Here is a 55,346-nt window from a genome sequence, read left to right on the forward strand (position 1 = left end):
ATCGAGGGCGGTGCGTACCCGGTCTGCCGGACCGAGTACTACATCAACCGGACGTTCGCCGGGGTGGGCCGGCTGCTGCCCCGTCACACCGGTCCGATATTTCCTCTGGTCGAGGACATTTTCGGGGTGAGCATCGTCGAGGTCCGTCAGGAGATCGCCGCGGTACTGATTCCCCCGCCACTGGCCGAACAGCTCAGCGTCGACGCCGGCAGCCCCGGTCTCGAGGTGCACCGCACCTACGCCACCTCCGACGGCGAAATCGCCCAGCTGACCATCAACACACATCCGGCGTCCCGTTTCCGTCACTCGATGACGATGCGACGGGTCCGCGGCTAATCTCACATGCGGCGATGTCGAACACCAGGCTGATCGGTGGACGGGCGGTCCGCTGGGACGACGAGCGGGCCGCCGAAGCCTATGCGCGCGGCTGGTGGGTGCGTGACACGTTGGCCGATGCACTGGCGGACGCCGCGCGATGCACTCCGGAGCGGGTATTGCTGATCGACGGCGAACGCCGAATCGACTGCCACAGCCTGTACACCCAGGCGACCGCACTCGCCGGGGCGATGCTGGAGCGCATCCCGGTCGGCAGCGTGGTGTCCTTCATGTTGCCCAACTGGTCTGAGGCCGCGGTGATTTATCACGCGGCGACGATCGCGGGCATGGTGGTCAACCCGATCCTGCCATCGCTGCGCGATCGCGAGCTGACGTTCATTCTGGGCGATGCGAACACCCGCATGATCTTCGTGCCACGGGTGTTCGGCCGGCACGACTACGCGGCGATGCTCGACCGGGTGGTCGCGCAGCTGGACGACCCGCCGGAAGTCGTCGTCGTTCGTGACGGCGCTCCGCTGCCCGGTGCGCCGGCCGGTGAACTGCCCGGGCTCGATCCCGATGCGGTCCGGATGATTCTCTACACCTCAGGCACCACCGGTCGCCCGAAAGGTGTTCTGCACAGCCATAACTCGCTGCACGCGTTGATCACCCAACTCCGCGATCACTGGCAGGTGCGGCCCGGTGACCGATTCCTGGTCCCCTCCCCGATCGCCCATATCGGCGGTTCCATCTACGCTTTCGAATGTCCGCTACTGCTCGGCACGTCGGCCGTGTTGATGGACCGCTGGAACGCCGACGTCGCGGTCGAACTCATCGGAGAAGAGGGATGCACGCACATCGCCGGGGCGACGCCGTTCCTCGAGCAGTTGCTGGCCTCTGCCGAACGGGCCGGCACCCGACTGCCGGAGCTGAAACTCTTCGTCTGCGGCGGCGCATCGGTCTCGCCGTCGTTGATCCGCAAGGCGGCGGATTACTTCGACCACGCGGCGGTCACCCGGGTGTACGGCTCCACCGAAGTCCCGGTGACCACGGTCGGGGCGCCGATGGATCCTGACCGCGCCGCGGACACCGACGGCCGGCCCGGATTCGCGCGGATCGCCCTACGCGGCGCGGGCGGAGAAATTCACGCCCGCGGCCCGCAAATGCTGGTCGGCTATCTGCATGCCGTCGACGAGGCCGAATCATTCGACGAGGCAGGGTATTTCCGCACCGGCGACCTGGCTCGCTGGGTCGACGACGACTTCCTCGTCGTCACCGGGCGGGCCAAGGACCTGATCATCCGTAATGGCGAGAACATCGCGCCCAAGGAGATCGAGGACATCCTCGCCGACCATCCCGGTGTCGCCGAAGTCGCCGTCGTCGGCCTGCCGGACGGCCGGACCGGCGAGCGGGCCTGCGCCGTCGTCGTTCCCAACGGCCAACCACGGCCCGACGTGGACAGCCTCCGCGTCTTCCTGCAGTCGCAGGGCGTCGCCGTCTTCAAAGCGCCTGAGCAGGTGGTCATCTGGGATGCTCTACCGAGAAACGATGCCGGCAAGGTGCTCAAACACCAGATTCAGGCGGCCCTGACAACGACGGACGGATGACATGCACGTAGCGATCGTGACCGGCGCGACCGGCGGAATCGGATTCGGCTGTGCGACCAAGCTCGCCGAGGCCGGGATGGCAGTGGTGGCGACCGGCCGCAACCAGACCCGGCTCAACGAGCTGGCTGCGGCGATCGGCGACCGTGACCGCATCGCCACGGTGGCAGTCGATCTGACCGACCGCGACGGGCCGGCCCGCGTCGTCCTGGCCGCGGTCGAGCGTTGGGGCCACGTCGACTTCCTGATCAACAACGCCGGGGTGGGCAATCCGACCCCACTGCACGACACCGACGACGAAACTCTCGACTACTTCCTCGACGTGATGCTGAAGGCACCGTTCCGGCTGGCACGAGATGTGCTGCCGCACATGCAACCTGGCTCGGCGATCATCAACATCACCTCGACCTTCGCGGTGGTGGGCGGGCTGCGCGGCGGGCCGTACTCTGCGGCGAAAGGCGGTCTGACGGCGTTGACCACCCACATCGCCGCCCAGTACGGGGCGCACGGCATTCGCTGCAACGCCGTGGCCCCCGGGGTGATCCAGACTCCGATGACCGAGGACCGGTTGCAGGATCCCCGCTTTCGCCGGATCAACACCGAGATGACCCCGCATCAGCGACTGGGCACCGTCGACGACGTGGCCAGCACGGTGGCGTTCCTGTGTTCGCCCGGCGGCAGCTTCATCAACGGCCAGACGATCGTGGTCGACGGTGGCTGGAGTTCGACGAAGTACCTGTCGAAGTATGCGCTGACCTCGGAGTGGATCGCAGAGTGAACCTGTTTGCGTTGCTGGATCAAGCCGCGCAACGCTTTCCGGACCACGGCGCGGTGTACCACGGTCGGCGGCGCTGCTGCACCTGGAGTGAGCTTCGCGAGCGGGTGCTGCGTCTGGCCGGCTCGATCCGGCGCGAACACCCCGCGGGCGCGCGGATCGCGATCGCCAGCGAGAACCGGCCGGAGATCGTGGAGCTGCTGTTCGGGATCTGGGCCGCCGAGTGTGTGGCCGTTCCGATCAACTACAAGCTGCATGCTCGCGAGATGGCGCAGATACTCGACGACGCCGAGGCCGCGCTCGTCTTCGCATCGTCGACGATCGCCGCCCAACTCGATACGCCGGCCGAACCTGTTGATTCCGAGCGGTATTCGCACCGATTCGCTGCGACGACGGCCGCGGCTCCCAGCACCGATCCCTCGACGCCGGCCTGGCTGTTCTACACCAGCGGCACGACCGGTCGGTCCAAGGGCGCCATCCTCACCCACCGCAACCTGATGGCGATGACGGTCGCCCACCTCGCCGACATGGATGCACCGGACCAGGACTGCAGCCTGGTGCACGCCGCGCCGATGTCACACGGGTCGGGCCTCTACATCCCGGCCTACGTCGCGCGAGGTGCCCGGCAGGTGATCTCGGAGCGCGGCGGGTTCGACCCCGACGACTTTCTCGACCTCTGCGGCCATCACCCGGGCAGCAGCGCATTTCTGGCGCCGACCATGGTGCAGCGGGTGATCGAGACGGGACGCCGGCGTCCCGATCAACTGCGGTCGATCATCTACGGCGGCGGACCGATGTACGTGGAGAGCATCAAACAGGCGCTTACGGCATTCGGTCCGGTGTTCGCCCAGATCTACGGGCAGGGCGAATCGCCGATGACCATCACCGGGCTGCGGCGCGCTGACTACCACGGGGCGGACGACGCGATTCTCGGCTCGGTCGGCTATCCACGCTCGGGCACCGAGGTCGCGGTGCTGCGCGACGACGGCACACCCGCCACGGCCGGTGAGATCGGCGAAATCGTCTGCCGCGGTGATGTTGTGATGGCCGGCTATTGGCGCAATCCGGCGGCCACCGAGGAGGCGCTGCGGGACGGCTGGCTGCGCACCGGCGACCTGGGATCGTTCGACGCCCGTGGCTTTCTCACCCTGCATGACCGTTCGAAGGACGTCGTGATCAGCGGCGGCTCCAACATCTATCCGCGCGAGGTGGAAGAGGCGTTGCTCGAACACCCGGGCGTCTCGGAGGCGTGTGTGGTCGGGGCACCCGACCTGGAGTGGGGTGAGGTCGTGGTGGCCTTCGTCGTCCTCGGCGCAGCCGACGAGGTCAGCACGGCCGACCTCGATGCGCATTTGTTGGCCCGCATCGCCCGCTTCAAACGTCCGAAGCGCTACCTGGTGGTGGACGAACTGCCGAAGAACAGCTACGGCAAGGTGCTGAAGAAGGACTTGCGCCAGCAGTTGGTCTGACGTTCAACGGCTTTCGAAATGGCTCCGAATGCCGGAGAGCATCGTGACGTGCGCAGCCACCGCCTCGCGAACGGTGGTGGTGGCGAGCGGCCGGGGTGCGTCGATGCTGAGCCGCTCGGTGAGGCGGGTGCCCGACTCGACGGGCTCGAAGCTCACTGTGCCGGTGAGACGGACCCTGGGAAATTGCCGCGCCTCGGTGGTCACGTCGCCACGGGCCGGTACCTGGACCCGCGCCCAGTAGGTGATGGGTAACACCAACGGCCCCAATGGAATACGGTCGCGCACCCGATAGGTCGTCTGGTAACCGTCGGATAAGCGGTCACGGGAGAGCACCTCGACCGCCACCACCAGGGGATGGAATTCCTTGATGTTGTCCAGGTCGACGTAGAAGTCGCGGACCGCCTCCGGTGGCGCAGGAATCTCTTCACTGAGCGCCTGCTCGGCGTGGGCGATCCAGAGGCTCACGGTTCAGCGCCCGCGGGCCAGCGCCTCGAGGAATGCCGCTATCCGGGAGCCCGTCTCCTCCGATATCCAGCTGGCCGTGACGTCGGCGTCCGCCTCCGCGCCCGCCTCTATCGCGGTGCGAACCGGCTTGTGCAGCTGGGTCTTGGTGGCGGCGTAGGCGGCCGGGGAATACCGACCGAGTTCACGCGCGGTGGCCAGCGCCTGCTCGAGCAGTTCGTCCTTGCCGACCAGTTCGGCGATCCAGCCCCGGGACAGCGCGGTTTCGGCGTCGATTGTCTTGGCCTGCAACGCTGCCCGCGCGGCGGATACGCCCATGGCGTCACGGCAGATCTCCAGCGCCGCCACCGGGAACGGGACACCGACCGAGAGTTCGGTGAGCCCGATCGTCCCGCCGGACATCAGTCGCACGTCGGCGCACATCGCCAGCACGCAGCCACCGGCGATGGCATGTCCGTTGATCGCCGCGATGACCGGCGCGGGGTGGTCGTAGACCGCGAGGAAGGCCTCGGACAACGCGGCGACGAAGCGTTCGGCGTACTCGGTCCCGCCGTCGATCAATGCCCGCAGGTCGACCCCGGCCGAGAAGGCGCGGCCGGCGCCGGTGAGCACGACCGGGCCCGTGACGTCGCGCATCGCGGCGATGATCGCTTCGAGTAACTCCAGGTCGAGAGCATTCACCGGCGCATTGTCGAATCGGACGATCGTCGCGCCGTCGGACACTTCGAGATCTATCACCCGTCTTTCTTACCGTCCTGCCGTCCGCTCCGACGCGGAAGGTCCGAAACCGGCCGTTGACAGTCCGGGCAACCCGCTGACAGAGTGATCGGAGTTTAAACGAAAATGCTGTTCTCATTTAAGGCGACCGGATGACTGCCCCACGCACGCGGCGACGCAGCAAGCTCGCGCCCGATCCTGACGTGCGCCGCACCATTGTCCGCGCGGCCACCGAGACACTGCGCGAAGACGGGGTGCGCGGGCTCAGCGTGGCGGCGGTGCTCGAGCGCGCCGAAATCAGTACCCGCGCGTTCTACCGGCACTTCGATTCGAAAGACGAGGTGGTCGCCGCCGCCTTTCTCGAGCTGGCGCAAGCCGAGCGGCGCCGCCTGCAACGGAGGATGGCGAAGTCCGACCAACCGGTCGAGGCGGTTGCGGCTTGGATCGACGGCCGCCTCGATCTGGCATTCGACGAGCACGTCAGGTCCGACCTGAGGCGGTTGTCCCTGGAGGCGCTGTCGCAGGTGTTCACCTCTCCCGAGCTGATTCAGCCCGCGTTCGAAGAGATGCTCAAGCCGTTGACCGCACAGCTGAGTCGCGGGCTGAGCACCGGTGTGTTCCACGATATCGAACCGGTCAGCGAAGCCCGGTCCATCCAGGCCGTGGTCTGGGCCAGTACGGAACGCCATTGGGCCGCAGGCGATTGCGAACGCTCCGAGGTTCGCAATCGCGCCATTCGGTTCTGCCTGCGCGGACTCGGCGTGCGGGCCACGACGATCGACGACCTCGTCCGAAAATAAGGGAGCAGCAATGGATCTGGGATTGGCTGGAGCGACCGCTGTCGTCACCGGCGGCAGTAAGGGCATGGGACTGGCGATCGCACAGACGCTGGCGGCCGAAGGAGCCAGCGTCGCGGTGATGGCACGCGGCCAAGCCGCCCTAGACTCCGCCGTGGAGTCGCTTCGCGCGGCCGGCGCGCCCGATGCCGTCGGGATCAGCGTCGACATGACCGACGGCGCGTCGATCGCGGCCGGCTTCGACGACGTGTCGAAGCGGTGGGGGCGGTTGAACAGCCTGGTCCACACGATCGGGCCGGGGGACGGATTCTTCGAGGAGATGGACGACGCGGACTGGGATGCCGCCTTCACACTCGGCACCATGTCCGGTGTCCGATCGGTGCGCGCCGCCCTGCCGATGCTGCGCGCCGCGGACTGGGCCCGGATCGTCACGTTGTCGGCGCATTCCATCCAGCGGCAGAGCCCGCGCATCGTCGCCTACACCGCATCGAAGGCAGCACTGTCCAGTGTCACCAAGAACCTGTCGAAAAGCCTTGCCAAGGACCAGATTCTGGTGAACTGCGTGTGTCCGGGGACCATCGTCACCGCGAGCTTCACCGAGAACTTGAAAGACATCCTCGCCGCGGAGGGTCTCGACGCCTCCGACCCGCACGACGTGATGGCGTGGATCGAGAATAATTTCCACCAACCGTGCGATCTCGGGCGCGCCGGGCTTCCTGAAGAGATCGCCTCGATCACCACGTACCTGGCATCGAGACGCAATGGCTACGTCACCGGCGCGACGGTGAACGTCGACGGCGGATCGGACTTCGTCTAGGGGGCGTTGCACCGGCGCGGCCGGGAAGAATAGCATTCTCCTAAACTGCGAATCCGTATTCCAGAGCTCGCGGCGAAGGGAGCTCGATTGACCGAGACGCTGAGTGTGCAGCGGCCCCATGACGGGGTCGTGGTGCTGCACCTGAACCGGCCCGAGCGGCTCAACGCGATCAATGAGGTGATGGTCGACGAGCTCACTCGCACCCTCGCCGAGTTGGGCTCCGACTCTTCGGTCAACGCGGTGGTCATCACGGGTGCCGGACGGGGCTTCTGCTCGGGCATCGATATGCGCGGCTTCGGCCCGCGGCTGCCCGAGGCGGCTGATCCCGCGATCGACAAGTTGCGATTCCAGGAGACGATGGCGGCACTGCCCCAGGCGATCCGGGGCATCCCACAGCCGGTGATCGCCGCGGTGAACGGCCCGTGCGTCGGCGCCGGCCTGGCACTCTGTCTGGCCGCAGACATCAGAATCTGTTCGACTGCAGCGTCATTCGGCAATGGCGCGATCCTGCTCGGCCTGTCCGGCGCCGAGATGGGCATGAGTTACTTCCTGCCGCGCATCGTCGGCGCCAGCGTGGCTGCCGACTGGATGCTGACCGCCCGGATGGTCTCTGCCGAGGAAGCCGACCGCCGGGGCCTGGTCAGCGAGATCGCCGAGCCGGAGGAGCTGGCCGACCGGGCCCTCGAAATCGCCAGTCGGATCGCCGAACTGACGCCGCTGGGCGTCCAACTGACAAAGCGCGCGCTGCAGGTCAACGTCGATGCCGCCGGCCTCGACCCGGCCCTGGAACTCGAGAACCGCAACCAGATCCTCAGTCACGCGACGGAGGAGGCGGCAGCGTTGCGGCAGTCGTGGTCGACATGACAGCGGTGCGGATCGTGAACAGGGGTGGCCTCGGGCCGGGCCTACATTGCGGGATGCTCAGCCGGGGTGCCGACATCCCGGACGGCGCGGATTAAGCGGAGGGACGAACATGGCCTGGGACTTCTCCACCGACCCGGAATGGGCGGAACAACTCCGATGGGTCGACGAGTTCGTGCGCGCGGAGTGCGAACCAATCGACCTGATCATCAAGGAATCTCACGATCTCAACGATCCGGTGCGCCAAGCGCTGATACCGCCCCTGCAGACAATCGTCAAAGAACGCGGTCTGTGGGCCACCCACCTGGGTCCACACCTGGGCGGACCCGGCTACGGCCAGGTGAAACTCGCGTTGCTCAACGAGATCCTGGGACGGTCGGAGTGTGCACCGATCGTTTTCGGCTCCCAGGCACCGGATTCGGGGAACAGCGAGATCCTGGCCCACTACGGCACTCCCGAACTCAAACGCCGTTATCTCGAGCCGCTACTGGACAACCGGATCATCTCCTGTTTCTCGATGACCGAGCCGCAGGGCGGCGCCGATCCGAAGGTGTTCACCACGACCGCCACCCGAGACGGTGACCACTGGGTGATCAACGGTGAGAAGTGGTACTCGTCGTTCGCATCGATGGCGTCGTTCATCATCGTGATGGCGATGACCGACCCGGAAGCTTCTCCGTACCAACGGTATTCGATGTTCGTCCTGCCGGCCGGCACCCCGGGCATCAACGTGCTGCGCGATGTCGGTCTCGGCTATCAACCGCTCGGGGGCGGCGGCCGGGAAGGGTACGTCCGCTACGAAAACGTGCGGGTGCCCGACGATCACATGCTCGGGCCGCGCGGAGGCGCGTTCGCGGTGGCGCAGACCCGGCTCGGCGGCGGGCGCATCCACCACGCCATGCGCACGGTGGGATTGGTGCGCCGCATCTACGACATGATCTGCGAACGAGCGGTGTCGCGGTACACCCAGGGCAGTGTGCTGGCCGACAAGCAGATGGTCCAGGAGATGGTCGCGGACTCGTGGATGGAGATCGAAGCGTTCCGACTGCTGACGCTGCAGACCGCCTGGAAAATCGATCAGTTCAACGACTATCAGGCGGTGCGAGGAGACATCTCGGCGGTCAAGGCGATGATGCAGAAGGTCCTGCACGACGTGTCCGCCCGGGCGTTGCAGATTCACGGCTCCCTGGGGACGTCGCATGAGATGCCGTTCGTGCAGTACCTCACCGAGTCTTTCGTCCTGGGGTTGGCCGACGGACCCACCGAGGTTCACAAGGTCACGTTGGCCAGGCTCCTACTCAAGGACTGCAAGCCATCACCCGACGTGTTCCCCTCGGAGCACATCCTGCGCCTGCGAGAAGCGGCGGAGGAGAAATTCGCCGACAAGCTCGCCGGTATTCCGCGCGACTGAGCCTGAACACGTTGCGGGGCAAGTCGATCAGCGGGCCGGTTCAGCGTAACCACCCGATTTCCCGCAGGAATGGCTGCGTGTGGGCGATGCGTCCGGTCATCGTTGTGGGATCTGCCGTGACGAGCGCGAACGCGGTCTCGGTGATCAGTTCGATGCCTTCGGTATCGGCCTTGGCCAGGTCCAGTGCCCCCGCCCCCTCGGTGGCCACCGGGTTGGACGGGGCGGCGGCGTTCACCGCAATACCGTCGTCATACAGTTCCGCGGCAAGGCTTTTGGTGAGCCGGTTCAGCGCCGCCTTGACAGTGCCGTAGACACCGAAGCCGGCGGAGCGGTCGAACTCGGAAAACGGTGGACCGTCGGGCAGGTCACCACCGACGGACGTCACGTTGAGCACCCACCCGCGACCACGCTCGCGCATCGCCGGGATCGCGAGCTGCGTCAGATGCAGCGGCGCCAGCACATGCATGTCGATCATCAGCCTCGCGCGCCGTTCTGGAAACTCGTCGAGCGGGCGCAGGAATGTCACGGCGGCGTTGTTCACCAGAATGTCTGGCGCCCCCGCCTTCTCGACCAGCTCCGCGAACAGGCGCTCGCGCTCCTCGGATTGCGAGAGATCAGCCTGGATGGCGACCGCGGATCCGCCGGCAGCGGTGATCTCCTGGAGTGTCTGGCGCAGCGATCCGTGGTACTTCGGATCGGGTTCCAGCGTGCGCGCCGTAAGCCCGACCGTCGCGCCCTCGGCGGCCAGGCGTTTCGCGATCGCCTTACCCAGTCCGCGGCTGGCGCCCGTCACCAGCGCGACCTTGCCGTCGCACGCTCCCGTCATCGCTGGACCTCTTCCCTGCAATGGAGACGCCTTCTCATTCAAAGAGAATGCCGTTTCCAGATGCCGAAGTAAATGGCCTTCTCCATGGAAGCGACCACGCTGCGGACTGAGCTGGACCTGAGTGCGAGTTGGCGGCAGCCCAGGCTCCTGGATGGGGCGACATCCCAGGTGCTCGCGGTAACCGATCCGGCGGCGACGCTGTGAACTGCACTTCTTTGCCCTACTGACGGACTGTCAATAGTCTGGCAGTTTCCTGTCAACCTGAGAGAACCCCAAGATTTTGTATTGACTTTCTATATTACTGCTGAGTAATCTCCCGTGACGTTACTCACAAGTAACAACACGCCCGCCCTGAATCACACATACGACTCGTAGGAGAAAGACCTATGCATAATCGCTTGATACTGGCCGGCTTGGCGGCCACGGGCGGGTTGTTCACCACTGCATTCCTGCAGGTGGCCGTCGCTGCGGCGGACACCAACGCGGCCGCAGCCGCCGGGGCCGATGCGTTCACCATCGGTGGCTATACCTTCGACCCGCAGTTGGCGGCCGGCGGCGAGGGCTTCGATTCCGTCGCCCAGCTGACATCGTCACCCCCGCTGCTGGAACTCGGCGGCGGAACAGCACTCGGGCTGCCGCTCGCCACTCAAGACTTCAACGTCTATGACCCCACCAGTGGCACCGAGGTGGGCAGCATCACCGGTAACGAGACCATCGCCAGCCTGTTCGGTTTCACCAACGGTGAATTCACCGTCGCCAGCGTCGACCCGATCGGGAGCGCCACCGATGCGAACCTGCCGACCGTCGGTTCGGTGTACGACGTGTTCAACCTGGGCAACGGGTACGAAAACGTCTACGTCGCCACTCCGGACGTCACCGTCGACGGTGTCACCACGCCGGGCACCGTGACCGACACATTCGTGACGCCGTTCGGCAGCCAGGATCTCAGCTCCCTGTTCACCTTCAACGCCGCCGACCCGCTCAACCCCGCCGATGCCTTCACCGGTCTCGATGTCAGCGGAATCAGCGGCGCCTCAGACGCTTTCAGCATCGGCGGATTCACACTCGATCCCCTGCTCACCGACCAACTCACCGGCGCCGTCAGTGGCGGCGAGGGCTTCAACACCGTTGCGCCGCTCGCGACCGTTGCGCCGTTGCTACAGATCGGCGGGGGATCGATCGGCGGCCCAGCCACCGGTAGCCTCGCCTTCCAGGATTTCGAGGCCTACAGCGGTAGTGGTTCGAGTGCGACCGAGATCGGCACCGTCAACACCGGGGTCGACGTGACAAACCTGTTGGGTATCACCAACACTCAGCTGTTCGTCACCAGTGTCACACCGACCGGCGATGCCACCACCGGTCTGCCGACGCAGGGCACCGTGTTGGACGCGATGAACTTCGGCCACGGGTACGAGAACGTCTACACCGCCACCCCCGATGTCACCACCGACGGCGTCACGACACCTGGCACCGTCACCGACACCCTGGTGACCCCGTACGGCAACATCAACCTCGATTCGCTGTTCGGCAACATCAACGTCGCCAATCCTCTCGACCCGGGTGACGCGCTCACCGGTCTGCAGGCCGGCGACGGTGCCATCGGTGCCGATGCCTTCAGCCTCGGCGGATTCACCTTCGACCCGACGCTGACCGCGGGCGGCGCCGAGGGCTTCACCCCGGTGGCGCAACTGCTCGGCGCGCCTCCACTGCTGGACCTGGGCGGCGGTACGCCGACCATCTTCGGTATCACGTTGTCGCTGGCCGAGCAGGACTTCAACGTCTACGACGGCACCACGGCGGCCGACCAGATCGGCAGCATCACCACCAACGATCAGGTGACCAACCTGCTTGGTCTGGTGAACACCGAGTTCACCGTCACCGGTGGCTCGTTGCTCGCGGGCGCTCCGGCCGACGCGGCTCTTCCGGTCGACGGCTCGGTCTACGACGTGCTGAATCTCGGCGGCGGATTCGAGAACATCTACACCGCCATCCCGGGCCTGGACGGCGCGGCCGCCCAGATCAGCGACGTCCTGGCAACGCCATTCGGAAACCTCGACCTGGGCGATCTGTTCGGCGGCATCGACGCCACCTCGTTGCTGAACCCGGGCGACGCGTTCGGCGCCTTGGCCACCGGCCTCACCGAAGCACTGGGCGGCGCGGCCAACACGGTCGATCCGCTGGCCTTCCTCGGCCTGTAGGTCCAACCAGCACCACCCGTACGTCCCAGGTCCTCATGGGCCTGGGACGTACGGCGTTCCAGCCGGGCCGGAGGCCGTCACTGCGACATGAACCGTCGCGCCGCGGCGGCTCCAGCACTTCTCATCCGCTGCGAAACCCGCAGCGAAAAGACAGGATTGAAGATGTCCTCGCGCAGGCGCGTGAGCTTCGAGGTCTTGATCTGCCAGCGTCCGTCGACCTTTTCGTAGGTCTCGTGGTAATGGCCGTAACCGTTCAGATTCAGACCGGGCGCGAGGCGCACCACGTCCTGAAGGGCCCACACACCTCGGGCGGTGGTCGCCGACGTCAGTTCGATCTCGGGTGCATGAACCTGGTGGACCGTGGGCTGGGACGGCTTGCCCAGCGTCTTGCGAATGTAGGCGACGAACTCGTCTGCTCCGACGATGACCTGTCCGCCCGCCGCACTGGTGTCGCTGACGAAGTCACCGGTGAAGATCTCGCGCCACGCCTGCCAGTTCTTGGTGTCCAGATGACGGCAGTAGCGGGCCTTCAACTGTTTGATGGCTTCGATCTCCAGAACCTCGGTGGCAGCATCCATGCCGGCATTATCCCTGCCGGTCGTCGCCCATCACCGCGGCCTGAGCCGCGGTGATGAGGTTGACGGCCTCGTTGCGACTCAGCGACGCCAACACCGGCGCGACGTTGCGCATCATCTCGCCGACCATCAAAGTCGGCCCGTTGCCCAGGTTTTCGAAGGCTTCGGCGATCACCTGCTCGACGCTGTCGGCGTCCGGCGGCGCGGTGTCTTCGGACTCCAGCAGCCCGCGACTGTGTTCGAGGCGGCGCAGGGCGGGCGTGTTGGTCTTGCCGAGAATCAGACCGAGCACGTCGACGCCGGAATCGTGGAGTTCGCTCCACAGCGCTTCGGTGAAGACCATGTCGAACGCCTTGCTGGCGCCGTAGGCCACCATGTTCGGTCCGCCGGCCAGTCCTGCGCCCGAGCCGAACAGCACGATGCCGCCACGGCCGCGCTCGACCATCGCCGGGGCGAAGTGGTGGCACAGCTGCATGGGCACCACACAGTTGCGGTGCACCATCGCCTCCGCGGTCTCGATCGGGTTGGCCAGAAACGGCTGGAAGTTCGGGTCGGCTCCCGCGCAGTAGACCAGAAAGCCCACCTCGAGATCATCGGTGGCTCGGGCGATCTGCTTCGCCGCGTCGGCAGCAGCGAGATCGATGGCCAGCGTTCGGGTTTGCGCCCCCGTCCGCTCGGCGATCCCGGTGGCAACCTCGTCGAGCACAACTTGGCGGCGCGCCAGCATCGCGACGTTGACACCACGCGCGGCCAGCCCTTCGGCGAAGGCCGCGCCCACCCCGTCGGACGCCCCGGCCACCAGAGCCCACGGACCGTACTTGGCTGCGAACGTCACGACGGATCGCCCACCGCGGCCACCCGCACCTGGGTGAACCGACGCCGCGCCACCCGCCAACCGTCGTCGCCGCGAGTCAACCTGTCATCGTAGAAGCCGGCGGCGTTGACTCCGGAGTTGCTGTCTCCCATCATGATCAACGCATCGACATAGGTTCGCGACTCGGCGTTGTCGCCGTCGACGGTGATCACCTGGTTGCTCAGCCGGTGCATGGTGTGTCCGGCCATGGCATGTACCTGCCGCATGAACTCGGTGACCTCGTCGACGCCTTTCCACGATCCGATCTCGCCGTAGTCCAGTTCGCAGTCGTCGGTGAACACCGTGCGAAACAGTGTCCAGTCCCGGCGATCGATACCCGTCGCATAACGGACCAGGACGTCGGCGATGTCTTGCCGGTCTTCGCGCTCGGTCACTCCACGTCTCCGTTCGGGTGGACGATGATTCGGGCTGGGCCCGTGGACTTTCGCGCCGAATCGAGGGCGGCAGGCACCTCGTCGAGACCGACGATCGCTCCGATGCTGGGCAGCGGATCGAGCCGGCCCGCGGCGATCGCGTCGAGGGTGCCATACCAGTCCTGCGGGTGCGGGCCCCCGCCGAATTGGATGGTGACACCCTGCCGGGTCACGTCGGTGATGTTCAGCGTGTCCCCGGTGTACCAGCCTCCGGCGCAATAGATCCGGGTTCCCATGTCGGCGGCGTCCACGATCTTCTGGATCAAGCCCGAGGCGCCGACGCACTCGAAAACGACCATCGGACCCCACCTGCCGCGTTCGGCCCGCAGCTCGCGCCACACGTCGAACGGAGAGCGTTCAGCGGGGTCGACCGCAACATGCGCACCGAAGCTGTCGCACGCCAGCCGCGCACGCTGAGAGTTGTAGTCCGACACGATGATCGGCTCGATCCCCCGGGCGGCCAGCGCCGCGACCGCCGACAGCCCGATGGCGCCGGCTCCGATCACCACCGGTATCTCTCCAGGCTCCATCCGCGCCGAGCGCACATAGAACTCGCCGACCGCGAAGGCGTCGGTCAGGGCCGCGGCATCGCTGGACACGTCGCCGGTCACCGGCTTGGCCAAGGACTCACCGACGACGACCAACTCGCCGAAGCTCCCCTGAGCATCCGGGTGCTGGCCGATGATGCGCACTCCGTCGGCGCCACCGTTGACCGCGCGGATGGGAATGGACGTGACGCGGGTGCCGACCGGATATTGGTCGGTGCAGCCCGGTCCGTGCCCGATGACTTCGCCGACGAACTCGTGGCCCAGCACGACGTCGCGATCGGCGTCATACAGCGATCGGCCGGTCGGGTCGTCGATCCCCATCTCCGGGTGGTCCATGAAGTGCACGTCCGACGCGCAGATCGCGGTGCTCAGCGTGCGCAGCAGCAGCTCGCCCGGGCCGGGCACCGGATCGTCGACGGCCCGGACATCGAGCCGACCGTCGCGCAACACCACCGCCCGCATCGCGCACTCCTCCGGGTTGACAGATAGTCGAATATTCGAGATAAGATCTCGACAATCAGAGGGCCACAGTAAGAAGCCCGGCGGAAGGAAGTCAAGACATTCCCGCGTCACCCCCGACCGCGCGCGTGCTCGACGTGGTCGAATTGCTCGCCGGCACCGCCGAATCACGTCTGCGGTTTTCCGACGTGGTGCGCGAACTCGGACTGACTCAGGCCACCGCGCACGCCATCCTGGCCACGCTGGGCGAGCGGGGCTGGGTCAGCCGCGACCCGGTCGACAAGACCTACGCGCTGGGCCCGGCACTGGCGGTGGTGGCGACGCGAGTCCAGACTGCCCGGTCGCTGGCCCATCGTGCCCGGTCCGCGGCACTCGAACTTGCCGACGAATTCGGTTATGCCGCTTCGGTGTTGGAGCGCAATGGCGACACCCTGGTGATCACGTCGTTCACGGAGGACGGCCGGCGGTCCGGCGGAGCGCCCGGCGAACGCATCCGCTACGCCCCGCCGTTCGGCGTCGCGTTCGCCGCGTGGGACACACCCGAGGAGCAGCGGGCCTGGATCGGGCGGGGTGGGGCCACCAGCCCGGCGCTCACCCGTCGGCTCGAAGAAGTGCTGGCCCGCACCCGGCGGCGGGGCTTCGACGTCGATTGCACGACGCCGGCGCTGACCCAGGCCGCCCACGTGATGGGGACACTGCCCAGCGACGGACTTCCCGACCACGTCCGCGAGATCACCGATCAACTGCTCGTCGAGTTCACCACGATCGGCTTTCTGCCCGATGACGACACCGCCCTACGGGATCAGCCGGTCGCGACCATTGCCGCTCCGGTCTTCGATCACCGGGGCCGGGTGCCGATGATCGTGGCCGTCCATCCCTTCACGGCGCTGTCCCGTCGACGGATCGACACCGTCGGGCAGCGCGTCGCTCAGGTGGCCGAAGCGATCAGCGAGCGCTGACGAACTGCACTTTCACGGTGAAGTTGATAGATCGGCTAATTACTTGCTAGGCTAACTAAGTACGTCCCGACTAGCTAAGGAGCACGCCATGCCGCGCACCGATAACGACACCTGGGACCTCGCAACCAGCGTTGGAGCAACAGCCACGATGGTTGCCGCGGCCCGGGCCGTCGCCACCAAAGCCGACAACCCGTTGATCAATGACCAGTATGCCGAGCCGCTCGTGCGGGCCGTCGGCGTCGACTTCCTCACCCGATGGGCGGCCGGAGATCTCGACATCACCCAGGTCGACAGCGACGACTCCACGTGGAAGCTCCAGCAGATGCCCGACGCGATGGCCGTTCGGACCCGCTTCTTCGATGCGTTCTTCCAGGATGCGACGCAGGCCGGCATCCGGCAGGCGGTGATCCTGGCCTCCGGCCTCGACGCTCGTGCCTACCGGCTGGAGTGGCCGGCCGACATGACCGTCTTCGAGGTCGACCAGCCCGAGGTGATCGCATTCAAGACCGAGACCCTGTCCGAGCTGGGTGCCAGCCCGACGACCGACCGCCGCACGGTCGCCATCGACCTGCGTAACGACTGGCCGGCCGCCTTGACCGAGGCCGGCTTCGACCGGAGTCGACCCACCGCGTGGATTGCCGAAGGATTGCTCGGCTACCTGCCACCGGAGGCTCAGGATCGCCTGCTGGACAACATCTCCGCGCTCAGCGCCGACGGCAGCCGGCTGGCCACCGAGGCCATCCCGGATGTCAACGACATCGACCGCGACAAGGTCCGCGAAATGATGCGGGCGGCCACCGACAAATGGCGTGCCAACGGATTCGATCTCGACTTCGACGAACTCGGCTATCAGGGTGACCGTAACGACGTCGCCGGGTACCTCGACGGGTTGGGTTGGCAGTCGTCCGGTCGGCCGATGAGCCAGCTGCTGGCCGAGCACGGTCTGCCGCCGGTTCCGGAGTCCAGCGACTCGGTATCGGTGGGCGACACCGTCTACTACACCTCGACCAAGTGACACAGGCTCCGCAACGTCGCAGGTTCAACGAGGCCGTCACGCGGTTCTGGGGCGTCGCCGCCCCGGCCTACAACCTGCCGTTCCTACAGCAGTGGGTCTACCGCCCGGCGCACGACGAGGTGGTCGCGCAATTGCGCGACCACCAGTCGGCGCGGGTGGCCGATGTCGCTTGTGGCACAGGCATCCTGGCTGACCGCATCCAGCGCGATCTGCATCCCGGCGAGATCTACGGCGTTGACATGTCCGAGGGAATGCTCAAGCAGGCCTACTCCCGGTCGAGTGATGTCGACTGGCGGCGAGGCCCGGCCGAGCAGTTGCCCTTCGACGACGAAGCACTCGACGCCGTGGTGACGACGTCGGCGTTCCACTTCTTCGACCAGCCGGCCGCTCTGCGTGAATTCCACCGCGTCCTGGCACCCGGCGGACTGGCGGCGGTGTCGACAATGAGCGCCCGGCAGCCGCTGTTGCCGGGTAGCCATTGGACACCGGCGCACAACCCGACCCCCGCAGAAATGCGGCGACTGTTCGAGGACGCCGGTTTCACCATCGTCGAGCAACACCGTGTGCGCCGCCCGCTGTGGACCCGACCGATCTCCGACCTGTTCACCGCCGGCATCAAGAGCTGAGCAAGTCCGTCGGCGTGGCGTCGGCAAATCGCTTGTGGCGCACACCACTCCAGGTAAGTTGTCAGCTGGCTTACGGGAGGGCATGTGCGCCGTGCATCGACGATCGACCGACGCCGCTGCCGGCGCTCACTTCTTGTGTTCGTTCTGGCCGTGATCGCGCCGGGACTCATCGGAAGTCTCACCGCTGCGGCGAACGCTGATTCGACGGTCGCCGTCAAGGCCAGGACGCCGCGCACCTACGATCCTGATCTGAGCTCGCAGGATGGCTTTTACGATGTGGGCGAACGACTCACACTGGTATGCCATGCCCGGGGCCAGCGGGTGAAGGGCTTTAACAGCGTCGACATCCCGGGTGGCTGGGACGACCTCTGGTATCGGACGTCCGACGGTCACTACGTCGCCGACGTCGACATCGAAACGCACACGCTGGAACCGCTTGGCCCCGAATGCAATTGGCCGTCCACACCGAGCGCCATCACGAAAGCGAATGCCGCGGTCGCCAAGGCGAACTCGGCCGTCGGCACCGACATGTTCGGACCGCAGGGCTGCGGGAAATTCGTCGCCTGGTCCTACGGAGTCGCGGGACTCGGCGTCAACACCGCCAAGGAGTTCCGCAACAAGCTCGCCTCGCAGGGGCGCATCCACCTGGACGAAAACTTCCCGCGCGGAGCGCTGGTGTTCTCGGAGAACCCGGTGGACGGCGGGGCGGGTCACGTCGACATCGCCCAGGGGGACGGCACATTCGTCTCCGGTGGCATCCTGGCGTCCTACCCGGGCCTGGCCGGTGCCGGTCACAATGTCCAGGTGATGAACACCTACGATCCGACGCCGGGCGCCAACTTCCTGGGCTGGGCGGAAGCACCGTGGTGAACTCCGGTCGCGATCGTCAGCCGAGATGATCGGCACCGACGGCTGACGCCTGCCAGGCCTCGCCGAAACTCCACACCGCGACACCAAGCAGCACAACGTCTTTGAGCAGGAACTGGCCGGGCAACGCCGACAGCACCGGAATCGGCCCAACGAACCGACTGATCACTCCGGGAGTGTTGAACAGGAAACTCAGCGTCCCGCAGAACAGCACGACGGCCAACGCGCTGCCGATTGCCGACAGCCTGGCGGACAGCGGCCTCGCGGTGATCAGAACAGCGGCCACGATCTCCATCGTTCCGAGACCGCGCGCCACCGTGTCCACACTGAACACGTCGTACACCCAACTCATCAACGGGCTGTGCTCGATCAGCACCCGGCTTTCCATCTTGACGTACTTGCCCGCCCCGATCCACGCCAACGCCAGTGCTAGTCCATACCTGCCGATGACGTGACCCAGCGCTACCGACCGCTCCGGCATCGACACACCTGGCCCCCTCCGCACCCACACGCACTGTCCTGCAGGAGAACGGATCACGGCTTCGTTCGGTTCACCGTCCGCTGCACCGCGCGGTCGTCCCAGTGGTCGTAGTCGACCACTTCACTCAGCGGGCGCCGACGGACGGGGCCGTGCTTGCCCTTGGGCCAGCCGATCACGATGTGCCCGGCCACCATCCAGTCTTCGGGCACCCCGACGGCGTCACGCAGCAACTGCTCACCGCCGTAGGCACCCCAGCTGGTCAGACACGCGCCGAGACCCTGGGCGCGGGCGGCCAGTAGAAAGTTCTGCATCGCCGGAAAGATCGAGCCGCCCAGGAGCAGCTCCGAGGCGGTCGGAAAGTGCTTCTGCGCGAACAGAATCGACGTGAACTCGCCGGCCCGGTCGTGCAGCTCGTAGGTCGCACGGTTGGTCCGGGCACGGCGGCTGCCGTCGTCGTCGGCCGGTCGGCTCATGCCGTAGACGGGCTCGATGACCTGCAGAGCGCGCGCCGCCGCCTCGGCCACGACCGCCCGCTGCTCGGGTGAGCGCAGCACCACGAAGCGCCACGCCTGCGCGTTGGCCCCGGAGGGTGCCCACATCGCCGCCTGCAGGCATCGTTGCAGCGTCTCGTCGTCGACCGGCTGGTCGGTGAACCGCCGGATCGTCCGCGCGGTCGACATCGCCTCCCAGACGTCGCTGGTCGCTCCCGGCATGCCGTCTCCCTTCCGGTTTCGGTTACCGGAAGAACTTACTGCCGACCTTCAGGAGCGCGGTGGGCGCTGGTCGTTGGGGTCGTTCGGATCGGGTTCACCGAACCATCGCGACGGCTCGTGCTCGCCGTAGGTGTCATGCCAGTCCCACCATTCGTACGGCGGGCCCTGCGGGTAGCCCTCGGGCGAGTCTTCCCAAGACTCCTGACGGCCCAGCGGGGTCATGTCCAGCAGGCTCCAGGTGTTTCCCAGCACCTCGTCGCCGCGGCCGTTGACGAAGTAGGTCCGGTAGATCCGGTCGTCGTCATGAATGAACACGTTGGTGCCGTGCCACTCGTGCACGCCGAAGTCCTTGTCGAAGTCGTCGGTGAGCGAATACCACGGCATCCGCCATCCCATCCGCTCCTTCAGCCGGTCGATGCCCGGCTGCGGAGCTCGCGACACGAACACCAACGTGGTGTCGCGGGCGTTGAGGTGCGCCAGGTTGCCGATGTGGTCAGCGATCATCGAGCAGCCTCGGCAACCGTGGTCCGGCCAACCGTCGATGTCGGGACCGACGAAGGCGCGATAGACCAGGAGCTGCCGCCGGCCCTGGAACAGCCCCGGCAAATCGACCCTTCCGTCGGGACCCTCGAATTCGTAGCTCTTGTCGACCAGCAGCCACGGCATCCGCCGTCTCCGCGCCGCCAGCGCGTCGTGTGCGCGCATCACCTCCTTCTCTTTGACCAGCAACTCCTGGTGGGCCGCCGACCACTCCTGCGCCGACACGACCGGGGGCGTGTTCATCTGCTCTGCTCCTTTCGGTTTCAGTTGGTCACCGACAGCGCCGACAGGCCCGCGGCCGTCAGCAGGTACGAGCCGTGCTCGGGGTGCAGGCCGGTGGCGAGTTCCACGATCGAACGGCCGACCTCGCCCGCGGTGAGCACGGGTCCGCTGTTCGCGAGGAATGTCGCGACGTCGACGCCTTGGCGTTCGGCGTACGCCGCAACCGCTGTGGCGCCCAGGTCTGTCTCGGGCGTCAACCGCGGCAGCACGGAGATGAACCCGATCCCCAGCCCGGCTCGCTGTGACTCGATCGCCGCATAGTCGGCGACGAACTTGACGGCGGCCTTGGCGCCCGCGTAGCCGCCGCTGAGCGGTGAGCCGTTGACCGCGGCGCCGCTGGACATCACAATCACCGAACTCCCCGGCGCCAGCGGGAGGCGCAGTGCCGCCCGGCTCCAGTGGAACGCCTGTGCGACGTCGACGTCCCAGTTTTCGCTGAAGGTCTGCCACGTGTGGTCCTGCAACGGGCGCATCGTCGGGCTGGCCCCGGCGCACAACACAACGGTGTGCGGTCGGTACTGCTCCACGAGCCGATTTGCTGTCTGTGGATCGGCGACGTCGGCCCGCACCGCGGTGAAGGAGTCGCCGAGTCCGTCGGGATTCGCCTCGCCACGAGACACGCCGACGACGTGCGCACCCGCGCCTGCCAGCGCCGTCGCGATGGCGCGGCCGAATCCACGACTCACGCCGGTCACCATCGCTGTGGTGCCGGCCAACGCCGCGGTCTGGTGATCAAACGGTTGATGAAGGGTCATAGTGGGTTCGATACGCCGCAACGCCGAAATTCATCGCCGCAGGACCGATGAATTTCGCGGGCCGGACGTATCGGTATTCGTCGAGGGCTCACCGCCCGAGATAGGAGAACCACCGTGCCCGCTCAGAGCGATTTCATCGAGCAGGCGGCGCCGTATCGCGGCGAGTTGATCGCACACTGCTACCGCATGCTCGGCTCGGCACACGACGCCGAGGATCTCGTGCAGGAGACCTACCTGCGGGGCTGGCGGGGATACCCGGCTTTCGAGGGGCGGGCCGCGCTGCGGACGTGGCTGTACCGCATCGCGACCACCGCCTGCCTGCGCGCGCTGGAAGGCCGGGCGCGGCGGGTGTTGCCCGCAGGGTTGGGCTCCGGTTCCGACGACGCGGACGCCGATCTCGGGGCCCCCGGTGGTGGCCGGGACTGGCTCGAACCGCTGCCGGACACAGTGACACCCGAATCCGCGGTCAGCGCGCAGCACAGTGTGCGCCTGGCGCTCGCCACCGCCCTGCAGGAACTTCCGGTACGACAGCGCGCGGTGCTGATCTTGCGGGACGTGGTCGAGTTCAGTGCCGCCGAGGTCGCGGAGCTGCTGGACACCACTCCGGCAGCGGTCAACAGCGCACTGCAGCGGGCGCGGGCGCACCTCGCCGAGCTCGCCCCCAGCGAAGAGGCGGCGGCCGAACCCGAGGACGTGAGACACCGCGAGCTGCTCGACCGGTACTGCGCGGCTTTCGAGAACGCCGACCTCGAAGCGCTCACCGATCTACTACAGGCCGATGTCCGGCTCGAGATGCCGCCGTTGCCCACCTGGTTCACCGGCCGCGACGCGGTCACCCGCTTCCTGGCCCGCCGCGCCTTCGCCCCACCCGGCGACATGCTGCTGGTGCACACCTCTGCCAACGGACAGCCCGCCGTGGCTGAATACCGCCGCGCCGACGACGACGTGTTGCGCGCACACTCGATTCACGTCATCACCACCGGCGGCGCGAAGATCGCCGCAATGGTGGTCTTCCTCGATCCCGAACTGTTCTCCGTTTTCGGGCTACCGCCGACACGCTGATCCGCTTTGGCAGCAAATAGGCCCTCGGCTGCTTAGCCTTAGGCCTCCGGGGGACGACCGCACCATGAAGGAGCCGTGATGTCCCTCGCCCCGTTCTCCCGTCGCGCCGTGGTAGGCGGGATCGCCGCCGGCGCCCTGCTCTGTTCCGCCGGCCAGGCCGCGGCCGACCCGGCTCCGCGGCCTCCCAACTGCTCGGCCGCAGACGTCGCCGGCGTCGCCGCCGGTGTGGCGACGGCACTGACGACGTACCTCTACACCCACCCCGATGTCAACGTGTTCTACACCGGTCTGCAGGACCAGCCGAAGGACGAGATCGGCAGTCAGGTGCAGAACTACTTCAGCACCAACCCACAGGAAGAAGCGGACCTCGAAAGCATCCGGCAGCCGATGACAGACATCCGGGAGCGCTGCCACTGGACGCCGTTGCTCGGACAGAGTGCCGCATGAGGCGATGGATCGCCGCGACGGTTGCCGTGACCGCCGTCGCGTCGAGCTACCTCGTGCCGGCGACCAATGTGGCGAGCGCTGACGTCTGCGCCAGCGTCGGCAGACGGGTGTCGGTGAGCGGATGCACCAACCTGGCCGAGGCCCCGCCGCCGGGTGATTACGCGCCACTGCCGGGGGATTTCCCGCCCCCTCCGCCACCGCCGAATGTGAACGTCTGCGTCGGTGTCGGCCGTCGCATCCACGTCAGCGGGTGCACCTAGCCGCTGCTGCCGTGATTCCTTCGCTCAGCTGTACTCAGGCGTAACACGTACGCTCGTCTCACGGGGACGTCAGCGATCTCCCCATTTCGTCGTACAGCCAATGCCGCCGGATAGCCCAGGCGGCGCTGATCGACAAAGTAGACGTGCGAAGGGTGCGTGATGAGGGTTCCAGGTGTGACCGCGTTGGTCGGCGGTGTGGCCGGTGGAGCGGTCCAGATGTTGCAAGCCGGCGCGCAGAGCGTGGCGAGCGCCGCCGAGGCCGTGCAGACGCTGACCGCCCCGGTGCTGGACACCGTGAGTCATTCGACGTTGCGTGTCCTCGGCACCGGCGGGTCGACGAACGGCCGTAAGGACAACGCGTCGGCGACCGTCCGCTGGCAGAGCGGACGACGGGTGCACCTCGATCTCGACCCGCTGCTGCCGTTCCCGCGCTGGCACGAGCACGCCGCCGTGGTCGAAGAACCGGTGCGCGCCGTCACCGGCGTCTCCCATGCCCACGTCGAAGGCTCGCTGGGCCGGCTGGTGGTCGAACTCGACCCCGACGCCGATGCCGACGTGGTGCTGGAGACCGTCCGCGACGTGGTGAACTCTGCGGCGTCCGGTCTGTTCGCCGCTGGGCGCGAACCGCAGATCCGGATCGCACCGTTCGCCGATCCCGGTAACCCGTTGGCGGTTCTGGTGCCGCTGACCGCCGCCGCCTTCGACGCGGTGGCGATCGGCGCCGCGGTCACCGGTTGGGTGATCAGACTGCCCGCCGCACCCAAGACCACCCGGGCCGCCGCCGCCCTGCTCAACAACCAGCCACGCATCATCGCCGTGCTCGAGTCGCGGCTGGGCCGGGTCGGCACCGACCTGGTGCTCAGCGCGTCGACCGCAGCGGCCAACGGGCTGACCCAGGCCGTCGGCACGCCGTTGCTGAATCTGGCCGAGCGCATCCTGCAGATCTCCGAAGCCGAGGCGCACCGCCGCCGCTGGCGCGACCGGGAACCGCAGCTGGCCTCCCCCGACCGGCCGCAAGCCCCGGTCGTACCCGTCATATCGTCCGCCGGCGTCGCCAAAGTGCAGGCGCCGCAGCACAACTGGTCCGCAGCCTCCGCAGGTGAAGCGTCGCATGTGATGGTCGACGGCTCGATCGACGCCGCCATCGACACCGCGAAGGGCTCGATGGCCGGACCGATCGAGGACTACGTCGACTCGGCCGCCAACGGGTCGCTGATCGCCGCGGCCAGCGCGCTGGTTGCCGGCGGCGGCCCCGAAGACGCCGCCGGCGCGGTGCTGGCCGGCATCCCCAAGGCCGCGCACATGGGCCGGCAGGCGTTCGCCGCGGTGCTGGGCCGCGGGCTGGCCGACGACGGCCAGATGATCCTGGACCCCGGCGCGTTGCGTCGGCTGGATCGGGTGAAGGTGGTCGTGATCGATGGCGCCGCGCTGCGGGGCGACCACCGCGCGGTCCTGCTTGCCCGCGGCGACGTCGCGGGCTGGGACGACGACCGCGTCTACGAAGTGGCCGACGCGCTGCTGCACTCCGAGGAACCGCCGGAGCCGGACGCCGACGAGTTGCCGGCCAACACCGCGCGGCTGCGCTGGCTGCGTCCCACCGGGCCGTCGGCCGCTCCCGCGCAGGGTCTCGAGCACGCCGACCTGGTCGTCGACGGGGAAACCGTCGGCCACGTCGAGGTCGGCTGGGAGGTCGACCCGTTCGCGGTGCCGCTGCTGCAGATCGCCAACCGGACCGGCGCCCGCGTCGTGCTGCGGCACGTGGCCGGCACCCAGGACCTGGCCGCCAGCGTCGCGGCCAGCCATCCGAGCGGCACCCCGCTACTCAAGCTGGTCCGCGACCTGCGGGCCGACCGCGGACCGGTGCTGCTGATCACCGCGCTGCACCGCGACTTCGCCTCGACCGACACTCTCGCGGCGCTGGCCATCGCCGACGTCGGTATCGCGCTCGACGACCCGAAAGCCGCCACCCCGTGGAGCGCCGACATCATCACCGGCACCGACCTCGCCGCCGCGGTGCGGATCCTCTCGGCGCTGCCGGCCGCGCGTCAGGCCAGCGAGTCGTCGGTCAACCTGGCCAAGGGCGGAACCACGCTGGCCGGCCTTCTGCTGGTGACCGGTAACCCGCAGGGGCCGACCAACCCGATGGCACTTCAGCGCTGGCTCAACCCGGTCAACGCCGCGGCCACCAGCGCGCTGATGTCCGGGGCCTTCGCGGCCACCAGAGTGCTGCGTCAACCCGATCCCACGCCCCAACCGCTGACCGCCTGGCACGCGCTCGACCCGGAGATCGTCTACGCCCGGTTGGCGGGCCGGGCCAGCCCGCTGGCCATCGAGCCCGGCTTGCCGGGCTGGCGGCGTGTCGTCTCCGACCTGTCCGACAGCCCGCTGGTGTCGCCGCTGCGCGGCCCGGCGCGTCAGGCGGGCAGGCTGCTGTCCGCGACACGCGCCGAACTCTCCGATCCGCTCACCCCGATCCTGGCCGTGGGTGCCGCCGCGTCGGCGATCCTGGGCAGCAACGTCGACGCGGTGCTGGTCGGCGGCGTGATGGCGGTCAACGCCCTGATCGGTGGATCGCAGCGGTTGCGTGCCGAGGCGGCCGCGGCCGAGCTCTTCGCCGAGCAGGACCAGTTCGCCCGCCGGGTGGTCGTGCCGACCGTGGCGACGGCTCGACGCCGGCTGGAAGCGGCGCGCAAAGCCGAGCGGCTGGTCACCGTGTCGGCCCGGGCGCTGCGTCCCGGTGACGTGATCGACTTGGTGGCGCCCGACGTGGTGCCCGCCGACGCCCGGCTGCTGGTGGCCGACGACCTCGAGGTCGACGAGTCGCTGTTGACCGGTGAATCGCTGCCGGTCGACAAGCAGGTCGATCCGGTCGCCGCGGCCGACCCCGACCGGGCCAGCATGCTGTTCGAGGGCAGCACGATCGTCGCGGGCCACGCCCGGGCCATCGTAGTGGCCACCGGTGTCGGCACCGCTGCGCACCGGGCCATCTCCGCAGTGATCGACGTCGAATCGTCGGCCGGTGTGCAGGCCCGGCTGCGGGAACTGACCGCCAAGGTGTTGCCGCTGACCCTGGCCGGCGGCGCCGCGGTGTCGGGGCTGGCGTTGCTGCGCCGGGCCTCGCTGCGGCAGGCCGTCTCCGATGGTGTCGCGATCGCCGTCGCGGCCGTTCCCGAAGGTCTGCCGCTGGTGGCGACGCTGTCCCAGCTGGCCGCCGCGCAACGGCTCTCGACCCGTGGGGTGCTGGTTCGCGCGCCCCGGACGATCGAGGCGCTGGGCCGGGTCGACACCGTCTGCTTCGACAAGACCGGCACCCTCACCGAAAACCGCTTGCGTCTTGTCCTTTCGGTACCGGCTGCCACCAGCCCGCAGGGCCCGTTCCCGGGAATCGCCGACCCGGAGGCCACCCGCGTGCTGCGCGCCGCGGCGCGCGCATCGTCGCAGCCGCATGAGGCGCAAGGCCACGCGCACGCCACCGACGAGGCGATCCTCAAGGCGTCCGAGTCCTACGCCGGCAGCAGCGACCAGGAGTGGACCTTGTTGGCCGAAGTGCCGTTCGAGTCGAGCCGCGGGTTCGCCGCCTCGATCGGCACCCTCGACCCGGACCCGGAGCAGCCCGTGCTGATGCTCAAGGGCGCCCCGGAAGTCGTTCTGCCGCGCTGCCGGTTCACCGACCGGCAAGCCGAGCTGGACCACGCCGAATCGCTGGTACACAACCTGGCCGAGCAGGGGCTGCGGGTGCTGGCGGTGGCCAAACGCACCTGGATCCGCGACACCGACGACGAGAACACCGACGCCGACGCCGTCGACGCCGCGGCGCACGATCTGGAACTCGTCGGCTACGTAGGCCTGGCCGACACCGCCCGCCCGTCGGCCCGCCCGCTGATCGAAGCCCTGGTCGACGCGGGCCGCGACGTCGTGCTGATCACCGGCGACCACCCGGTGACCGCCCGCGCGATCGCCCGCCAGCTCGGTCTGCCCGAGGATGCGCGGGTCATCACCGGTGGCGAACTCACCGGCCTCGACGAGGACGCGGCCGCCAAGCTCGTGGCCGACGTGCAGGTGTTCGCCCGGGTCAGCCCGGAGCAGAAGGTGCAGATCGTCGGTGCGCTGCAGCGCAGCGGACGGGTGACCGCGATGGTCGGCGACGGGGCCAACGACGCCGCCGCGATCCGGATGGCCGACGTCGGCATCGGGGTCAGCGGCCGCGGATCGTCGGCCGCCCGCGGGGCCGCGGACATCGTCTTGACCGACGACGACCTGGGCGTCCTGCTCGACACGCTGGTGGAGGGCCGCGGCATGTGGGCCGGGGTGCGCGACGCGGTGACAATCCTGGTCGGCGGGAATGTCGGTGAGGTGCTGTTCACCATCATCGGCACCGCGCTGGGCAGCGGCCGGGCACCGGTGGGCACCCGGCAGCTGCTGCTGGTGAACCTGCTGACCGACATGTTCCCGGCGCTCGCGGTGGCCGTCACCCCGCAGTTCGAGGAACCCGACGCCGACGAATACGACACCGAAGAAGAAGCCGCCGAGGCTCGTCTGGCGTATCAGCGTTCGGTCCTGACCGGGCCGACGCCGTCGCTGGACGCCGAGCTGATGCGTCAGATCATCACCCGGGGCGCCGTCACGGCGGCCGGGGCAACCGCGGCCTGGGCCGTCGGACGATGGACGCCCGGCACCGAAAGGCGGACCTCCACAATGGGATTGACGGCGCTGGTGACGACGCAGCTGGCGCAGACGCTGCTGACCCGCCGGCACAGCCCGCTCGTGGTCGCGACCGCGCTGGGCAGCTCCGCAGTCCTGGTGGCGATCGTCCAGACGCCGGGTGTCAGCCACTTCTTCGGCTGCACGCCGCTGGGGCCGGTCGCCTGGACCGCGGTCGTGGGCGCGACCGCGGGCGCCACCGGGCTGTCGGTGCTGGCGCCGAACTGGTTGGCCAAGACTGCGGGAATGGTCCAGCCCGAGCTGGCCGAGGCCATGGCTACCACCCAATCGGCGACGAATTAACGTTTTGGCCAGACAGCGGTGGGCACTCCCAGCAAGATCACTATGCACGCCCATCCTGCGACGTCGCTGAGCAGAAGGAACCGCCATGGCCGAGAAGAGTGCTAACCGAGCGAACAACCTGGCGCAGCTGTTCCTGCAGCGCGTGAAGACCTCCGGTGATCGCGAGGCGTTCCGCTTCCCGGAGAACGACGACTGGACGTCGGTCACCTGGGGTCAGGCCGCCGAGCGGGTAGAGGCACTGGCGGCCGGCCTGCTGTCGCTCGGCGTCGAGCCCGAGGACCGGATCGGCATCGCCTCGACCACCCGGCTGGAGTGGATCCTGGCCGACCTGGCGATCCTGTGCGCCGGCGGGGCGACGACGACCGTCTATCCCAGCACCAACGCCGAGGACACCGCCTACATCCTGGCCGACTCCGATTCCAAGATCGTGTTCGCCGAGGACGACACCCAGTTGCAGAAGCTCACCGAGCAGCGCAGCGAGTTGTCCAACCTGTCCAAGGTCGTGCTGATCGAGGGCACCTCCGACGACGACTGGGTGATCACCCTCGACGACCTCGCCGACCAGGGCGGGAAGTACCTGGCCGAGCACGCCGATTGCCTGAAGAAGGTCGCCGAGGAGATCAAACCCGATCAGCTGGCGACCCTGATCTACACCTCCGGGACTACCGGAAAGCCGAAAGGTGTTCGGCTGCACCACAAGTCGTGGGTATACACCGGTGACGTGATCTCCGGGATGGGGCTGCTCGACGAGACCGATCTGCAGCTGTTGTGGCTGCCACTGGCCCACGCCTTCGGCAAGGTGCTGATCGCCACCCAGCTGGCGTGCGGCTTCGCCAGCGCCATCGACGGCCGCGTCGAGAAGATCGTCGAAAACTGTGGCGTCGTGAAACCGACGTTCATGGGCGCCGCGCCGCGCATCTTCGAGAAGGCCTACAACAAGATCGTCACCCAGCAGAAGGGGCCCAAGAAGGTCTTGTTCGGCTGGGCGTTCGCGGTGGGCAAAGAGGTCGCTCGCCGTCGTCGTGAGGGCAAGTTCGTGTGGCCGCACCTCATCGCCCAGCAGAAGCTGTTCGACGGTCTGGTGTTCGCCAAGATCCGCGACGTGTTCGGCGGCCGGGTCCGCTTCTTCATCTCGGGTTCGGCGCCACTGAACCGTGACGTCGCCGAATTCTTCGAAGCGGCAGGCGTTTTGATCCTCGAGGGCTACGGGCTGACCGAGTCGTCCGGTGCCGGTTTCATCAACCGGCCGGACAACTACAAGCTGGGCACCGTCGGCCTTCCCTTCGAGGGCACCGAGGTCCGGATCAGCGACGCGGGCGAGGTCCAGTTCCGCAGCGACTGCGTGATGGCCGGCTACCACCACCTCGACGACGCCACCGCCGAGTCACTGAAGGACGGTTGGCTGTCCACCGGGGACCAGGGAAAGCTCGACGACGACGGCTTCCTGTCGATCACCGGGCGGATCAAGGAGCTGTTCAAGCTCTCCAACGGTAAGTACGTGGCGCCCCCGGCGATCGAGGCCAAGTTCGCAACGCTGTGCCCCTACGCCAGTCAGTTCATGGTGTTCGGCGAGGGCAAGAACTTCGCCGCGGCACTGGTCACGCTCGACGAGGATTCGATCAGCGGGTGGGCCAAAGACAATGGGCTGAGCGGTAAGTCGTACGAGGACCTCACGAAATCCGATGAGGTGCACGACATGATCTCCGAGCACGTCGAGAAGCTCAACGCCAGCCTGAACCGGTGGGAGACGATCAAGAAGTGGGCGGTGCTCGACCACGACCTCTCCGTCGACGGCGGCCAACTCACCCCGTCGCTGAAGGTGAAGCGCGGTGTGGTCGCCGAGCAGAACAAGGAGACCCTGGATGGCTTCTACTCCTGAGCCGGTCACTGAGCTTCCGGACGCGGCCAACGCGGCACCGCCGGGACATCTGCTCCGCACACTCGAGTGGCGCACCGGCCTGGAGTACTTGTCGGCCCGGCTGGCGATGCGGCGCATCGCGGGCTGGCAATCCGGTGACGGCCATCCCGTCCTGGTATTGCCGGGATTCCTGGCCGGACCGCTCTCGACTGACCTACTGCGTAACGTGTTGCGGCAGCTGAACTATCGCGTCTACGACTGGGGCCTGGGCACCAACATGGGCTACCGCGCCAGCATGAAGGAGTCGTTACCCGCACGCGTGCAGCACATCCGGGAACGCAACGACGGGAGGCGGGTCAGTCTCATCGGCTGGAGCGCCGGCGGCATCTACGCCCGCGAACTCGCCCGCGCGCTGCCGGACGACATCCGATCGGTGATCACCCTGGGTTCACCGTTTCGCGGCAACCACCAGGCGAGCACGGCGTGGCGGGTGTGGCGGCTGGTCAACCGCGGCTCCGATGCCACCGACTCGGTGTCCGAACGGGCACTCGAGCGGCGCGCGCAGCCGTTGTCGGTGCCGACGACATGCATCTACAGCAAGTCCGACGGCATCGTGGCCTGGCAGTGCTGCACCAGCGTGCCCGCCCCGCAGACCGAGAACATCGAGGTGCGCAGCAGTCATCTCGGATACGGACACAACGTGCAGGCGCTGTCGGTGATGGCCGACCGGCTCGCTCAGCCCGAAGGCGGCTGGCGGCCCTACCGCGGTTAGTTACCAGCCCGCCGCTTCGAGGTGCGGGTCGGCGTGACGACGGGACGCGCCGCCCTCGTTCATCGACGTCGGTCCGACGTGGCGTTCGAAGATGCGCCATCCGTTTTCGGTACGGCGCAGTCGGTCCGTCATCGCCGAGTAGATCCAGATCTCCGGTGCGTCCGGCGCGGCCGTGATCACCTGGCCGGAAACGATTCTCGGCAGCGACGCCTGCGCCGTGTGCCGAACGAGCAGGTTGTGGTAGCGAACGATCACCCCACCGTCGTCGGCATCGACGATCGGGTTGAGGGCTTGTCGGCTGACTCCGGACACCACGTGCGGGCTCTGGTCCTGAAAGAAGCGCCGGGTCTCGAGCTTTCCGTGGCTGACCCCGTGCGTGTGATAGGTGGTGCAGTCCGGCAGGAACGCCTCCACCATCGCGTCGATGTCCCACGCGTCGAACAGCCAGTTGACCCGGTTGATGAAGTCGATTGCGCTGACGCGGTCAGCGGGATCGACAGTGCTGTCGAGAACGACAGCGGGCAAGCTGGGCGTATACATCTCGATACCTTCCGGTCGGTCGGGAGACTCGGCACGAGTATCGAGACCAGGCGTTTTAACCTTTTGTTCACTTTTGATTCACTGAATGTCCAGATTGAGTTTACGCGATAGTCGGATTCTCGCCAGCTTTCGTCCTGCGAATTCCGGCTCGTGTCCGAGTGCCGACCCGGTGCGCCAGATGTCGGGGCGGCGAATGTCTCGGCTACACCCGGTGAACGTGGCACGAAAACCGTTCTCGGTGAGGCGGATTGGCGCGACGCCAATTGCCCGCGCAGGTGGCCTGCGACATGATCGGAGCCATGGCAGACATCGACTTCTCGCTGCTGGACGTGCCACGCCAGGACGAGGTCGGCGACCCGGACGCTTATCTGCGTGCCGCCGTCGCGTGGCATTTCGGCGAACAGACCGGCAGCGCGTTCTGGCTGCGGACGGCTCGCACCCTGGACTTCGACCCCCTCACCGACGTCACCACGTTCGCCGACCTTCGACGATTTCCCAACCTGCTCAGCGACTTACGCACCGAGTCCGTTGACGACCTCGTTCCGCGCGGCTATTTCTCAGTAGGTTCACCCCCGCCGGTGCCGCAGATCTTCGAATCCGGCGGCACTACCGGCGCACCGAAAAGGACCGTGCAGCTACCGGATTGGGTCGCTCAGGTAGTGCGGTGGCAGACCGAGGACTTCGCCGACGGCGGTTTCGTGCGGGGTCGCGGATTCCTCTGCATGATGCCGAGCGGACCGCATGGAGTGGGCTACTTCTCCCGGCTGGTGTCCGAACGACTCGGCTCGACGTTCCACGCGATCGACCTCGACCCCCGCTGGGTGAAGAAGCTGGTAGCCCGAAATGCCGCTGCGGAGATGGCAGCGTACGTCGACCATGTCGTCGAGCAAGCCGTCCACGTGCTGAACACCCAGCACATCGCGAACCTGCACACCACTCCCCCGCTGCTGGAGGCGATGGCGCGCGACGACGAACTGGTCAGCCTGCTCAACGAGAAGGTCCGCTTCATGCTGCTCAGCGGCGCGCACGTCGACCTCGACACCCTCGACCTACTCGGTGACATCTTCCCGGATACGGCCATCACCATGGCGTTCGGCAGCACGATGATCCTGTCGCAGGCGGTCACCAGACGCATCGACGGCGATGGCCCGTTCGTGTTCCATCCCCGCAGTCCTTACGCGACGTTCTGGGTGGTCGACCCGGACAGCGGCGAGCAGGTGCCGTACGGGCAGCGCGGACAGGTGATCATGAACCACGTCAGCAAGGGCATGTTCCTGCCCAACAACCTCGAGCGCGACAGCGCCATCCGACTGCCGGGTCCCGACGGGCAGGTGGGCGATTCGCTCAGCGAGGTGAGCCCGGTCGCCGCCTTCGAAGGCGAACCGGTCATCGAAGGGGTCTATTGAGATGGAAACCGACACAACGGATCTGCTGACGATCGACGCTCTCGGGCCGGACGGCGACTACCGCACCCGCTCCCGCGAGACCGTCACGACCACCAGCGGCGCCGCGGTCGCCGAACTCAGTCTTGTGCCGCCGCTGTACGTCTCTCGTGCGATCGGCGCACAGCGCGAGGTTCGGCCGCTGGCGGTCCACGAGCGGGAGGCCGCGCTGGCCAAGGCCGCCGACGAGTTCGCCGGTGGCGTGGTCGCGGGGCTGGACTTCGACGCCTACGTCGACCTGGCCAGTCGCATCTCCGGGGTTCCGGTCCCGGTCACCCGCGCCGGGGCGCGTGGCGTCGCTGACGGCGTCGCATCGGCATTCGCCGCCGTACAGCAGGCCCGGCCCTCGGGCGCGGCGCTCGACTGGCGTGACAAGCGCCGCGGCGGCGCGGTCTGGGCCCGTCGCGGCGATGTCTTCGCGGTGCTGGCCTCCGGAAACGGTCCCGGTGTCCATGCGCTGTGGCCACAGGCACTGGCGCTGGGCTACCGGGTCGCGGTCCGCCCGTCCCGCCGCGAGCCCCTGACAGCCCACCGGCTGGTGCACGCGTTGCGGCAGGCTGGATTTCGCCCGCACGACGCCGTCTACCTGCCTACCGACCATCGCGGAGCCGACGAGATCGTCCGGTCCGCCGACCTGAGCATGGTCTACGGCGGACAGGACGTCGTCGACAAATACGCCGGGGATGCAACGGTTTTCGTCAACGGGCCGGGTCGGGCGAAGCTGCTGATCACCGCCGAGCACGACTGGCATGACTATCTGGACGTCATCACCGACTCCATCGCCGACCTCGGCGGCGTCGCCTGCGTCAACACCACCGCCGTGCTCTACGAGGGCGACGCGGCACCGCTGGCCGCAGCGATCGCCGGGCGCCTGTCGGCTATCGACGACGATGCCCTACCCGTCCAGAAGCTCGACACCGCAACCGCTTTGGCGAGCCATCTGGCGGACGTAGCCGCCGGCGCCAACGCGCTGCTCGGGGCCGACCAGGTCGTCGCGCCGCTCGGCGACGGCTATGCGGCGCTACGCCCGGCAGTGCACCTGCTGGCCGCACCCGACGTCGCCAAGCTCAATGTCGAACTGCCTTTTCCGTGCGTCTGGGTGGCCCCCTGGACGCGGGCCGACGGACTGGCGCCGCTGCGGCATTCGCTGGTGATCAGTGCGATCACCACCGACGACGACCTCATCGACGATCTTCTCGCCGACCCGACCATCGCCAGTGTCTACGGTGGTCACCACCCGACCCACCACACAGCGCCCGAGATCCCGCACGACGGGTTCCTCGCGGACTTCCTGATGCGCAACAAGGGGATCATCCGCGAGTGAGGTCACGGTTTCGCGCGTCACTTCGTCGAGATCGACGCCTGCGAGAGAACGTGCGAGTGACCACCACGCTCACGTCGTTCTGGATGATGGCAATCATCGCCCGAGGGTCGGGGATCATCCGCGACTGAGGCTGCCCACCAGTCTATTTCCTGCGCTGACCGTAGCGCTGATAGAACTTCTCCACCCGGCCCTCGGTGTCGAGCGTGCGCTTGGTGCCGGTCCAGAACGGGTGCGAGTCACTCGACACTTCGACGACCACCAGGGGGTAGGTCTCGACACCGGTGGAGGTCTCCCACTCGATGGTCCGCGAACTGGTCATCGTCGAACGGGTGAGGAATTGCTTGCCGGTGTTCGCATCCTGGAACACCACCGGCCGATAGTCCGGATGGATGCCTGGTTTCATTCGGATTCTCCGTTACTGTTGCGGTGTGCCGTGAATTCGCCTGCCATATCGGGTGTTTCGTGGCATGGGTCTTGGTGCCAGTCGCCGAACGGGTCGTCGTAGCGAGACCACGAGTCCGGATCGGCCAGCTCGTCGTCGGTGAGCAGCGCGCCGTTGAGCGCGGCGGCGATCTCGGCCGGGTCGGCGCCGCAGGCCAGAATCGTCATGGAGGTGTGCCGGTCGCCGAACCGGTGTTCCCACATCAGGTCGGCGAAAGCCCGCCGCTCCGGGTCGACGTAGGCGACCTCGGATGACGTCATGGCCGCCAACCACTTTCCGGCCGACGCGACGCGCAGGCCGCCGCCGGCCGATTCGAGCCACATCACCTGGTCGCCCCGATTGGCCAACCACAGCCGGCCGCGCGACCGGACGACGCCGTCGAGCAGCGTGTCCACCGCGGCATGCAGTCGCTCGGGGTGGAACGGCCGGCGGGCACCGAACTCCAGAATCCTGATCGGGCCCTCGGCGGCCAGCGGGGGCAATCCGGCCAGCAGCGGTGCGTGCGGGTGATCGCTGCGGCCGCGCCGTGACTGCTCGTCGACGTGGGCTAGCGACATCTCGACGCGCTCGACGCCGACGGTGATCCGCGCACGGGGTGCCAGCCTGCGCAGGACGGCCAGCGTCGACGGGTCGGCGCGGTTGAGCACCAGGACGTCGGCGAATTCGGCCTGGCAGACGACGGCCTGGGCGACCGTGCGGCCGTCGGACAACTCGTCCTCACCCAGCGCCTGACCCAGCCACTCGATGGTGTCGACGCATGTGACCACTCCGGTGATCACCACGTCGCGGGCGGGCACGCCGTCGAGGTATCCCGGCCCGACCCGCACGCGGACGTGGTTGATCGCCCAGCAGATCGGTTCGGGCTCCAGCCACGGCGCCAGGTGAACGACGATCCGTTCGATGTCGGCCCGGCGGTGCAACTTTCGCAGCAGTACCAGCAGGTCGTTGCGAATCGTGCAGGCCAGGCAGCCGTGCGCGAGTTCCAGTGCCTCCTCGGCGATCACCAGGTCGCCGTCACGCAGCCTGACGACCGTCCGTCGCACCACGTGGCCGTCGAAGCGGTGCTCGACCACTACCGTCCCCGGTCGGCGCAGCAATGTGCCGGCGACCGCGTCGGTTCCGTCCTGGCCGGCGACGAGAACCACGGGTGTCCGCATCCCCACTCCTTCTTGAAAACAGTTTTCAATAAGCTCATCGACACGTTACAGTTCGGCGGTCAGCTTGTCGAAAACGATTTTCATTAAGGAGAGGCTCGTGTCCGCTCGCTGCCAGGTCACCGGACGCTCGGTGAGTTTCGGCAATACCGTCTCGCACTCGCACCGCCGTCGATGGTCGCCGAACATCCAGCACAAGACCTATTACCTGCCGTCGCAGAATCGCCGGATCACGTTGCGGGTCAGCGCCAAAGGCATCAAGGTCATCGATCGCGACGGGATCGAGGCCGTCGTCGCCCGTCTTCGCCGCGCCGGAGAGCGAATCTGATGGCGCGCAACGAGATTCGTCCGATCGTGAAGCTACGCTCCACCGCCGGCACCGGATACACCTACGTCACGCGCAAGAACCGTCGCAACGACCCGGACCGCCTCGTGCTGAAGAAGTACGACCCGGTGCTCCGACGCCACGTCGACTTCCGGGAGGAACGCTGAATGGCCAAGAAATCCAAGATCGTCAAGAACGACCGGCGGCGTGACATCGTCGCCCGGTACGCCGACCGACGAGCCGAATTGAAACGCCTCATCCGCGCGCCCACCAGCACGGTCGAGCAGCGCCTGGCGGCGCAACGCGAACTCGATCGCCAGCCGCGCGACGCCAGCCCGGTGCGGCTACGCAACCGCGACGCGGTCGACGGACGACCGCGCGGACATCTCCGCAAGTTCGGGCTCTCCCGAGTCCGGGTGCGCGAAATGGCGCATCAGGGACAGCTTCCCGGCATCCGGAAAGCGAGCTGGTGATGGCCGGCAGGTCCAAGCGCACCCGACGCTTCCCGGCGCAGGAGAACAAGCCGGCCAAGAAGAATCTGCTGAAAACCCTTGGCGTCGCAGAGGTCGATTACAAGGACACCGCCCGGCTGCGGTTGTTCATCTCCGAGCGCGGCAAGATCCGGTCGCGCCGGGTGACCGGTCTGACCGTGCAACAGCAGCGTCAGGTCGCGACGGCGATCAAGAACGCCCGTGAGATGGCGCTGCTGCCCTAGTCGTCGACCTCCGCGGTCATCCGTTCGTTGAAGGCGGGATAGATCTCGTCGAATGCGCCGTCCCGCTCGGCGAACCGGAATCCCTTGACGCGCTCGACGATGATCTCCTCGGCCTCGGGCTTGGTCTGCAGCAGCGTCATCGTCTCGGCGATGAAATCGTCGAGCGGCAGTCCGCGCGGGTCGAATCCGCGCTCTCCCTGCAGCGCGGTCTGCACTCGCGGCGGAATGATCTCGATGACCTGAACGTCGCTGTCGCGCAACTGGAATCGCAGTGACTGGGTGTACGAGTGCAGCCCGGCTTTGGCGGCGCAGTAGGACGGCGTCAGGGCACTGGGCATGAAAGCCAGCCCGGAGGTGACGTTGATGATCGTCGCGCGCGGCTTGCCGAGCAGTGCGTGCAGCACCGCCGCGGTGACCCGGATCGGGCCGAGCAGGTTGATGTTGATGGTCTGCTCGGCTCGCCCAGGTCCGCCGGTGACGAGATTCTCGACCCACTGAATGGCGGCGTTGTTGATCAGAACGTTGACGTCGGGGTGGTTGTCCTTGACTTCGATGGCGAATCGACGGATGTCGCCGGCGTCGCCCTGGTCCAGGGTGAGGTACTGAATGCCCGGGTTGGCCTCGGCGACCTCCTTCAGCACCTCGAGGCGGCGGCCCGCGATGACGACGTTATTGCCCAGCCGGTGAAAAGCCTCGGCCAGGCCCCGGCCGATCCCGGTGCCCCCTCCGGTGACCAGAACGGTGTTACCCGTCAACTGCATGCGTTGTTTCCTCTCGTTGCTTTCTGCTACCTGCATACTCGCGGCAGCTGGGCCGCGATGCGACTACCGCGTAGAAGACAGCCGAAACGTGTCGTTTCGGTGCTCTAGCCTGTAAGCGTGGCGCAGTTTCCACGGACTCGCTACGCGAGTTGCGGCGAGGCCGACATCGCCTACCAGACCTTGGGCGATGGGCCGACCGACGTGCTGGTGTTGCCGGGTCCGTCCATCCCGATCGACACCATCGACGCCGATCCGTCCATGTACCGCTTCCACCGGCGATTGGCATCGTTCAGCCGGGTGATCCGGCTCGACCAGCGCGGCGTGGGCATGTCCTCGCGGGTGTCGCAGGACGTGATCGGGCCGGAGTTCTGGGCCAAAGATGCCATCTCGGTGATGGACGCGATCGGCTGCGAGCGGGCGACGATTCTCGCCCCCGGCTTCGGCTCGATGACGGGACTCGTGCTCGCAGCCGACTATCCGGAACGGGTCAGCAACTTGATCATCATCAACGGCGCCGCCCGCACGCTGCGCGCCGACGACTACCCGATGGGATTCGAGATCGTCGACGAAGATCCATACACCACGGTGGCGATGGAGCCGGATGCCGTGGACCAGGGATTCGACATGCTCGGCTTCATCGCGCCGAGCATGGTCGACAACGACGCGTTCCGCTCGTGGTGGGACATGGCGGGCAACCGGGCGGCCTCGCCCAGCATGGCCCGCGCCATCGTTCTGAAGGCCCGGCATTCCGATGTCCGCGACACCCTCGCGCGGATCACGGCGCCGACACTGGTGCTGCATCGGCGGGACTCGGATTTCTGCCCGGTCGACAACGGCCGATATATCGCCGAGCACATTCCCGGAGCGCACTTTTTCGGGCTGCCCGGAGCGGACGCGCTGTACTGGGTCGGCGATACCGCGCCGATGCTCGATGAGATCGAGGAGTTCGTCACCGGTGTCCGCGACGGGTTCGGCGCCGAGCGGGTGCTGACCACGATCATGTTCACCGACATCGTCGGCTCGACCGAACGGGCCGCGTCCCTCGGCGACGGTCGGTGGCGGAACCTGCTGGACAACCACGACACGATGGTGCGGCACGAACTCGAGCGGTTCAGCGGTTTCGAAGTCAACACCGCCGGTGACGGCTTCGTCGCGTCCTTCCCCAGCCCCAGCGCCGCGATCGCCTGCGCGGACTCCCTGATCAACGCGATCCGGTTGCTGGGCATCGAGATTCGGGTCGGTATCCACGCCGGCGAGGTCGAGGTGCGCGGCGACGACGTCGCCGGGATGGCGGTGCATATCGGCGCGCGCGTCGCGGCGCTGGCCGGACCGAGTGAAGTGCTGGTGTCCTCGACGGTCCGCGACATCGTCACCGGCTCCCGGCACCGGTTCGCCGATCGCGGCGAGCACACCCTCAAAGGCGTCCCCGGACAGTGGCGGCTGTGCGCGCTGGAGCGTGCCCACGTAAGCGTCACACGCTGACGGGAAAACCCTTGCCACGCAACCAGTTGTGGACCGGGACTATGTGGGATACGACGCCGATCCCCATCCCCATGATCGGCCAGACCGGCCAGAAGTACCAGGCGCCCGCGGTGACTCCGACAGCCAGCCAGATGCCGATCATCAGCAGTGACGCCGCCAGGTACGCGGCGAGGTGGATTCGCACGCCGCGGCGTGCGGCCGCGGCCTTGTCGGCGCGCCGCTGCGGGTCGTTGCGCGCGATGCGACTGACCGGAAGGTCGCCGAGGACCTCGGTCAGCGCGCCGGCGGTTTCCGCCTGGAAAGCCCGGTCGAGCCGGGCCTCGTAGTCCGGCATCGACAGGTATCCCTGCGCGAACGCCTGACCGAGTCGCGCGACGACCTTCTCTCGCTGGTGATCTCCGACGCGGACGCTCGGATCGGTGTGGGACCGACGGTACGGCCGTCCCGACGCGACGATGACCGGGCAATTCATCATCATGGCTTCTCCTCGGTCGTACATCGTGACCCTCCCCAATTCCTCGTGTTTGACACTGTCAAAATCCTCCCGCCAGCATCGCAGAGCTGTTTGACACTGTCAATACGAATGGGTGAGAATCCTGCTCATGGCCCCGGACGCCCGCCCCGACGTACGCGAAGCGCTGCTGGCCGCCGCACGCGCAGAACTCGTCGACCACGGCCGGGCCGCGATCAGCCTGCGGGCCGTCGCCCGTCGAGCGGGCCTGTCGCACGCCTCGCCGAAATACCACTTCGGCGACCGATCCGGTCTGCTGACCGCGATCGCCGCAGAGGGATTTCATGCCCTCGCCGTGCGGCTGTCCACCGTGCACGAGCCCGACGCCCAGCGACAACTCGCGACGCTCGGACGCGCCTACATCGACTTCGGCCTGGCCCACCGCGCCCTCTTCGAATTGATGTTCACGCCAGGCGAATTGCACGGCGACGATCCGGAACTCGCCGCGGCGCAACAGGAGGCCATCGGCTCACTCACCGCCGCGGTGAGCGAGCTGGCGGGAATCGATCCACCGGAACCAGAGACTCCGCCGACACTGGCCCTGATCAGCTGGGCCCTGGTGCACGGCCTCGTGGTACTGACCCGCGACGGCGCCCTCCAGGCCGCGGCCGAACCGTCGGGCAATGACCCGGCCGAGTTCGCCGGTGCCCTCGCCGACTTGTTCGCCCGATACGTCGGTGGCGACCTCACGCGCGCACCCACCACCGGGCCGCCGGGAACCCGGGCGCGGTGAGCCGACGCGGCTTCACAGCCGGGTCACAACTGTCGTCGTTACCCTCGACGCCATGCCACCGCGGCTGAATCTGTTCACTGATCGCGAGCGCGCCAACTCATTTGGGGGCGCCGCACAGAACTACGACACCCACCGTCCGCGTTACCCCGACCGGTTGATCGACGACGTGCTGGCGCCCGGTGCGCGCCGGGTACTCGAAGGCGGAGCCGGCACCGGGATCGCCTCGATGCAGTTCATCGAACGGGGCGCCGACCTGCTGGCCGTCGAGCCCGATGCACGGATGGCGGCCGTCGCGCGGGCCAAGGGCATTCCGGTCGAGCTCGCGACGTTCGAAGACTGGGACCCGGCGGGCCGCCGCTTCGACCGGGTGGTGTTCGCGGCATCGTTCCACTGGGTGGACCCCGCCGCGGCGCTGCCGAAGATCCGCGACGTCCTCGACGACGGCGGGAAGCTCGCGCTGATCTGGAACCGGCTGCGTCCCGTCAGTCCGACGCGAGCCGAGTTCGACGAGATCTACGCCGACTACCTGGAAGTCGAAACCCGAAGTGGCGACGGCAGTCCCGGTGAGGTCGCCGACATGATCGCCGCGGCGGGGTTCACCGTGACACAGCACGAGTATCCGCACGATCTGCACTATTCCGCGCAGCAGTGGGTGGACATCGCGTTCACGTTCTCCCATCAGCTGCTGGTCGCCGCCGACAAGGCAGCGGAACTGCGGGCGCGATTGATCGCACGAATCGGGCCGGCCGGGGTGAAGGTCGGCGGCGACGCGGTGGGTATCTTCGCCACACCGGCCTAGCTGGTCAGACGGGAGACGTTGTGCCGGTTTCTTTTTCGCCGAACTCGAATACCTGGCCCGCGACCTCGTAGTCGGCGGCCAGCGCTGACCGGCCGATGAGTACCGGGCCACCCTTGAGCCCGAGTCGCCCGTCGACACCGACGTAGCTGCCCGGCGGTATCGGCTCGCTGATGCAGTACAACGTCGGCGCCGCGCCTTCTTCGATGTCGTTGCCGAACCTGTCCGCCAAGGCGGCGACCACCTGGTGGAAGCCCGCCATCAGTCGCTTGTCCGACACGTTCGACAGGTTGGACGACACCCAGCCGGGGTGGGTGAGCTGGGCGACCACCGGTGACTTCGCGGCCCGCAGCCGTCGATCGAGTTCGAGGCTCCACAACATCACCGCCAGCTTGGAGCGCGCGTACGCGGGGTAGGCCGCCCACTTGTGCGAACGCAGGTGCATGTCGTCGAGTCGTAGCGTCGCGGCCTTGTGGGCGTCGGACCCGACGTTGATGATCTGGGCCCGCACCCGGTTCAGCAGCAGGTTGGTCAGCGCGAATGGGCCCAGATAATTTGTGCCGATGGTCATTTCGAAGCCGTCGACGGTCTCGGTGCGATGCTGGCTCAGGCCCCCGGCATTGTTGATCAAGATGTCGACGTCGCCGGTGAACTGATCGGGGAATGCCCGGACCGAGGCGAGATCGGCCAGGTCGAGCTTGGCCACCTCGGTGGAGCCGCCGATCTCAGCGGCGCGTTGAGCGCCCAACTCCGTGTTGCGGACGGCCAGGATCACGTGCGCGCCCGCGCGCGTCAGCAGCCGGGCGGTGCCGAGGCCCACCCCGTTGGTCGCTCCGGTCACGATGATGCGCTTGCCGGACAAGTTGCCGAGTCGGCTCGGAGACCACGATGTCGTCACCGCTCGACAGTAGCCCTGCCACCTCGGCCGGTGGAAGCGATCGGCGCCCGGGCGTAGGCTGCCCACGGGGGTGCGGGGCCACGCGTTGCTCTTATCGACGCGTAAACGCCTGTACAACTGAACATTTCGCCAAAGCGACGCCCGCGCGCCGTCGACGCGGGTGACATGAGAAGGAGTGGCGCACGATGACGGAATCGACAACGACGTTGCCGCCTGCGTTGCACAGGGCCCTGGACCTACTCGCCGAACCGCCGGTGGAACCGGACGCCGGTCACGGCTACTCGACCTGCTCGGCAACGCCGACGCGGATGTCGCCAAGAACGACGGCGCAATCCAGGCGGCCTGGGCATCACCGATCGGGTCGTTCTTGTACGACAAAGCCCGGGGACTGACCCGACGATTCATCGCCGCCATGCAGCTTCCGATCGATTGGCTGCACATCCCGGACGGCGGTGTCTCGCTCGACGTCGGCTCCGGGCCCGGGAACATCACCACCTCACTGGCTCACGCGGCCGGGCCCGAGGGACTCGCGCTGGGTATCGACATCTCCGAACCGATGCTGGACCGTGCGGTGCGCGCCGCGGCGAGTCCACAGGTCGGCTTCCTGCGGGCAGACGCGCAGAAGCTGCCGTTCCGCGACGCGACCTTCGACGCGGCGATCTCGCTCGCGGTGTTGCAGTTGATCCCCGACCCCGCAGCGGCGGTGGCCGAGATCGGCCGCGTCCTGAAACCCGGTAGCCGCCTGGCGGTCATGGTCCCCACCCTGCGTCCCCCGGTCGACCTGTGGCGGGCGTTGCCGACCGGTGGTGCGCACCTCTTCGACGAGGACGAGGTCGGCGACATCTTTGAAAACCACGGGTTCTCCAGCGTGCGGGTCAAGACCGTCGGCACCTTCCAATGGGTGCGCGGCACGCGGAACTGACCGTCACACCTGCGGTGAGTTCTCCCGAATACCGCCGTACATGCCGCGGCGCACGACCAGCGGCATCACCAGCCGCTCTACCGGCCACGACGGCAGCCGGAACGCCTGGCCCGTGGGCAGGAAGACCTCCAACCCATCCGGCTGAATGCCGAGAATCGAACCCCACCGGCGGCCGGGCGAGCGGTAGGTCTTCGGGCGGCCGCCCGCCAGTTCGGCCCGGACGTTGTGGGCGACCAGCGCGTCGCCCCGGTTGCGAGCCGAGCTGCGCAGCGGGTCGGAGGCCGCGACGTCGCCGGCGGCGAACACCTCCGGACGGCCGGGCACCCGTAGCTCCGGGCTGACGCGAACGAAGCCGCTCTCGTCCAGTAAGTCGGGTGGCAGCCAGTCGGTGTTCGGCTGCACTTTGCCGATCGCCCACAGCACGGCGTCGGCCGACGCCGCGGGTTGACCGGTACTCCAGTCGACTCCGCCGCTGGTGATCTCGTCACCCGTGAAACCGTTGGACAGCGCGGCGCGATGGCCCGGGTGCAGGCCGACGCCGAGCCTGGTCAGCCGGCGCTGAATGCGCTGCCAGATCCGCGGGTGATAGTCGCCGAGTGCCCGATCAGCCGGGAAGTACAGGTCGATTCGCTTGTCCGGCCAGGTCGTTGCCAGGTTGACGGCGCTGGTGACCGCGGCCGCACCGCCGCCGACGACGATCACGGATTCTGCGGTGGCCAGGCGCTCATGCGCGGCGTGCAGGTCGGCGCCGACGTCAGCGGCCGACTGCAGGGTGGGCCGACGCCAGAAGCCGTTGCTCACTCCGGTCGAGATGACCAGCGCGTCATAGCCTTCGACGAACGGGGTGCCGTCGTCGCCGTCGCCGGACACGGTCCGCGCGGCCAGGTCGACACCGGTCAACGAGCCCTGGATGATCCGCACCCGGTCCAGTCGCCGGAACCTGTCGAAGGGAATCCAGTAGTCGCGGGCCCAGTCGCGCGGCCGGGCCAGCCGGACGCCGAGTTCCTGTCCGCTGACCAGGCCCGGCTTGACCGAGACGCCGACGACGTCGAAGTGCTTGGCGAGCCGGATCGCGGCAAGGACACCGACGTCGCCCAAGCCCGCGACGACGACGCGTTTGCGGCTCATGCGGCGAAACTGTAACAGGTTCTAGTTCTGGATTGTCGGTGATGCCGTATCGAACTGGAGGGACAGACTGGTGGGCCCGCTCATGCCGAGCAGCGGCTTCCACGGCGCGGGTCCAGTTCGCCGTGGATTCGGCAGCCGGCGGGCGAGGATCTTGAGCGCTTCGGCGAGTTCGCGTCGCGCCAGGTTGGCGCCGAGGCAGTAATGCACCCCGCCGCCGAACGTGAGGATCGGCGGCGGGGCGTCGCGGGTGATGTCGAAGCGGGTCGGGTCGTCGTAGACCGCGCAGTCGCGATTGGCCGCGTAGGTGTTCACCAGGATGAAAGTGCTTGCGGGAAAGGTGTAATCACCGACGGTGACGTCGTCGGTGACACTGCGCACCGTGCTGCACATCGACGGCGAATGCCGCATGGTTTCCTCGACGGCGCGCATGGCCAGCTCGGGTTGGTCGCGCAGCAGCGCCCACTGCTCGGGGTGATCGCACAGCACCTGCATGGAGGCCGCCAATTGGCTACGGGTGGTGTCGGTGCCGGCCAACAGAATGCTGAACGCCAACATGCGTAGCTCCGCGGCGTCGAGACGATCGCCCGCATCCTCGATGCCGATCAGCTCGGACAGCAGATCCTCGGTCAGGTGCCGACGCCGGTCGGCGACCATGTCGTCGAGGTAGGCGTCGAACTCGCCCCAGGCTTTGAGGATGACGGGCTCCTCCTGCGCGAGATCACAGTCGAAGCTGACGATCTTGAAGATGTCCTCGGCCCATCGGGCGAACTGCTGCCAGTCCGCGCGAGGTGCGCCGAGCAACGCGCAGATGACCGGGATGGGGTATGGACGTGCGATGTCCGCGACGAATTCGCACTGACCCGAGTCCGCGACCCGATCAACGAGCTCGTTGACGACGGCGTGGATCGTGGCGTCCATGCCTGCTGTCGCCCGCGGCGTGAAAGCTTTGGACACCAAGCCGCGCAGCCGACGGTGTTCAGCACCTTCCATGTTCAAGATGCTGCGGGTCACTCTGTCCCACAACGGTCCCGACGTGATCCCGTGGGCGGAGAGATGAATCCCCGGCGGGATGACGAACCGTGGGTCACGAAGTACCGTCCGCGCCAGTTCGTACGACAGCACCTCGGGCCCGATGGGCCCCAACGCAATCGGTGCCGATCGTTGGGCCGCTTGGAACTGCGGATAGATCTGCTGCGGGGTGTCGGTCAGGTCGTAGCTCAGGGTGGGTAGGCCGGCCTCGAACACGCTCGGCTTGGCCGTGTCAATGCTCACGGCGTCTCCTCGCCGGCGTCGTCATGGGATGTTGGTCGACAGCATCGTCAGCGGAAGGCCGAACACCGACAGGTCGATCTCGTCGAGGTATGAGCCTTCACCGGAAAAGCTTTGCCGGAAGCGGGTTTTCGATCCGTAGCGTTCGGCGATGGTTTCGGCGTCGGACGCTCCCGGAACCCGGAGCACCACGGTGTACACGCCGTCGCCGTTACGCTCGACGAACTCATTGACCGATGCCGCCACGTCTGCGGTCGAGCCGGGGACGGCGCTGATCAGTTCGACACCGCCGTTCCAATCCAGATGGATGGTCAGGCCGAGTTCGGTCAGATCGGTGTTCTCGAAGCTGAAGCCGAGTTCGGTGAACATCTGCGCTGCGGCCGCGTGCCGTTCGGGCGCAACGGCGAACACGACGTGATGAAGCTGTGTCCCTCGCGATTCGCTCATCTGCGCACCAGGCCGCGCGGCCGGACCAGTCCGAGGTCCAGATGGGTGAGCCATCCCGGCGCGGCGTCGCAGACGTCGGGGATCGCGTTGATGGCGCCCATCGCTGTCCAGTTGTAGCCGGGGTGCGTCGTCGAACCGTCCGGCTGAGTGCCGCCCTCGAGCGTCAGCTCGGTCGGCGGGTCTCCGTCGATCACTATCTGGTACCTCGTCTTTCCCCAATTCCACGCCGGCTCAATGCCTTCCGGTCCGCAGGTCAGGTAGATCGCATGAAAGACGATGAGCGGGTGGCCGTCGACCCAGGCCGTCCATTCGTGATGCTGGGCGGCGACGGTGCCACGGGGAATCACCCCCTGTTCGTGCGCAATGTCCTCGGTCGCCACCGCCGCTCTGAGTTCGGCAGTCACATCGTCGATGGTGACGCCCAGGCCGTCGGCGATCATGTGCATCGACTGCGCGAAGAACGTCATGCCGAGGCCCAAAATCGTTGGCTCGGAGAGGAACTTGTCCCTCGCCTTACCGAAGCCGAGCCAGTCGATGTGGTCGGTAGGCGCATCCGTGAGCACGTTCACGACTTCGTACACGCGGATCTGCTCGACCTTGCTGATCACGCGGGCCAGCGTCAGCGGCAGGATGTCACCGGCATAACCCGGGTGGATTCCGCCGGCATGGAACGACGTCCCGCCCTCTCGGCAGGCGGCGGTAATCTGCTCACCGCCGTCGCGGAAGTCGTCGGTCGGATGGAAGAAGCCGCTCGTGGTGACGACGTTCTTGCCCGAGCGTAAGAGTCGGCAGACGGTGTCGACATCCATGATGATCGGTGTGTAGAACACGCAATCCGCTTCCAGGGCAACGATTGACTCGATGTCGTCGGTCGCGATCACCCCGATCGGGCCTATGCCGGCGATCTCACCGGCATCCTTGCCGACCTTGTCTTCGCTGTGCACCAGCACGCCGACCAGGTCGAATACCGGACTGTCGGCGAAATGACCGACCCCTACCTGTCCGACGTCGCCGGTCATCCACTGGATGATGCGATAGGTCTTGTCAGACATGGAGAACTCCCCGCGGAAGTAACAGCGGCAGATCGTTGTACGTAGCGATGCCGGGTGGTGCCGCAACGACGGCCGGTATCGCGGTGATGGCCGGAACCGCCGTGATGGTCAGGCCGAGCAGGACGTACTCCTCGATCGTCTCCGCGACGAAATCTGCGGGCGGCTCGAACGCCAGCGTCGTCTTGATCGTCGGCCGGCCCTCGACGGTGATGTTGTACCCGAAGCCCATCGTCCAGGTGGGCTCCAGCGATTGACCTTTGGTCCACACCCCCCGCACCTCGACGACGTCGCGATCGCCGACGAATCCCCGCCAGCTCACGTCGATTCCCGCCACACATCCCTTGCCGATCACCCAGTCCCCGGGAAGGTGAACGTCTTCGGTGGCTTGGGCATACTCGGCCTCGCAACGGATGTCGTCGAGCTCGACCCCCAACGCTTCGGCGACGATGAGGACGGCCTCGCGGAAGATTCCGGAGCCCTCCTCCGTCACCGCCGCCAGGCCCGGGTGATCGATCGGGTAGCCGAATCCCATGATCTTCTCGGTCTCCGGCGAGTTGTAGATCGTCGTGTCGAACGACTCGACGATGCACACCCGGTCGATCCGGTCCGAGAGTCCAGCGGAGACGATCGCGAAGAGTTCGATGAAACCGGGGTTCAGGCCGCTACCGAAGATCGTCGACCCGCCGAGCTCGCACGCCCCGATGATGCGGTCGCGGCCCTCGCCGAGCCGATGGCCGGTGATGAACTCCGACGTGGTGACGACGTTGATGCCCGCCTCGAGGATGCGCACCAGATCGTCGACATCGGCAAACATCTGGTTGTAGACGACGCAATCGGGTTCGAGCGCGATGAGCGCGCCGATGTCGTCAGTGGCACGCAGACCGAGGGGTTCCATGCCGCACAACTCTCCGACGTCGCGCCCCACCTTGTCCGGCGACCATGCGTAGCATCCGACCAGCTCCAGTTGCGAGTTCTCCACGATCGCGTGCACCGACTTCACGCCGATGTTGCCCGTTGTCCATTGGACGACTCGGAATGTCACGGGTGCGGCGCCGAATGGGGTTGTGTCCCTTGGTGAGCCACCCGTGCATCGTGAATACGCACGAGCTCGCGGAATTTCAGCCGGTGGTATTTCGGCACCGGTTGGATGCCCCACTGGTCCCGGGCGGTGTCCTTGCCCTCGGCGCCCTCCGGCGGCCCCAGCATCGGATAGGGGACCTTGCATTCCAGGGTGTCGTCAGAATAGCGAACCTTCAGCAATTCACTGCAGATCTGGGTCAGGCTCAGGGTCGGGTACCCGTAGTAGACCGCCATGAAGGGCAGGGTGAACGCACCTTCGATGACCAGGGCGACCAGACAGACGAGGACGGCCCGCTTGATGTACTTGTGCATCCTCGCGTAGTACGGCGTGGTGCCGGGCGGCAGATCTTCGGCCGGGTCCTTGTCTTCGGTGAATGCCGGCGCGGACGAGGGTGAAGTCACAGTAGTGCTCCTAAACTGTTCAGTCGGTGAAGATTTCGCGGTTGACCGTGTGCAGATACGGGATGGCCAGAAACGGCGTGATGTAGAAGATGTCGTAGAGCCACCAACCGATGACGGGAAAGACGACGCCCGCGTAGCGCACGTCGGCGAACATCGTCATGTTGAACACGTAGGCGCACCAGATGACGACACCCATCCAGCAGGTGATCACCATCCACTGGTGGCCCCAGCGCTTCATCTGCAGGAACCCGATCGCCGCGGCACACCGCATCGCGAACACGGTCAGGATCAATCCGGCCACATAAGCCTTCTCGCCGGGGCCGGAGGCGCCCCCGACCCACGACTCGTTGTAATGCCAGAAGTAGCCGGCGTCGAACATGTTGCCCCACCCGACCATCAGCACGCGGTTGATCAACGTGTGATTGGCAACCAGATCCAGTGCCCAGCCCAGGCTGTTGAGGGCGCCGTCGATCAGCACCAGATAACCGATCAGGGTGACGATCATCGGCCGCACCGACAAACCTGCCCGTAATGCCTGGCGCTGCAACCACACTCCGCGCATGAAGATCGGGAAGCCGATCAGCCCTGGCGCCCACATCCCCATCAGAGCGGCGCCGACGATCATCCACTTGTCGGCCCGCCGCTGGGCCAGACGTGACTCGTCGTGATGGTCCTCCAGGCTCACCGAGTCGTCGGCGGCCTGGTTCAGCAGCCGAGGGCTCACAAGTTCCACCACCCTCGGGCGAATGACATGTAGAGCTGGATTCCGAACATCAGCAGCAGATAGCCGTAGATGACGATCTGCAGGACGATCAGCGCTTTCTTGCGTTGTCGTTCCTTCTGGTCCATGGTGGCGACTCCTTTCGGCGGTTCTGCTAGTGAGATGTGCGTGAACTGTCGGCGAGACTGGCGACGGCGACTTCGCGCAGGCCGTCGGTGATGGCACCGTCGGCCGACAGCGGTGCCAGCACGCAGGCTTCTGCCGCCTCCAATTCACCTGCGCCGGCGGCGATCAGCTGTGCGGCGGTGACCAGGACCCGGGTGGATGGCGGTTCGAAGTGGAAGGCGTGGTCGGCTGTCCGGATCGCCGTGGCGCAGGCGACGAGCCGTCTCGCGACCGTGATCTCGATGCCCGCTTCGGCGACGATCACCTCGGCTTCGCGGTCCGCGGGCAGATACCGCATCGGGAGGGTGATGAATCGCTGACGGAAGGACGGCTTCAGCTCTTTCAGGGAACTGCGGTAGGCCGGGTTGTAGGAGCAGACGAGCATGAAAGCCTCTGGCGCTCTGACGACTTCGTCGGCCCGATCCAGATAGAGCGCACGGCGGTGGTCGGTCAGCGAATGCAGGATGGCCAGTGAATCGTGCCGAGCTTCGACGACCTCGTCGAGGTAGCAGATCGCGCCGGCCTTCACGGCACGGGTCAGCGGGCCGTCGGTCCACACCACGTCGCCGCCGGTCACCATGAACCTGCCGACGAGATCAGAACTGGTCAGATCGTCATGGCAGCTGATGGTGAACACCGGCCGGCTCAGCAGCAGGCCCATGTGCTCGACCAATCGGGTCTTGCCGCAGCCGGTCGGGCCGGTGAGCATGACCGGCAGTCGTTGGCGGTAGGCCTGCTCGAACAACTGGACTTCGTTGCCGTTCGAGTAGTAGGTGTCGGTGGTCATGCGCCCCCCAGGGTGTTGTCGGTCATGCGGTCACCAGCTCGCGGTGGACGTGGGCCAATACCCGCGGAAGCTCCTCGACCCGCCGGATGCGTTGGGAGCGAAGGGGTCCGAAGACTTCGGGTAGCGGGTCGACACGGGTCGGGCCGACACCCAGGTAGTAGATGGAGACGCCCGCGTCGTGTGCCTCCTCGACTGCGTGCGCGACATCGGCCCACGCATAGCGTCCCTCGTACCCCTCGTCGGAGATCAGCCCGTCACCGATCACGATCAACAGACGCCGCTCCGAAGGCTGGGCCAGCAGCCGACTGGTCAGGTGACGCAACGGGGCACCCAGCCTGGTGTAGCCGCCGGTGGCCAGGCCCAGCCGGCCCGGTGGCACGAATCGCCGATCCTCGAAGTCCTTCAGGCAACTGACTTCCACGCGGTGCCGCGTGTTACCGGTGAAGACGAAGATTCCGTGGCGTTCCCGCGCGAGCGACATCGCCTTCGACAGTGCGTCGGCGCAGGCCAACTCCAGCTTGAAGATCCGTCCGCCGTGCACACCGAGCGACGAACTGCCGTCCAGTAAAAGCGCCGTTGTGACGTCGCGGCTGGTGGGCAGCACGTCCCGGAAGATGCGGGGCTCGATCGCTTCACCGGTGGCGAGGTCGATGTAGTGCCGCACGTACTGCTCGACGTCGAGGTCCGAGCCGTCCTCGAGGCGATTCTTCATGGCCCGGTGGGTGTGTTCCTCAAACCACTTGCGCAACTCCGCCGACGCGGGTTCGGGCGTTCGGGACGGTGCGGCATGCGCGCGTTCGAGGACGGCGACATGGTCACGCAGAAATTTCTTGGTCCAGAAATTCCATTCCGGATAGGGGATGCCCGGCCGGTGCTCTGGTGTCGTGTCGAAGTCGTTGTCCTGCGGCCGGCTCGGTGGCGGCAGGTTGGGATTGCGTACGCCGCCGTCGCCGCCGACCGGGACCGAATACGGCCGTGGCAAACGCTTCTGGGTTGTGGTCCATGGCATTCTGCCGAAGCTGCGGCGCAGTTTGTCGGACAGGCCCTGCGGCGCGGTGTGGGCCAGGGGCAACCGTCCCACCAACGGCGGGACGCTCAGCGGCGCGGAGGTACGCGACATCGAAATCGCTCGCTCGACCATCTCGCCGGCCTCGGTGTCGGCGGGCAACGCTGGGAGGTCCGGCAACATTCGACGCGCCTCGACCAGCAGTCCGGGCCAGTTCGCGGCGATCCACCCCAGCGCGACGCCGGCCTCGACGAGGGTGACGGCCCGCAGTTCGCGGGCGGACAACTCGTGCAGTCGATACGCTGCGAGCCGCTCCTTCGAGGGTGAACACTGCAGGGCCACACCGCACGTCAGGGTCCGACGTGTCCAGCCGGTCGATGGATACGGGACATGGACGAAATCGAGGCCCGGACTCAGGCTGAACTCACGGTTCCCGCCGGTCACCAGACGGGCACCCTCGCGGCGCTGCCCGCTGAGCGCGACAGCCGTCACCGCACAACTGCGTTCGGTCGCCATGGCGTGCGGATCGGACAGCTCGATCATCGATGATCAGAACGTGCCGAGGTTGGAGAAAATCCAGTACCAGAACCAGATGACCAGTCCCGTACCACCCCACGCTGCGACATAGCGCAGGATCTCCCAGAGCCAATCCACCTCAGACCTCCTTGTTGATCGGTTGTGGCACAGTTGATTGCGTCATCGCACCGCCAAGCCGCGCACGGCGGTCGCGATCAGCTTTGTCAGCATGGTGTCGCGCTTGTCGGGATGGCCGGTTGTGGTCAGAACGCCGTAGATGCCGAGCAGGAAGAAGGTCGCGCTGTAGAAGGCGTCCACTTCCGGATGCACTTCACCGTCGCCGCGCGCCCGTTCGATCTCGTCCACCAGCAGCACGATCACGGGATGGTCGCTCCAGTCGTCTCGGCTGGGACGTGTCGGCGAGAAGTGGAGCGCCAGCAGCTCTTTGAACAGCAGCGGGCCGAGCCGCTGCTCCAGTCCTGCCACGAGTCTAACGACTTCGGCCAGCGACGCCGCCAAGCCGTGGGCGTTCTCGAGATACGCGGCGAATTCCGCTGCGATACGGGCTTCTTCGCTGGACTCCAAGTCGAGAAGTACATGCTCCTTACTGGGGAAGTGGAAGAAGAAGGTGCCGTGCGCGACGCCCGCCGCAGCGGCGATCGTGTTCACGTCGGCGCGGGTCATCCCCGAGCGCTTGAACTCGGCGATAGCCGCGTCGAGTACGCGCTCCCGGGTTTGTCGCCTCCGCACCTCACGTGCCGTGGCCTTGACGTGTGGCGTCATGGTCTGGCCTTTGTAGCGCTTTTACTGACCAGAGTCAATGATTGAGGTCAATAACGGAGTTGATCAGTCGGTGAAGATCTCGCGGTTGACGGTGTGCAGGTACGGGATGGCCAGGAACGGGGTGATGTAGAAGATGTCGTAGAGCCACCACCCGACGACCGGGAAGATCACACCGGCGAAGCGGACGTCGGCGAACATCGTCATGTTGAACACGTAGACGCACCAGATCAGTACGCCCATCCAGCAGGTGATCACCATCCACTGCTGGCCCCAGCGCTTCATCTGCAGAAAACCGATCGCGGCGGCGATCCGCATGGTGAACACCGTGAGGATCAGCCCCACTTCGAGGGCCTTCTCACCCGGACCCGCCGCACCACCGAGCCACAACTCGTTGTAGTGCCAGAAATAGCCGGCGTCGAACATTGCTCCCCAGCCGTTCAACAGGATTCGGGCCAGGATGGTGTGATTGGCCACCAGGTCGAGCGCCCAGCCGACCGTGTTGATGGCGGCGTCGATGATCACCAGGTAACCCAGCAGCGTCACCAGCATCGGACGTACCGACAGGCCGTCCCGCTGCGCCTTCCGGAGCAACCACACCCCACGGAGGAAGAGTGGCAGGCCGAAGATCCCGAGGGCCGCGGTGCCGATCAGGATGCTGCCCGAGATGAGCCACTTGTCTGCTTGGCGCTGGGCGAGATGGGACTGCTCGAAGTGTTCATCCAGTGGGCTGGTGGTGGTCAGGATGGGCGAACTCAAGGACTCCTCCTGCGGGTCGGCTGGCCCCGATCCTCCCGCAGAGACTGACTGGCGTCAATCAGTTGCCGCGCCCAGGCTGCGCAGCGTGCTGGCCACGTAGTCGTCGAGCATCGCACGCTGCGTCGGCCAGTCGTGCGTCGTGGTCAGTAGTGCGTAGAGACCCAGTAGGAAGAACACGGCACTGTGCACCGCAACGACCTCCGGTGCGACGTGGCCGAGCTCGCGGGCTCGCTCGATCTCCTGCGCGACCCGCACGATCACCGGATGTTCTTTGCTTTCGTCCGCCGGTCGTGTCTGCGAAAAGTGAAGCGCCAGGAAGTCTTTGAAGAGACTCGCGCCGAGCCGGCGCTCCAGACCCAGGATGAGTCGCACCGCTTCTCCGAGTGTGGCGGACAGGCCGTGCGCCGCGCCGACGTAGCGGTCGAGCTGTTTGGCGATGCGCTCCTCCTCGCGTCGTTCGAGTTCCAACAGCACGTGTTCTTTGGTCGGGAAATGAAAGAAGAATGTGCCGTGTGCGACTCCGGCGGCCGCAACGATCGCTCCGACGTCGGCGTCTGCCATGCCGCCCCGTTTGAACTCGGCGATCGCGGCTCCGAGCAGGCGTTCCCGGGTCTGTAGGCGCTTGTTCTCGCGTGCCGACGGCTTTTCCACCGTTGCCATAGTGCATTTCCTCTGATCCGGGGTTTCCCCGCCCTAGGTGAAGAATAGCTGGCGCAGCGGCCGGCTCAACTTCTCATTACGTTGACTTTAGTCAGTTTCACTTGTTAGATGGGCACCACCTGACGCTGGCGGAAGGATGGGGATGGCGCTCGAGCAGTTCAATCTGGACGGTCAGGTCGCAATCGTCACCGGCGCCGGCAAGGGCGTCGGGCAGGGTATCGCGAGGGTCCTGGCCGAGGCTGGTGCAACGGTAATCGGCACCGCGCGTACGGAATCCGACATTCGCGCAACCATCGCCGGCATCGAGGACGCCGGCGGCAAGGGTCTGGCGCTGGTCGCGGACGCCATGAGCCGTCCCGACAGCGAGCGGGTGGTGGCGCAGACCATCGAGAGCTTCGGGCGCATCGACATCCTGGTGAACAATGTCGGCGGTTCGACCTATGCGCGCTTTCTGGACATCACCGACGACGACTTCCGGCACACCTTCGACTGGTGTGTCACCTCGGCGTTCATCATGAGCCAACTCGTCGCGCCCCACATGATCGAGGCCGGCCACGGAAACATCGTCAACATCTCCTCTGGCTCAGCCCGTTTCGGCATCCGCGCGCTGACGGCGTACTGCGTGGCGAAGGGCGGCCTCGAGGCACTCACCCGCGCGATGGCACAGGAGCTCGCACCGAAGATCCGGGTCAATGCCATCGCGTTGGGATCCTTTGCCACCGACGGACTTCAGGGGAGCCTCGACATGATGCCCGGCTCGCGGGAGAAGATGCAGGAAGCGACACCGCTGCACCGGTTGGGCGACGTCGCCGACCTCGGGCGGCTCTGTGTGTATCTGTCCACGCGGGACTGCTACGCGACCAACGCGATCTTCCACGTGGACGGCGGCATCGACGCCAACAATTCGCCGCTGCCGATTCCCGACTACTGACCAAGGACGGTCGACGTATGCGCAGGGTTGTCCAGTTCTCGACCGGCAACGTCGGCATCCACTCACTACCGGCGATCATCGGGCGCCCCGATCTGGAACTGGTCGGTGTGCACGCCGCCGGCCCGGACAAGATCGGGCGTGACGCCGCGGAACTGTGCGGGCTCGGCGAGTCGACCGGCATCATCGCCACCGACGACATCGACGCACTCATTGCGTTGCGGCCGGACTGCGTGGTCTTCACCGCGCAAGGCGAGACCCGGCCCATGGAAGTCATCGACCAGATGTCGAGGTTCCTGTCCGCCGGCATCAACATCGTGGCGACCTCGATGGTGTGGCTGGTGACCCCTCGTCAGGCCGACGACTGGCTCCGGGTGCCGCTCGAGCAGGCCTGCGAAGCGGGCAACGCATCGCTGTACGTCAACGGCATCGACCCGGGCTACTCCGGCGACACCGAGGTGCACACGGCGCTGAGTCTGGTCACCCGAGCCCGCGCGATCACCGTTCAGGAGATCTTCGACTACGCCAACTACGACGATTACGAATTCACCGGCAAGCAAATGGGTTTCGGCGTCAGCGCCGAGGACGACACGCCGATGCTGTTCCTGCCGGGCGTGCTCACCACGATGTGGGGCGGCGCGGTGCGCAATCTCGCCGACCAGCTGGGCGTGCAGCTCGACGAGCTTCGACAACGCATCGAACCGTGGTACACCGACAAACGGATCGAGTGCACGATGGCGACGGTGGAGCCGGGCCAGATGGCCGCGGTGAAATTCGCAGTCGAAGGTGTCCGCGACGGAACGGCGGTGATCACCATGGAACACATCACCCGGCTGACC

60 protein-coding genes and 1 pseudogene (2 of these 61 only partly in view) are annotated in these 55,346 nt (G+C 66.9%); 31 read left to right on the plus strand and 30 right to left on the minus strand.

Annotated elements, in window-relative coordinates; translation table 11 throughout:
- The 4 genes in view from ACZYW1_RS10560 to ACZYW1_RS10575 are tightly spaced (at most 14 nt apart) and all read left to right on the plus strand, a layout consistent with a single transcriptional unit that may run on beyond the window.
- Positions 1–336, plus strand: partial view of a GntR family transcriptional regulator gene (locus ACZYW1_RS10560; RefSeq protein WP_463785543.1) — the 3' portion only. The gene continues 399 nt to the left of window position 1, outside the view; the window shows 336 of its 735 coding nt (coding positions 400–735); its start codon lies beyond the left edge, outside the window; it ends in the stop codon at positions 334–336.
- Between the two features lie 14 nt (positions 337–350).
- Positions 351–1,922, plus strand: coding sequence for an AMP-binding protein (locus ACZYW1_RS10565; RefSeq protein ID WP_463785544.1), 1,572 nt, complete (start codon positions 351–353; stop codon positions 1,920–1,922).
- Position 1,923: 1 nt separating this feature from the next.
- Positions 1,924–2,697, plus strand: a complete 774-nt coding sequence (locus ACZYW1_RS10570; RefSeq protein WP_463785546.1) for an SDR family NAD(P)-dependent oxidoreductase — start codon at positions 1,924–1,926, stop codon at positions 2,695–2,697.
- Positions 2,694–4,163 (plus strand): AMP-binding protein, encoded by a 1,470-nt coding sequence (locus tag ACZYW1_RS10575; RefSeq protein WP_463785548.1) that lies wholly within the window; start codon positions 2,694–2,696, stop codon positions 4,161–4,163. The genes ACZYW1_RS10570 and ACZYW1_RS10575 overlap by 4 nt, the downstream gene beginning before the upstream one ends.
- Positions 4,164–4,166: 3 nt before the next feature.
- On the opposite strand, the gene ACZYW1_RS10580 is transcribed toward ACZYW1_RS10575, so the two are convergent.
- Positions 4,167–4,628 (minus strand): SRPBCC family protein, encoded by a 462-nt coding sequence (locus tag ACZYW1_RS10580; protein ID WP_463785550.1) that lies wholly within the window; start codon positions 4,626–4,628, stop codon positions 4,167–4,169.
- Positions 4,629–4,631: 3 nt separating this feature from the next.
- Positions 4,632–5,363, minus strand: coding sequence for an enoyl-CoA hydratase/isomerase family protein (locus ACZYW1_RS10585; RefSeq protein WP_463785552.1), 732 nt, complete (start codon positions 5,361–5,363; stop codon positions 4,632–4,634).
- 131 nt (positions 5,364–5,494) lie between these two features.
- Between ACZYW1_RS10585 and ACZYW1_RS10590 the strand changes: the two genes are divergently transcribed.
- From ACZYW1_RS10590 to ACZYW1_RS10605, 4 genes are all read left to right on the plus strand, one after another.
- The gene (locus ACZYW1_RS10590) at positions 5,495–6,142 is read left to right on the plus strand and encodes a TetR/AcrR family transcriptional regulator (protein ID WP_463785554.1); all 648 of its coding nucleotides are present in this window, start codon (positions 5,495–5,497) and stop codon (positions 6,140–6,142) included.
- 10 nt (positions 6,143–6,152) lie between these two features.
- Positions 6,153–6,956, plus strand: a complete 804-nt coding sequence (locus tag ACZYW1_RS10595; protein ID WP_463785556.1) for an SDR family NAD(P)-dependent oxidoreductase — start codon at positions 6,153–6,155, stop codon at positions 6,954–6,956.
- An 87-nt stretch (positions 6,957–7,043) separates the two neighbouring features.
- Positions 7,044–7,820 (plus strand): enoyl-CoA hydratase/isomerase family protein, encoded by a 777-nt coding sequence (locus ACZYW1_RS10600; RefSeq protein ID WP_463785558.1) that lies wholly within the window; start codon positions 7,044–7,046, stop codon positions 7,818–7,820.
- Between the two features lie 109 nt (positions 7,821–7,929).
- Positions 7,930–9,228, plus strand: a complete 1,299-nt coding sequence (locus ACZYW1_RS10605) for an acyl-CoA dehydrogenase family protein (protein WP_463785560.1) — start codon at positions 7,930–7,932, stop codon at positions 9,226–9,228.
- A gap of 40 nt (positions 9,229–9,268) precedes the next feature.
- Here ACZYW1_RS10605 and ACZYW1_RS10610 read toward each other — a convergent pair whose 3' ends face one another.
- Entirely contained in the window at positions 9,269–10,054 is a 786-nt protein-coding gene (locus ACZYW1_RS10610) for an SDR family NAD(P)-dependent oxidoreductase (RefSeq protein WP_463785562.1), read from the minus strand.
- Between the two features lie 386 nt (positions 10,055–10,440).
- On the opposite strand from ACZYW1_RS10610, the gene ACZYW1_RS10615 reads away from it, so the two are divergent.
- Entirely contained in the window at positions 10,441–12,252 is a 1,812-nt protein-coding gene (locus tag ACZYW1_RS10615; RefSeq protein ID WP_463785563.1) for a hypothetical protein, read from the plus strand.
- 77 nt (positions 12,253–12,329) lie between these two features.
- On the opposite strand, the gene ACZYW1_RS10620 is transcribed toward ACZYW1_RS10615, so the two are convergent.
- From ACZYW1_RS10620 to ACZYW1_RS10635, 4 genes are read right to left on the minus strand one after another with little or no spacing between them, the layout of a single operon-like run.
- The gene (locus ACZYW1_RS10620) at positions 12,330–12,830 is read right to left on the minus strand and encodes a nuclear transport factor 2 family protein (RefSeq protein WP_463785565.1); all 501 of its coding nucleotides are present in this window, start codon (positions 12,828–12,830) and stop codon (positions 12,330–12,332) included.
- A gap of 7 nt (positions 12,831–12,837) precedes the next feature.
- Entirely contained in the window at positions 12,838–13,662 is an 825-nt protein-coding gene (locus tag ACZYW1_RS10625) for an SDR family NAD(P)-dependent oxidoreductase (RefSeq protein ID WP_463785568.1), read from the minus strand.
- Positions 13,659–14,075, minus strand: a complete 417-nt coding sequence (locus ACZYW1_RS10630) for a nuclear transport factor 2 family protein (protein WP_463785570.1) — start codon at positions 14,073–14,075, stop codon at positions 13,659–13,661. The genes ACZYW1_RS10625 and ACZYW1_RS10630 overlap by 4 nt, the downstream gene beginning before the upstream one ends.
- Positions 14,072–15,124 (minus strand): zinc-binding dehydrogenase, encoded by a 1,053-nt coding sequence (locus tag ACZYW1_RS10635; RefSeq protein WP_463785571.1) that lies wholly within the window; start codon positions 15,122–15,124, stop codon positions 14,072–14,074. Before ACZYW1_RS10635 ends, ACZYW1_RS10630 begins: the two co-directional genes overlap by 4 nt.
- Before the next feature lie 125 nt (positions 15,125–15,249).
- Between ACZYW1_RS10635 and ACZYW1_RS10640 the strand changes: the two genes are divergently transcribed.
- From ACZYW1_RS10640 to ACZYW1_RS10655, 4 genes are all read left to right on the plus strand, one after another.
- The gene (locus ACZYW1_RS10640; protein ID WP_463785573.1) at positions 15,250–16,080 is read left to right on the plus strand and encodes an IclR family transcriptional regulator; all 831 of its coding nucleotides are present in this window, start codon (positions 15,250–15,252) and stop codon (positions 16,078–16,080) included.
- A gap of 88 nt (positions 16,081–16,168) precedes the next feature.
- Complete coding sequence (locus ACZYW1_RS10645) at positions 16,169–17,095, plus strand: class I SAM-dependent methyltransferase (protein ID WP_463785575.1); 927 nt, start codon at positions 16,169–16,171, stop codon at positions 17,093–17,095.
- Positions 17,092–17,721, plus strand: a complete 630-nt coding sequence (locus ACZYW1_RS10650; protein WP_463785577.1) for a class I SAM-dependent methyltransferase — start codon at positions 17,092–17,094, stop codon at positions 17,719–17,721. Before ACZYW1_RS10645 ends, ACZYW1_RS10650 begins: the two co-directional genes overlap by 4 nt.
- An 84-nt stretch (positions 17,722–17,805) precedes the next feature.
- Positions 17,806–18,591 carry a hypothetical protein gene (locus ACZYW1_RS10655; RefSeq protein ID WP_463785578.1) on the plus strand — a complete coding sequence of 262 codons (786 nt, stop codon included), beginning with the start codon at positions 17,806–17,808 and terminating at the stop codon, positions 18,589–18,591.
- A 16-nt stretch (positions 18,592–18,607) separates the two neighbouring features.
- On the opposite strand, the gene ACZYW1_RS10660 is transcribed toward ACZYW1_RS10655, so the two are convergent.
- From ACZYW1_RS10660 to ACZYW1_RS10675, 4 genes are read right to left on the minus strand one after another with little or no spacing between them, the layout of a single operon-like run.
- Positions 18,608–19,069 (minus strand): DUF417 family protein, encoded by a 462-nt coding sequence (locus ACZYW1_RS10660; protein WP_463785580.1) that lies wholly within the window; start codon positions 19,067–19,069, stop codon positions 18,608–18,610.
- A gap of 53 nt (positions 19,070–19,122) precedes the next feature.
- Positions 19,123–19,782 (minus strand): nitroreductase family protein, encoded by a 660-nt coding sequence (locus ACZYW1_RS10665; RefSeq protein WP_463785581.1) that lies wholly within the window; start codon positions 19,780–19,782, stop codon positions 19,123–19,125.
- 48 nt (positions 19,783–19,830) lie between these two features.
- On the minus strand, positions 19,831–20,565 hold the full coding sequence (locus ACZYW1_RS10670) for a DUF899 domain-containing protein (RefSeq protein WP_463785583.1): 735 nt from the start codon (positions 20,563–20,565) through the stop codon (positions 19,831–19,833).
- 20 nt (positions 20,566–20,585) lie between these two features.
- The gene (locus ACZYW1_RS10675; RefSeq protein ID WP_463785585.1) at positions 20,586–21,359 is read right to left on the minus strand and encodes an SDR family oxidoreductase; all 774 of its coding nucleotides are present in this window, start codon (positions 21,357–21,359) and stop codon (positions 20,586–20,588) included.
- 114 nt (positions 21,360–21,473) lie between these two features.
- On the opposite strand from ACZYW1_RS10675, the gene ACZYW1_RS10680 reads away from it, so the two are divergent.
- The 6 genes from ACZYW1_RS10680 (at position 21,474) to ACZYW1_RS10705 (ending at position 30,762) form a co-directional block, all read left to right on the plus strand.
- Positions 21,474–22,421, plus strand: a complete 948-nt coding sequence (locus ACZYW1_RS10680; RefSeq protein ID WP_463785587.1) for a sigma-70 family RNA polymerase sigma factor — start codon at positions 21,474–21,476, stop codon at positions 22,419–22,421.
- A 78-nt stretch (positions 22,422–22,499) separates the two neighbouring features.
- Positions 22,500–22,868 carry a hemophore-related protein gene (locus tag ACZYW1_RS10685; RefSeq protein ID WP_463785589.1) on the plus strand — a complete coding sequence of 123 codons (369 nt, stop codon included), beginning with the start codon at positions 22,500–22,502 and terminating at the stop codon, positions 22,866–22,868.
- The gene (locus ACZYW1_RS10690; protein ID WP_463785591.1) at positions 22,865–23,128 is read left to right on the plus strand and encodes a hypothetical protein; all 264 of its coding nucleotides are present in this window, start codon (positions 22,865–22,867) and stop codon (positions 23,126–23,128) included. The genes ACZYW1_RS10685 and ACZYW1_RS10690 overlap by 4 nt, the downstream gene beginning before the upstream one ends.
- 159 nt (positions 23,129–23,287) lie before the next feature.
- Positions 23,288–28,132 carry an HAD-IC family P-type ATPase gene (locus ACZYW1_RS10695; protein WP_463785592.1) on the plus strand — a complete coding sequence of 1,615 codons (4,845 nt, stop codon included), beginning with the start codon at positions 23,288–23,290 and terminating at the stop codon, positions 28,130–28,132.
- Between the two features lie 85 nt (positions 28,133–28,217).
- Positions 28,218–30,011 carry an AMP-dependent synthetase/ligase gene (locus tag ACZYW1_RS10700; RefSeq protein ID WP_463785594.1) on the plus strand — a complete coding sequence of 598 codons (1,794 nt, stop codon included), beginning with the start codon at positions 28,218–28,220 and terminating at the stop codon, positions 30,009–30,011.
- Positions 29,995–30,762, plus strand: a complete 768-nt coding sequence (locus ACZYW1_RS10705) for an esterase/lipase family protein (RefSeq protein WP_463785595.1) — start codon at positions 29,995–29,997, stop codon at positions 30,760–30,762. Before ACZYW1_RS10700 ends, ACZYW1_RS10705 begins: the two co-directional genes overlap by 17 nt.
- Here the strand turns inward: ACZYW1_RS10705 and ACZYW1_RS10710 are convergent, their stop codons facing one another.
- A complete protein-coding gene (locus tag ACZYW1_RS10710) occupies positions 30,763–31,302 on the minus strand; it encodes a nuclear transport factor 2 family protein (protein WP_463785596.1) in 540 nt (179 codons plus the stop codon).
- 299 nt (positions 31,303–31,601) lie between these two features.
- On the opposite strand from ACZYW1_RS10710, the gene ACZYW1_RS10715 reads away from it, so the two are divergent.
- Both ACZYW1_RS10715 and ACZYW1_RS10720 read left to right on the plus strand, forming a co-directional pair.
- On the plus strand, positions 31,602–32,708 hold the full coding sequence (locus tag ACZYW1_RS10715; protein ID WP_463785598.1) for a phenazine antibiotic biosynthesis protein: 1,107 nt from the start codon (positions 31,602–31,604) through the stop codon (positions 32,706–32,708).
- Positions 32,709–32,730: 22 nt separating this feature from the next.
- Positions 32,731–34,068 (plus strand): aldehyde dehydrogenase family protein, encoded by a 1,338-nt coding sequence (locus tag ACZYW1_RS10720; protein ID WP_463787788.1) that lies wholly within the window; start codon positions 32,731–32,733, stop codon positions 34,066–34,068.
- A 142-nt stretch (positions 34,069–34,210) separates the two neighbouring features.
- Here ACZYW1_RS10720 and ACZYW1_RS10725 read toward each other — a convergent pair whose 3' ends face one another.
- Positions 34,211–34,471, minus strand: a complete 261-nt coding sequence (locus tag ACZYW1_RS10725; RefSeq protein ID WP_463785600.1) for a type B 50S ribosomal protein L31 — start codon at positions 34,469–34,471, stop codon at positions 34,211–34,213.
- On the minus strand, positions 34,468–35,667 hold the full coding sequence (mrf, locus tag ACZYW1_RS10730; RefSeq protein ID WP_463785601.1) for a ribosome hibernation factor-recruiting GTPase MRF: 1,200 nt from the start codon (positions 35,665–35,667) through the stop codon (positions 34,468–34,470). Before mrf ends, ACZYW1_RS10725 begins: the two co-directional genes overlap by 4 nt.
- Positions 35,668–35,764: 97 nt before the next feature.
- On the opposite strand from mrf, the gene rpmB reads away from it, so the two are divergent.
- From rpmB to rpsR, 4 genes are read left to right on the plus strand one after another with little or no spacing between them, the layout of a single operon-like run.
- Entirely contained in the window at positions 35,765–35,992 is a 228-nt protein-coding gene (rpmB, locus tag ACZYW1_RS10735) for a 50S ribosomal protein L28 (protein ID WP_463785603.1), read from the plus strand.
- On the plus strand, positions 35,992–36,156 hold the full coding sequence (rpmG, locus tag ACZYW1_RS10740; protein ID WP_463785604.1) for a 50S ribosomal protein L33: 165 nt from the start codon (positions 35,992–35,994) through the stop codon (positions 36,154–36,156). Before rpmB ends, rpmG begins: the two co-directional genes overlap by 1 nt.
- The gene (gene rpsN / locus ACZYW1_RS10745) at positions 36,157–36,462 is read left to right on the plus strand and encodes a 30S ribosomal protein S14 (RefSeq protein ID WP_463785605.1); all 306 of its coding nucleotides are present in this window, start codon (positions 36,157–36,159) and stop codon (positions 36,460–36,462) included.
- The gene (gene rpsR, locus ACZYW1_RS10750) at positions 36,462–36,704 is read left to right on the plus strand and encodes a 30S ribosomal protein S18 (RefSeq protein ID WP_463785606.1); all 243 of its coding nucleotides are present in this window, start codon (positions 36,462–36,464) and stop codon (positions 36,702–36,704) included. The genes rpsN and rpsR overlap by 1 nt, the downstream gene beginning before the upstream one ends.
- On the opposite strand, the gene ACZYW1_RS10755 is transcribed toward rpsR, so the two are convergent.
- Entirely contained in the window at positions 36,701–37,465 is a 765-nt protein-coding gene (locus tag ACZYW1_RS10755; protein WP_463785608.1) for an SDR family oxidoreductase, read from the minus strand. The two genes, rpsR and ACZYW1_RS10755, sit on opposite strands and share 4 nt — an antisense overlap.
- A 117-nt stretch (positions 37,466–37,582) precedes the next feature.
- On the opposite strand from ACZYW1_RS10755, the gene ACZYW1_RS10760 reads away from it, so the two are divergent.
- Positions 37,583–38,947 carry an adenylate/guanylate cyclase domain-containing protein gene (locus tag ACZYW1_RS10760; RefSeq protein WP_463785610.1) on the plus strand — a complete coding sequence of 455 codons (1,365 nt, stop codon included), beginning with the start codon at positions 37,583–37,585 and terminating at the stop codon, positions 38,945–38,947.
- Here the strand turns inward: ACZYW1_RS10760 and ACZYW1_RS10765 are convergent.
- On the minus strand, positions 38,937–39,446 hold the full coding sequence (locus ACZYW1_RS10765; RefSeq protein ID WP_463785612.1) for a DUF1707 SHOCT-like domain-containing protein: 510 nt from the start codon (positions 39,444–39,446) through the stop codon (positions 38,937–38,939). The two genes, ACZYW1_RS10760 and ACZYW1_RS10765, sit on opposite strands and share 11 nt — an antisense overlap.
- A 103-nt stretch (positions 39,447–39,549) precedes the next feature.
- Here ACZYW1_RS10765 and ACZYW1_RS10770 point away from each other — a divergent pair, with 103 nt between their 5' ends.
- Both ACZYW1_RS10770 and ACZYW1_RS10775 read left to right on the plus strand, forming a co-directional pair.
- Positions 39,550–40,191, plus strand: coding sequence for a TetR/AcrR family transcriptional regulator (locus ACZYW1_RS10770; protein WP_463785614.1), 642 nt, complete (start codon positions 39,550–39,552; stop codon positions 40,189–40,191).
- Positions 40,192–40,243: 52 nt separating this feature from the next.
- Positions 40,244–40,990: a class I SAM-dependent DNA methyltransferase gene (locus ACZYW1_RS10775; protein ID WP_463785616.1), complete on the plus strand. Its 747-nt coding sequence runs from the start codon at positions 40,244–40,246 to the stop codon at positions 40,988–40,990.
- 4 nt (positions 40,991–40,994) lie between these two features.
- Here ACZYW1_RS10775 and ACZYW1_RS10780 read toward each other — a convergent pair whose 3' ends face one another.
- Positions 40,995–41,885 (minus strand): SDR family NAD(P)-dependent oxidoreductase, encoded by an 891-nt coding sequence (locus ACZYW1_RS10780; RefSeq protein ID WP_463785617.1) that lies wholly within the window; start codon positions 41,883–41,885, stop codon positions 40,995–40,997.
- A gap of 185 nt (positions 41,886–42,070) precedes the next feature.
- Here ACZYW1_RS10780 and ACZYW1_RS10785 point away from each other — a divergent pair.
- A pseudogene (locus ACZYW1_RS10785) lies at positions 42,071–42,807 on the plus strand (methyltransferase domain-containing protein).
- 3 nt (positions 42,808–42,810) lie between these two features.
- On the opposite strand, the gene ACZYW1_RS10790 reads toward ACZYW1_RS10785, so the two are convergent.
- The 13 genes from ACZYW1_RS10790 to ACZYW1_RS10850 form a co-directional block, all read right to left on the minus strand.
- Positions 42,811–43,935, minus strand: a complete 1,125-nt coding sequence (locus tag ACZYW1_RS10790; RefSeq protein WP_463785619.1) for an NAD(P)/FAD-dependent oxidoreductase — start codon at positions 43,933–43,935, stop codon at positions 42,811–42,813.
- A gap of 21 nt (positions 43,936–43,956) precedes the next feature.
- Entirely contained in the window at positions 43,957–45,207 is a 1,251-nt protein-coding gene (locus ACZYW1_RS10795) for a cytochrome P450 (RefSeq protein WP_463785620.1), read from the minus strand.
- 21 nt (positions 45,208–45,228) lie between these two features.
- Positions 45,229–45,651 carry a VOC family protein gene (locus ACZYW1_RS10800; RefSeq protein ID WP_463785622.1) on the minus strand — a complete coding sequence of 141 codons (423 nt, stop codon included), beginning with the start codon at positions 45,649–45,651 and terminating at the stop codon, positions 45,229–45,231.
- Positions 45,648–46,703: an NAD(P)H-dependent amine dehydrogenase family protein gene (locus ACZYW1_RS10805; RefSeq protein WP_463785624.1), complete on the minus strand. Its 1,056-nt coding sequence runs from the start codon at positions 46,701–46,703 to the stop codon at positions 45,648–45,650. The genes ACZYW1_RS10800 and ACZYW1_RS10805 overlap by 4 nt, the downstream gene beginning before the upstream one ends.
- The gene (locus tag ACZYW1_RS10810) at positions 46,696–47,745 is read right to left on the minus strand and encodes an NAD(P)H-dependent amine dehydrogenase family protein (protein WP_463785626.1); all 1,050 of its coding nucleotides are present in this window, start codon (positions 47,743–47,745) and stop codon (positions 46,696–46,698) included. Before ACZYW1_RS10810 ends, ACZYW1_RS10805 begins: the two co-directional genes overlap by 8 nt.
- The gene (locus ACZYW1_RS10815; protein WP_463785628.1) at positions 47,742–48,185 is read right to left on the minus strand and encodes a hypothetical protein; all 444 of its coding nucleotides are present in this window, start codon (positions 48,183–48,185) and stop codon (positions 47,742–47,744) included. Before ACZYW1_RS10815 ends, ACZYW1_RS10810 begins: the two co-directional genes overlap by 4 nt.
- Positions 48,186–48,204: 19 nt before the next feature.
- Positions 48,205–48,810 (minus strand): hypothetical protein, encoded by a 606-nt coding sequence (locus tag ACZYW1_RS10820; RefSeq protein WP_463787790.1) that lies wholly within the window; start codon positions 48,808–48,810, stop codon positions 48,205–48,207.
- A gap of 95 nt (positions 48,811–48,905) precedes the next feature.
- Positions 48,906–49,034, minus strand: coding sequence for a hypothetical protein (locus tag ACZYW1_RS10825; RefSeq protein ID WP_463785629.1), 129 nt, complete (start codon positions 49,032–49,034; stop codon positions 48,906–48,908).
- Between the two features lie 26 nt (positions 49,035–49,060).
- On the minus strand, positions 49,061–49,858 hold the full coding sequence (locus tag ACZYW1_RS10830; protein WP_463785630.1) for an AAA family ATPase: 798 nt from the start codon (positions 49,856–49,858) through the stop codon (positions 49,061–49,063).
- Positions 49,859–49,880: 22 nt separating this feature from the next.
- On the minus strand, positions 49,881–51,407 hold the full coding sequence (locus tag ACZYW1_RS10835) for a nitric oxide reductase activation protein NorD (RefSeq protein ID WP_463785632.1): 1,527 nt from the start codon (positions 51,405–51,407) through the stop codon (positions 49,881–49,883).
- A 153-nt stretch (positions 51,408–51,560) separates the two neighbouring features.
- A complete protein-coding gene (locus ACZYW1_RS10840; protein ID WP_463785634.1) occupies positions 51,561–52,163 on the minus strand; it encodes a TetR/AcrR family transcriptional regulator in 603 nt (200 codons plus the stop codon).
- A 63-nt stretch (positions 52,164–52,226) separates the two neighbouring features.
- Complete coding sequence (locus ACZYW1_RS10845) at positions 52,227–52,919, minus strand: hypothetical protein (RefSeq protein WP_463785635.1); 693 nt, start codon at positions 52,917–52,919, stop codon at positions 52,227–52,229.
- Positions 52,920–52,973: 54 nt separating this feature from the next.
- A complete protein-coding gene (locus tag ACZYW1_RS10850; RefSeq protein ID WP_463785637.1) occupies positions 52,974–53,579 on the minus strand; it encodes a TetR family transcriptional regulator in 606 nt (201 codons plus the stop codon).
- A gap of 142 nt (positions 53,580–53,721) precedes the next feature.
- On the opposite strand from ACZYW1_RS10850, the gene ACZYW1_RS10855 reads away from it, so the two are divergent.
- Positions 53,722–54,510: an SDR family NAD(P)-dependent oxidoreductase gene (locus tag ACZYW1_RS10855; protein ID WP_463785639.1), complete on the plus strand. Its 789-nt coding sequence runs from the start codon at positions 53,722–53,724 to the stop codon at positions 54,508–54,510.
- A gap of 17 nt (positions 54,511–54,527) precedes the next feature.
- Positions 54,528–55,346, plus strand: the 5' portion of a protein-coding gene (locus tag ACZYW1_RS10860) for an NAD(P)H-dependent amine dehydrogenase family protein (protein WP_463785640.1). 255 nt of this gene lie beyond the right edge of the window; only the first 819 of its 1,074 coding nucleotides appear in the window; it begins with the start codon at positions 54,528–54,530; its stop codon lies off the right edge, out of view.

Source organism: Mycobacterium sp. IDUB_36 (assembly GCF_055419225.1).

Coding starts and splice junctions, on each gene's coding strand:
- ACZYW1_RS10645 (WP_463785575.1), top strand. CDS start 16,169: ATGCCGCGCACCGATAACGACACCTGGGACCTCGCAACCAGCGTTGGA.
- rpsR (WP_463785606.1), top strand. CDS start 36,462: ATGGCCGGCAGGTCCAAGCGCACCCGACGCTTCCCGGCGCAGGAGAAC.
- ACZYW1_RS10620 (WP_463785565.1), bottom strand. CDS start 12,830: ATGGATGCTGCCACCGAGGTTCTGGAGATCGAAGCCATCAAACAGTTG.
- ACZYW1_RS10855 (WP_463785639.1), top strand. CDS start 53,722: ATGGCGCTCGAGCAGTTCAATCTGGACGGTCAGGTCGCAATCGTCACC.
- ACZYW1_RS10670 (WP_463785583.1), bottom strand. CDS start 20,565: ATGAACACGCCCCCGGTCGTGTCGGCGCAGGAGTGGTCGGCGGCCCAC.
- ACZYW1_RS10710 (WP_463785596.1), bottom strand. CDS start 31,302: ATGTATACGCCCAGCTTGCCCGCTGTCGTTCTCGACAGCACTGTCGAT.
- ACZYW1_RS10820 (WP_463787790.1), bottom strand. CDS start 48,810: ATGATCGTCGGCGCCGCTCTGATGGGGATGTGGGCGCCAGGGCTGATC.
- ACZYW1_RS10790 (WP_463785619.1), bottom strand. CDS start 43,935: ATGAGCCGCAAACGCGTCGTCGTCGCGGGCTTGGGCGACGTCGGTGTC.
- ACZYW1_RS10715 (WP_463785598.1), top strand. CDS start 31,602: ATGGCAGACATCGACTTCTCGCTGCTGGACGTGCCACGCCAGGACGAG.
- ACZYW1_RS10605 (WP_463785560.1), top strand. CDS start 7,930: ATGGCCTGGGACTTCTCCACCGACCCGGAATGGGCGGAACAACTCCGA.
- ACZYW1_RS10685 (WP_463785589.1), top strand. CDS start 22,500: ATGTCCCTCGCCCCGTTCTCCCGTCGCGCCGTGGTAGGCGGGATCGCC.
- ACZYW1_RS10675 (WP_463785585.1), bottom strand. CDS start 21,359: ATGACCCTTCATCAACCGTTTGATCACCAGACCGCGGCGTTGGCCGGC.
- ACZYW1_RS10805 (WP_463785624.1), bottom strand. CDS start 46,703: ATGTCTGACAAGACCTATCGCATCATCCAGTGGATGACCGGCGACGTC.
- rpmG (WP_463785604.1), top strand. CDS start 35,992: ATGGCGCGCAACGAGATTCGTCCGATCGTGAAGCTACGCTCCACCGCC.
- ACZYW1_RS10665 (WP_463785581.1), bottom strand. CDS start 19,782: ATGCCGGGAGCGACCAGCGACGTCTGGGAGGCGATGTCGACCGCGCGG.
- ACZYW1_RS10705 (WP_463785595.1), top strand. CDS start 29,995: ATGGCTTCTACTCCTGAGCCGGTCACTGAGCTTCCGGACGCGGCCAAC.
- ACZYW1_RS10565 (WP_463785544.1), top strand. CDS start 351: ATGTCGAACACCAGGCTGATCGGTGGACGGGCGGTCCGCTGGGACGAC.
- ACZYW1_RS10775 (WP_463785616.1), top strand. CDS start 40,244: ATGCCACCGCGGCTGAATCTGTTCACTGATCGCGAGCGCGCCAACTCA.
- ACZYW1_RS10570 (WP_463785546.1), top strand. CDS start 1,924: ATGCACGTAGCGATCGTGACCGGCGCGACCGGCGGAATCGGATTCGGC.
- ACZYW1_RS10840 (WP_463785634.1), bottom strand. CDS start 52,163: ATGACGCCACACGTCAAGGCCACGGCACGTGAGGTGCGGAGGCGACAA.
- ACZYW1_RS10770 (WP_463785614.1), top strand. CDS start 39,550: ATGGCCCCGGACGCCCGCCCCGACGTACGCGAAGCGCTGCTGGCCGCC.
- ACZYW1_RS10765 (WP_463785612.1), bottom strand. CDS start 39,446: ATGTACGACCGAGGAGAAGCCATGATGATGAATTGCCCGGTCATCGTC.
- ACZYW1_RS10755 (WP_463785608.1), bottom strand. CDS start 37,465: ATGCAGTTGACGGGTAACACCGTTCTGGTCACCGGAGGGGGCACCGGG.
- ACZYW1_RS10690 (WP_463785591.1), top strand. CDS start 22,865: ATGAGGCGATGGATCGCCGCGACGGTTGCCGTGACCGCCGTCGCGTCG.
- rpsN (WP_463785605.1), top strand. CDS start 36,157: ATGGCCAAGAAATCCAAGATCGTCAAGAACGACCGGCGGCGTGACATC.
- ACZYW1_RS10800 (WP_463785622.1), bottom strand. CDS start 45,651: ATGAGCGAATCGCGAGGGACACAGCTTCATCACGTCGTGTTCGCCGTT.
- ACZYW1_RS10610 (WP_463785562.1), bottom strand. CDS start 10,054: ATGACGGGAGCGTGCGACGGCAAGGTCGCGCTGGTGACGGGCGCCAGC.
- ACZYW1_RS10835 (WP_463785632.1), bottom strand. CDS start 51,407: ATGATCGAGCTGTCCGATCCGCACGCCATGGCGACCGAACGCAGTTGT.
- ACZYW1_RS10615 (WP_463785563.1), top strand. CDS start 10,441: ATGCATAATCGCTTGATACTGGCCGGCTTGGCGGCCACGGGCGGGTTG.
- ACZYW1_RS10700 (WP_463785594.1), top strand. CDS start 28,218: ATGGCCGAGAAGAGTGCTAACCGAGCGAACAACCTGGCGCAGCTGTTC.
- ACZYW1_RS10660 (WP_463785580.1), bottom strand. CDS start 19,069: ATGCCGGAGCGGTCGGTAGCGCTGGGTCACGTCATCGGCAGGTATGGA.
- ACZYW1_RS10850 (WP_463785637.1), bottom strand. CDS start 53,579: ATGGCAACGGTGGAAAAGCCGTCGGCACGCGAGAACAAGCGCCTACAG.
- ACZYW1_RS10725 (WP_463785600.1), bottom strand. CDS start 34,471: ATGAAACCAGGCATCCATCCGGACTATCGGCCGGTGGTGTTCCAGGAT.
- mrf (WP_463785601.1), bottom strand. CDS start 35,667: ATGCGGACACCCGTGGTTCTCGTCGCCGGCCAGGACGGAACCGACGCG.
- ACZYW1_RS10695 (WP_463785592.1), top strand. CDS start 23,288: ATGAGGGTTCCAGGTGTGACCGCGTTGGTCGGCGGTGTGGCCGGTGGA.
- ACZYW1_RS10595 (WP_463785556.1), top strand. CDS start 6,153: ATGGATCTGGGATTGGCTGGAGCGACCGCTGTCGTCACCGGCGGCAGT.
- ACZYW1_RS10635 (WP_463785571.1), bottom strand. CDS start 15,124: ATGCGGGCGGTGGTGTTGCGCGACGGTCGGCTCGATGTCCGGGCCGTC.
- ACZYW1_RS10590 (WP_463785554.1), top strand. CDS start 5,495: ATGACTGCCCCACGCACGCGGCGACGCAGCAAGCTCGCGCCCGATCCT.
- ACZYW1_RS10825 (WP_463785629.1), bottom strand. CDS start 49,034: ATGGACCAGAAGGAACGACAACGCAAGAAAGCGCTGATCGTCCTGCAG.
- ACZYW1_RS10830 (WP_463785630.1), bottom strand. CDS start 49,858: ATGACCACCGACACCTACTACTCGAACGGCAACGAAGTCCAGTTGTTC.